Origin of the sequence: Streptomyces sp. NPDC048718 (assembly GCF_043198875.1) — a bacterium.
Taxonomy (GTDB): domain Bacteria; phylum Actinomycetota; class Actinomycetes; order Streptomycetales; family Streptomycetaceae; genus Streptomyces.
Genome location: NZ_JBICVG010000016.1, coordinates 1 through 56,465, shown reverse-complemented (window position 1 = coordinate 56,465; position 56,465 = coordinate 1). Strand labels below are relative to the sequence as shown.

Here is a 56,465-nt window from a genome sequence, read left to right as displayed (position 1 = left end):
GATGGCCGCCATCAGACCGGTGACCCGCCGCCCGTGAGGGCGGCCAGGTGGGAGATCGGAGCCTCCACTTGTGGGCTGGGCACACAGATGTCCAGCCGGTCTTTATGTGTCACCACCTTAGCAGCCCCCTTTGGTCGGCGCGAACCACGCGGCGGCTTAGGCTGTGGGCCATGAGCGAGACGCCCCAGCACGAGTCGACCGACGCCGCCAGCCCTTCGAACCCTTCGGACACGCCCGACTTCTCCGCGATGACGCGTGACATCGCCGAGGTGCCGGCGGTCGAGGTGATCGTGACGGTCGCCGTCAATCTGATGAGCGCCGCCGCCGTGAAGCTCGGTCTCACGGAAGAGGGCGACGAGTACAAGGACCTCGACGAGGCCCGCAAGCTGATCCACGCGCTCGCCGGTCTGCTCGACGCCGGCGTGACGGAGATCTCCTCCTTCCACGCGGCGCCGCTGCGCGATGGCCTGAAGTCGCTTCAGCTGGCCTTCCGCGAGGCCTCGTTCGTCCCGGACGACGCGGGCCAGGGCCCGGGCGAGAAGTACACGGGGCCGGTGTACGGCTAGGAGTTCGGCAGTCGTACGGCGACGGCCCCGGACGCGGGGGTTACGGGGGTCGCCCCCCGGAGGACCGCAGGCACGGGGCCGGTGTACGGCCAGGAGTTCGGCAGTCGTACGGCGACGGCCCCGGACGCGGGGGTTACGGGGGTCGCCCCCCGGAGGACCGCAGGCACGGGGCCGGTGTACGGCCAGGAGTTCGGCAGTCGTACGGCGACGGCCCCGGACGCGGGGGTTACGGGGGTCGCCCCCCGGAGGACCGCAGGCACGGGGCCGGTGTACGGCTAGGAGTTCGGCAGTCGTACGGCGACGGCCCCGGACGCGGGGGTTACGGGGGTCGCCCCCCGGAGGACCGCAGGCACGGGGGCCGGTGTACGGCTAGGAGTTCGGCAGTCGTACGGCGACGGCCCCGGACGCGGGGGTTACGGGGGTCGCCCCCCGGAGGACCGCGGGCACGGGGCCGGTGTACGGCCAGGATTTCCGCGGCCGGTGTACGGCCGGAAGTCCCGGTCGGTGGTCTCCACCGATCTCCCCGGATACGGGGCACGGGCTCGTCACCCGCACCCCGTGTCCACTCATCAGTCTCTGACGTAGAAGGGCTCGCCCGGAGGCGTCGCCGAGGCCGGCAGCAGTGCCAGGTCGAGGCCGCGCACCAGGCGGGCCCTCAGTGTTTCGTCGGCGGCCAGGGCGCGGGCCACCCGCTGGGCGGCCTCGGCCGGAGCGGCGTCCCCGGCGAGGACCAGGGCGAGAGTGCCGTCGGCGCTGCCGGGGCCCAGGTGGGCGCGGAGTACGGCGGGCTCGGCGGCGACGACGGTCCGTACCGCTTCGCGTACCGCCGGATCGTCCAGCGGGTCGACACTGGTGCGGCCCTCGGCGAGGGCGAGCAGGGCCGAACCGGTCACCTGGTAGGCCACCGGGCCCGACATGTCCAGGACGAGCGTGTCGGCCTTCTCGTGGACGAGGGCGGCGAGCGCCTGGTGCAGCGGGACGGCGACGGGCCGGGCGCCCGGGTCCCACCGGTGCAGCGATTCCATCGAGGTGAAGGCGGGCAGCGCGCGCCGGTCGCCGGCGGTGAGCGTCGGCACCGCCATGTCGCTCGTCTTCTCCTTCTTCAGTCCCGTCTCGGGGTCGATCTCGATCTCGCCGAGCACCGCGACGACGGGGACGAGCAGCCGGGCGCCTTGGAGGGCGGCGAGGACGGGGCCGTGCGCGGTCCGGTCCTCCGCCCAGGCCGCGAGAGCCGCGGCGAGCCGCGGGTCGGCGGAGCCGTCGTCGTCGGAGTAACCGGGGTCAGGGATGTTCTTGAGCTCCACGCTCCGAGCCTAACCGGCCGGGATCCGGCTGGTGGACCTGGGCCGATCGGCCCGGGGCCGGTACGGGTCGGGCCGCGACGGGCTGTCTTGGCGCGGTCGGGGCGCCTTGGCGCGTACGACGACGGGGGCTCGCCCCGCCCCCGGCTCAGCGCGTACGGCTCCCGCGCCACAGCGCCGCGGCCGCCGCGAGGAAGAGCACGCCGATACCGCCGACCAGGGGGGCCAGCAGGCCGACCGGGCGGGGGGCGCCGGCCTCGGGCTCGGGGCCGGCGCCGAAGTAGCGGCCCGTGTAGCCGGTCGCGGCGGCCTTGGTGTCGGCGCCCTTGAGACCGCCGGCCGCCGCCATCGCGGCGGCGGGGTCGATCATCCCGTATCCCTTGTCGTCGCTGCGGCCGCCGTCGGGGCGGTCGCGCGTGGTGTCGACGAGGAGCCGTTTGATCTGCGCGGGCGTCAGGTCGGGGTGGGCCGAGCGGATGAGCGCGACGGCGCCGGAGGCGAACGCGGCGGCGGCGCTGGTGCCCCAGCCCTCGTAGTAACGGCGGTCCGGGTCGGCGATGACGATGTCGACGCCGGGCGCGCTGACGGTGGCGTACCAGCGGCTGGTGGAGAACGCGGCGTGGGTGCCGTAGCGGTCGACGGCGGCGACGGCGATCACGCCCGGGTAGGCGGCGGGGAAGGAGATGTGGTCGCCCTTCTCGCCGCCGTTGCCGGCGGAGGCGACGACGGAGACGCCCTTGTCGAGCGCGTACTGGACGGCGGAGTCCTCGCCGGCGTCGGGGTGGGCGGACTCGGAGTCGTCGCCGAGGGAGAGGTTGATGACGTCGGCGCCGTGGTCGGTGGCCCAGCGGATGCCCTCGGCGAGGGCGGTGCCACGGCTTTTGCGGGCCTTGTCGCGCTGTTTGTCGGAGCCTTCGAGGATGACCCGCACGGGCAGGATCCTGGCCTTGGGGGCGACGCCGAGAACACCGTCCTCGCCGCCGATCCCGTGGCCGTGCCCGGCGATGATGCCCGCCATCGCGGTGCCGTGCCGGGCCCAGGCCCGGTCGCCCCGGGAGGCGCCGAAGCCGATGAGGTCGGTGCCGGGCAGGACGGAGCCTTCGAGGTCGGGGTGGGTGGCGTCGACGCCGGTGTCGAGGACGGCGACGGTGACGCCCGCCCCTCGGGTGGTCTGCCAGACCGTGCTCGTGTGCAGCGCTTCGAGGCCCCACTGGCGGGCCCGGATGGTGTCGGCGTACGCGGCGGGCGCGGCGGCGGCCGGCAGGACCGCGAAGGCGGCGGCGAGTAGGGCTGCGGCGGTACGGCGCGGGCGCGGGGTCACCGCTGGTCCTCCTCGGCGGTGGCGGCGACGGTACGGCGCAGCGCCTGTTCCACGGCGTCGCCGACCCCCTTGGCCTCGTGGCCGAGTCCGGCCTGGGCGACGGCGCTGGTGCGCTTCGGGGTCATCGCGCGGGTGGCGGGTTCGGGCACGGCCACGGTGCGGCCGTCGGCGAAGCCGGAGACCGTGGTGACGACCACGGGCAGGTCGGCCAGTACGTGCCGCCACCAGCTGGCCCGTTGCGGGGCGCCGAAGTGTTCGGCGACCGTGCCGGGGCCGGCCAGGGCGGGCGGGAGTTCGTCGGGGGCGTGCGAGGCGAGCTCGCGGGTGGCGGCCGGGTCGGCCCCGGTGAAGGCGAGGGCGACGGTGGTGACCTGGGAGGAGGTCGCGTCGGTGTACGTGGCGCGCAGGACGCGGTCGCAGCCGACGGCCTTCAGGGCCGCGTACAGCTTCGGCGGCAGGGTGGCGGCGGAGCAGGGGCTGTCGGGGGCGACGACGATCCGGGTCCAGGTGCGCGGCGCGCCGCCGGGGCCGGCGGCGGGGCCCGCGAGGGTACGCGGGAAGAGCGTGTCGACGGGGGCGTTGTGCCAGAGCGCGCGGGCGGGGGTGAAGCCGGGCGGCTCGGCGCGTTCGTCCGCGCCACGGTCGGCGAGCAGCGCGCCGGTCACCGCGCCGCCGACGAGTCCGGCGGCGAGGACGGCACAGGTCGCGGCGGCCACGACCCGGCCGGGGCGGCGGCCCGGGAGGGGGCGGAGGCGGGTGGTGGTCTCGGCGGGGATCGGGCCCTGGCTGTCCTGGCCGTGGCCCTGGCTCTGGCCTTGGGCAGCGAGGGCCCAGGTGTCGTACGGGGACCCGGGGGCGGGCGCGGTGCCGGGCCGGGGGGCGGGGACCGGGCGGGCGGGCGGGCGCGCGGGGTCGGCCGGGGACGGCGACGGCGGCGCGGGGGTACGGCGCGGGGTCGCGGCGGCGGCGCGCGGGTCGCGTATCGGACGGAGACGGGTGGTGGTCTCCGTGGGCCGCTCGGGGGCGGGGGGCCGCTCGGTGACAGCGGCTTGCTTGGTGACAGCGGCTTGCTCGGCGGCGGGCCGCTTGGAGTCGGGTCCCTTGGTGTCGAGCCGCTCGGTGTCGGGCCGCTCGGCCGCGGGTTGCCTGGCGTCGGGCTGCTCGGAGTCGGTGGCCGGCTGCGTGGTCGGGGGCTGCTCGGGCGGCAGCGGCCGGCCGGTGGAGCGTGAGGACGGGGCCGGGGCGGGCACCGGCACGGGGGCGGCGGGGGTGACTGCGCGGGCAAAGCCGGCGGGAGCCGGTGGCGCGGGCCGCCGGGGTGTGGCCGGTGGGGCAGTCGAGACCGACGGGGTGGCTGGGGCCGATGAGGTGGCCGAGGTGACCGTCGCCGGTGGTGCGACTGGGGCTGGGGCTGCGGCTGTGGCCGGCGGGGTGGTCGATGCGGCCGGGGCGGGTGGTGCCGTCGGGGCGGCGGGCCGAGGGGCCTCGCCGGTCCGGGTCGCGGGGCGCCCGGCCGGGGCCGCCGCGCGGGATTCCGTACCACCGGAACCGCCCGGCGACCGTGCGGGCCCGGACGGCGCGGCGGGAGGGGCGGGTGTGACGGGCGAGGTGGACGTGTCCGGTGCCGCCGACGTGGGCGGCGCGGACGGCGCGGGCGCCGGTTCGGGTGGCAGCACCGCCTCACTGATCCGGGACACGGGGTGCTGCGGCTCGCTGCTCATCCCCGTCCCTGTCCCCCTGGTCGATCCCCCGGACCAGCCCGATCCGGTCGAACCGGCCGTTCCGGTCCAACCCGGTCCCCGGCCGCTCCGCGAAAGCAATGGCCGCCACTCTACGGGCTGTTCCCCCTGGTACGGGAACTCAGGGGCTACCCCCGCGTCAACCGCTCTGGCAGGCTCGGCCCATGACTCCCCGGACTTCCCGCGGTGCCGACCGGGCCCGGTACGACCGGGCCACCGCGCACCTCGACGCACCCCTCGCGCTCGTCGATCTGGACGCCTTCGACGCGAACGCCGCCGATCTGGTCCGGCGCGCCGGGGGCAAGCCGCTCCGGGTCGCGAGCAAGTCGGTGCGCTGCCGGGCGCTCCTGGAACGGGTGCTGGCGCGGCCGGGGTTCGCGGGCGTCATGTCCTTCACGCTCGCCGAGTCGCTGTGGCTGGCCCGGGCCGGGTTCGAGGACGTACTCCTCGCCTATCCGTCGGCCGACCGGGCCGCGTTCGCCGAACTGGCGGACGACCCGAAGCTCGCCGGGGCGGTGACCGTGATGGTCGACGACCCGGCGCAGCTCGATCTGATCGCGTCCGCGCGGGCGGGCGGGACCCAGGAGATCCGGATCTGTCTGGAACTGGACACCTCGCTGCGGCTGTTCGGCGGCCGGATACGGGTCGGGGCGCGCCGTTCACCGCTGTGGGAGCCGGATCGGCTGGCCGGGCTGGCCCGGGCGGTGATACGTCGTCCCGGGTTCCGGCTGGTGGGGCTGATGGCGTACGAGGGGCATGTGGCCGGAGTGGCGGACGCGGTCGCGGGCCGGCCGCTGCGGTCACGGGCCGTACGGCTGATGCAGACGGCGGCGCGCGGGGAACTGGCGGTGCGCCGGGCGGCGGCGGTCTCGGCCGTGCGGGCGGTGGCGCCGGACCTGGAGTTCGTCAACGGCGGCGGTACGGGCAGTGTGCAGCACACGGCGGCCGAGGCCGCGGTGACGGAGGTCGCGGCGGGCTCGGGGCTGTTCGTGCCGCGGCTGTTCGACCACTACTCGTCCTTCACGGGCCGTCCGGCGGCGCTGTTCGCCCAGCCGGTGGTGCGCCGCCCGGGCGTGGGGGTGGTGACGGTCCTCGGCGGCGGCTATCCGGCCTCGGGCGCGGCGGGCCCGGACCGGCTGCCCGTGCCGTACCTCCCCGAGGGGCTGCGCTACGACCCGCGGGAAGGCCCTGGAGAGGTGCAGACACCGCTGCTCGGCTCGCCGGCCGACGATCTGCGGATCGGCGACAAGGTCTGGTTCCGGCACGCGAAGGCCGGCGAGCTGTGCGAGCGGTTCGACACACTGCACCTGGTGTCGGGCGACCGGGTCACGGCCGCCGTGCCGACGTACCGGGGCGAGGGCCGCACCTTCCTCTGATTCCTCCGGCGCCCGCACGGCACCCCCGAGAGCGCGGCGAGAAGGCGTGTATCGGGCATATGCCAGGACGGTGCCTAGCCCAGCCACACCCCGTCGCGCATGATCACCCTGCCGCGCAGTTCCGAAGTACCGCGCCATGCGCGCACGGTTTCCGGCACCACGCGCGCGTACACGTAGGAACCCTCCTCCGTCCGCGGATCCCACCCGAATTTGGCGGCGAACGCGTCCGCCGCCTCTCCGGGCACCTCGTCGCCGGGGAAGCACTCCGCCTCCCCCTGGAGCAGCACCACGTCGAGAGTGTCGGGCAGCCCCAGGCGCACGCGCGGGTCGGCACGGAGATTGCGCACGGTCGCCGACGCGGCACCAGTACACATCCACACCGCCCGCCCGTCCCACGCGAACCACAGCGGCACTTGGTGCGGCCCGTGGTCGGGGTGGGCGGTCGACACCCACATGTCCCGCTCGGTGCCGAGCCGTTCCAGCGTGTCGCGCCTTCGCTCCGCCGTCGCGCGGCGGGTGTCTCCGGTGGTCTGCATGGGCGTTGACGGTAGCCAGCCGGCCGGGAGGCGCGCATGAGGCGCCGGACCTACTCCCGGCGCCCGAGGAGCCTCTCCGTCGACCGGCCGACCGGCCCCGAACCGGTCGGCCGAGGTCGGTTCTACAGCGGGGTCACGTACGCGCCCGCGATGCCGCCGTCGACCAGGAAGTCGGTGGCGTTGACGAACGAGGAGTCGTCGCTGGCCAGGAAGGCGACCGCGGCGGCGATCTCCTCGGCCCGCGCGAAGCGGCCGAGCGGGATGTGCACCAGGCGGCGGGCGGCTCGCTCGGGGTCCTTGGCGAACAGTTCCCTCAGGAGCGGCGTGTCGACCGGCCCGGGGCAGAGCGCGTTGACACGGATGCCCTCGCGGGCGAACTGGACGCCGAGTTCCCGGGACATCGCGAGGACGCCGCCCTTGGAGGCGGTGTAGGAGATCTGGCTGGTCGCGGCGCCCATACGGGCGACGAAGGAGGCGGTGTTGATGATCGAGCCGCGGCCCTGGCGGCGCATATAGGGCAGGGCCGCCTTGCAGCACAGATAGACCGAGGTCAGATTGACGTCCTGGACGCGTTTCCACGCCTCCAGGCCGGTGTCGAGGATGGAGTCGTCGTCGGGCGGCGAGATGCCCGCGTTGTTGAAGGCGACGTCGACGGAGCCGTAGGTCTCGAAGGCCGTACGGAACAGCGTCTCGACCTCCTCCGGGTCGGTGACGTCGACGCGTACGAAGGTGCCGCCGGTCTCCTCGGCCGCGGCCTTGCCGGTGCGTTCGTCGATGTCGCCGCAGACGACATGGGCCCCTTCGGCAGCGAGCCGGCGCGCGGTGGCGAGGCCGATGCCGCTGCCGGCGCCGGTGACGACGGCGGTGCGGCCGACGAGACGGCGGCAGACGATCTCTTCGGTGGTCATGCGGGGCTGCCCTCCGTGCTGATGAAGACGTTCTTGGTCTCGGTGAAGGCGGTCAGGGCGTCGGGGCCGAGTTCGCGGCCGAGGCCGGACTGTCCGTAGCCGCCGAACGGGGTCCAGTAGCGGACGCTGGCGTGGGAGTTGACGGAGAGATTGCCGGCCCGGACGGCGCGCGAGGTCCGCAGGGCGCGGCCGAGATCGCGGGTCCAGATCGAGCCGGCCAGGCCGTACGGGGTGGCGTTGGCGAGCCGGATCGCGTCGGCCTCGTCGGTGAACGGCAGGACGACGGCGACGGGCCCGAAGATCTCCTCGACGGCGCAGGGCGCGTCCTCGGGAACATCGGTGAGAAGGGTCGGCGGGTACCAGAAGCCGGGGCCGTCGGGGGCCTTGCCGCGCAGCGCCGGGGCGTCCTCGGGAACGTAGGAGCGGACCTTGTCGAGCTGGGCGCGGGAGATGAGAGGGCCCATGTCGGTGCGCGGGTCGAGCGGGTCGCCGACGACGATCCCCTCGACGGCCGGGGCGAGCAGGTCGAGGAAGCGGTCGTACACCTCTTGCTGAACGAGGATCCGGGTGCGGGCGCAGCAGTCCTGGCCGCTGTTGTCGAGGAAGGACATGGGGGTCGCGGCCGCCGCGGCCGGGAGGTCCGCGTCGGCGAAGACGAGGGTGGGGCTCTTGCCGCCGAGTTCGAGGGTGATCCGCTTCACCTGGTCGGCGGCCTTGGCCATGATCCGTTTGCCGGTGCGGGTGGAGCCGGTGAAGACGATCTTGGCGATGCCGGGGTGATCGACGAGCGCGGCACCGGTGACCGGACCCTCGCCGGGCAGCACCTGGAAGAGATGCTCGGGGAGTCCGGCCTCCAGGGCGAGTTCTGCGAGGCGCAGGGCGGTGAGCGGGGTGGCCTCGGCCGGTTTCAGTACGACGGCGTTGCCGGCGGCGAGGGCGGGGGCGGTGGCCCAGGCGGCGATGGGCAGCGGGAAGTTCCACGGGGCGATGACGCCGACCACGCCGAGGGGTTCGAGGATCGTGAGGTCGAGGCCGCCGGGCACCGGGATCTGGCGGCCGGTCAGGCGCTCCACTCCCCCGGCGGCGTAGTCGAGCAGGTCGCGGACATTGCCGGCTTCCCAGCGGGCGTTGCCGAGGGTGTGGCCGGCCTCGCGTACCTCCAGGAGCGCGAGTTCCTCGATGTGCGTGTCGACGACGGTGGCGAAGCGGCGCAGGATCCGGGCGCGGTCGGCGGGCGCGGCCCCGGCCCAGGCTTGCTGGGCGGCGGTGGCGCGGCGGACGGCGGCGTCGACGTCGGCCGGGGTGGCGGCGGGGACGGTGGCGACGAGTTCCTCGGTGGCCGGGTTGAGGACGCGGAGGAGGGTGCGGTCGGTGGAGCGGTCAGTGGTGCGGCCGGTGATGCGGTCGGTGATCCCGGCGATGCTCCGGGGGCGCGAGGGGTTTGTGGGGTCTGTGGGGCTCAGGGGGTCCAAGGTGCGGTCCTCACATGCGTTCGAAGGAGCGGCGCAGTTCCCAGTCGGTGACGGTGGCGTCGTACGCGTCGAGCTCGACGCGCGCCATGTTGCGGTAGTGGGCGACGACCTCGGCGCCGAAGGCGGCCTTGGCGATCTCGCTGTTCTCCCAGAGCTCGGCGGCCTCGCGCAGGGTGGTGGGGACGTGTTGGTACGCGGCGGTGTACGCGTTCCCGGTGCACGGCGGCGGGAGTTCGAGGCCCTGCTCGATCCCGTACAGCCCGGCCGCGACGATGCCCGCGACGGCGAGATACGGATTCACGTCGCCGCCCGGCAACCGGTTCTCGAAGCGCAGGGAGTTGCCGTGGCCCACGACCCGCAGGGCGCAGGTGCGGTTGTCGTGGCCCCAGGCGACGGCGGTGGGGGCGAAGGAACCGGGCTGGAAGCGCTTGTACGAGTTGATGTGCGGCGCGTAGAGGAGGGAGAAGTCGCGCAGCGCGGCCAGCTGTCCGGCGAGGAAGTGCCGCATGAGCACGGACATCCCGTCGGGCCCGCCGCCCGCCATGAGATTGCGCCGCGGCTCGCCGGTCCCAGCTGTCCCGGCGGCCCCAGCGGTCCCGGCGGTCCCGGCGGTCCCGGCGGCCGCTGCGGCCTCGTCGGTGGGCCGGAGCGAGAGATGGATGTGGCAGGAGTTGCCCTCGCGCTCGTTGTACTTGGCCATGAAGGTGAGCGAGCGGCCCTCCTGGGCTGCGATCTCCTTGGCCCCGGTCTTGTAGACGGTGTGCTGGTCGCAGGTGACCATGGCCTCGTCGTACCGGAAGGTGATCTCGTGCTGGCCCGGGTTGCACTCGCCCTTGGCCGACTCGACGGTGAGCCCGGCGCCCGCCATCTCGTTGCGGATACGGCGCAGCAGGGGTTCGACCCGGCCGGTGCCGAGGACGGAGTAGTCGACGTTGTAGCGGTTCACCGGGGTCAGATCGCGGTAGCCGGTGTCCCAGGCCTGCTCGTAGCTGTCGTTGAAGACGATGAACTCCAGCTCGGTGCCGACCTGGGCGGTGCAGCCGCGGGCGGCGAGCCGGTCGAGCTGGCGGCGCAGGATCTGCCGGGGCGCGGCGGCGACGGGGCTGCCGTCGGCCCAGACGAGATCGGCGGTCACCAGGGCGGTGGCCTCGTGCCAGGGGATCCGGCGCAGGGTGGCGAGGTCGGGGAGCAGAGCGAAGTCGCCGTAACCGCGGTCCCAGGAGGACATCTCGTAGCCGTCGACGGTGTTCATCTCGGCGTCGACGGCCAGAAGATAGGCGCAGCCCTCGGTGCCGTGGTCGAGGACCTCGTCGAGGAAGAAGGGGGCGGCGAACCGTTTGCCCTGGAGCCGTCCCTGCATGTCCGGGAAGGCCAGCACGACGGTGTCGATCTCCCCGCGTCCGGCCAGCTCGCGCAGCGTGTCGACGGTGAGCGGGGGTGTTCGGTCTGCCACGGGACGACTCCTCGTTCGGCGTGCCGGGAGCCATAAGGTATGGGGCGGGACCATTGCTTGGGAAGGAAAAACGGCGAGGTGGCCAGAACGAGTGACACGGCGGACGCGAGGGACGCGGCGGGCACGGTGGATACAGCGGGTGCGGCAGGCGCGATGGATACGGCGAGCACGGCCGGCGCGCTGACCCGGGTGCTGCGCCCGGTGCGCGCGGGCAACGGCTTCGAGGAGGCCCTGGAGCAGATACTCCAGGTCGTACGGCTCGGTCTGGTGCCGGGCGGCGGCCGGCTGCCGGCCGAACGCGAGCTCGCCGACCGGATGGGGATCAGCCGGGTCACCCTGCGCGAGGTCCTGAAGGTCCTTCAGGAGCAGGGGCTGGTGGAGAGCCGGCGGGGACGGTACGGCGGAACGTTCGTCCTCCCGCGTACCCAGAGCGCCGACGAGGCGGAGCTGCGGCGCCGGATCGCCGCCGTCGACATCGAGGACACGCTGCGCTTCCGGGAGGTCCTGGAGGTGGGCGCGGCGGAACTGTGCGCCGGGCGGGGCCTCGCGGAGGAGGGCGCGCGGCGGCTGCGGGCGGCGCTCGCGGCGACGCACGACGCGCCGCTCGACGACTACCGGCGCCAGGACACACTGCTGCATCTGACGCTGGCCGAACTGGCCGGCTCGCCGTCGCTGACGGCACGGTACGCGGCGGTACGGGCGACCGTGAACGAACTCCTGGACTGCATCCCGCTCCTGGTCCGCAACCTGGAGCACTCCCAGCGTCAGCACACGGCGGTGGTGGAGGCGGTCCTGGCGGGGGACGCGGACGGGGCGCGCGCGGTGATGCGGGAACACTGCGACGGGACGGCGGCGCTGCTGCGCGGCTTCCTGAGCTGAGCGGTCGAATCGGCGCACGGGGGCGAATCGACGCACGGGGGCTTGCGCTCGGCTCCCGCGACCACAAAGGTATGGCAGCGTTCCATTGGAATCGCGGCGCCGTCGTACGTGGCCGTGCGCCGCCACGTACGCCCAGCACCGCCAAGCGCCGCCCAGCACCGTCCAGCACTGCCTTTCACCGCGAGCGTCGGGAGCCGAGTGCCGCCATGACCGTGGAAGAAACTTCGAAAGGTTCGGGCACCTCACCCGGCCGGGACGCCGGATCCGGGGCGGGTTCCGGGGCCGGTGCCACTGCCGGGTCCCGTGCCGGGTCTCCCTCCGCCGACGACTATCTGAAGCGCCGCACTCTGCGCCGCGGCAGCGCCGGCACGCTGCTGCTGACCGGGCTCGGGGTCGCGTACGTCGTCTCCGGCGACTACTCGGGCTGGAACATCGGACTGTCCAAGGGCGGCTTCGGCGGTCTCGCCGTGGCGATGGTCCTGATGGGCGCGATGTACGCGTGTCTGGTCTTCTCGCTCGCCGAACTGTCCGCCATCCTGCCCACCGCGGGCGGCGGTTACGGCTTCGCCCGGCGCGCGCTCGGCACCTGGGGCGGCTTCCTGACCGGCACGGCGATCCTCATCGAGTACGTACTCGCGCCCGCCGCCATCGTGCTGTTCATCGGCGACTACGTCGAGTCCCTCCAGCTGTTCGGCCTGACGTCGAGCCTGCCCGTCCACCTCGCCTGCTTCGTGCTCTTCCTCGGCATCCATCTGTGGGGCGTGGGCGAGGCTCTGCGCTTCAGCCTGGCCGTCACGGCCATCGCGGTGACGGCGCTGCTCGTCTTCGCGATCGGCGCGTTCGGCGATTTCGACGCGGCCGGGCTGACCGACATCCCCGTCGACCACACGGCCGCGGGAGCGAGCTCCTGGCTGCCGTTCGGTTTCCTCGGCATCTGGGCCGCGTTCCCCTTCGGCATGTGGTTCTTCCTGGGTGTGGAGGGCGTACCGCTGGCCGCGGAGGAGGCCAAGGACCCGGTCCGCGCGATGCCCCGCGCGCTCGCGCTCGCGATGGGCGTCCTCGTCCTGCTCGCCTTACTGACCTTCCTCGCGGCGACCGGGGCGCGCGGCGCGGCGGCCGTACAGGAAGCGGGCAATCCGCTGGTGGTCGCGCTCCAGGGCGACGGCGGGCCGACCACGCTCGGCCGCTTCGTCAACTACGCGGGCCTCGCGGGCCTGGTCGCCTCCTTCTTCTCGCTGATCTACGCGGGCTCGCGCCAGCTCTTCGCGCTGTCCCGGGCGGGCTATCTGCCGCGCTTCCTCTCGCTCACCAGCCGCCGCAAGGCGCCGTACCTCGGCCTGCTGATCCCCGGCGCGCTCGGATTCGCGCTGGCCGAGGCGACCGGGAACGGGGCGCGGATGCTGAACATCGCGGTGTTCGGCGCGACCATCTCGTACGCCCTGATGGCGCTGTCCCACATCGTGCTGCGCCGCCGCGAGCCGGGGCTCGCGCGGCCGTACCGGACGCCGGGCGGGGTGCTGACCTCGTGGGTGGCCTTCGCGCTGGCGCTGTCGGCGCTGGTGGCGACGTTCCTGGTGGACCGGGACGCGGCGTTCATCGCGCTCGGCGTGTACGTGATCGCTCTGGCCTACTTCGCGTTCTACAGTCGCCATCGTCTCGTCGCGAGGGCTCCCGAGGAGGAGTTCGCGGCGCTCGCGGCGGCGGAGGCGGAGCTGGACCGCCGACCGGGCCACGGACGGGATCACGGACGGGGTCGCTGACCGCCGGTCGCAGGCCCGTGGCCCCGGCCTCCAACCCACGCCCCTCCGACCACGGTTCCCGGCCACCCGGCCGGGAACCACCGAACCCGACGCACCCCCACCCCCACCCCCACCCCCACCACGCGGGAGGATCCGTGCCCAAGCCGCTCATCGGCGTGACGACCTATCTGGAGCAGGCCCGCTGGGGGGTGTGGGATCTCCCGGCCGAGCTGCTGCCGACCGGCTACGCGCGGCACATCCGGGCGTGCGGCGGCCTCGCCGTGATGCTGCCGCCGGACGAGCCGGGCGCGGCGGCCGAGATGGTGGCCCGGCTGGACGGGCTGGTGATCTCGGGCGGCGCGGATGTCGAGCCGGTGCGGTACGGGGCCGCGCTCGACCCCCGTACCGGCCCGCCCGCGCCGGAACGGGACTCCTGGGAACTGGCCCTGATCGAGGCGGCCCTCACCGCCGGCACCCCGCTGCTGGGCATCTGCCGCGGTCTGCAACTGCTCAACGTGGCCCTCGGCGGCACCCTGGTCCAGCACATGGACGGGCACACCGGGGGCCTCGGCGTCATGGGCAGCCACCCGGTGGTCCCGGTGCCCGGCACGCGGTACGCCTCCCTCGTCCCCGAGACCACGTCGATGCCCACGTACCACCACCAGTGCGCCGATATCCTCGGCAAGAACCTGGTCGTCTCCGCGTACGCCCCGGACGGCACGGTCGAAGCCGCCGAACTGCCCTCCCCCGCCTGGGTCCTGGCCGTGCAGGGGCATCCGGAGATGAGCGAGGACACCCGGGTGGTGCGGGGCCTGGTGGAGGCCGCCCGCACGTACATGGGCGAGCGGGCCCAGGGGGCGGGGCAGACCGAGCGTCCCAAGGCGGCCGAGCGGTAGCTAGCAGACCTCACCCGGCCGGTGGTGCTCGTTCAGGACGGTGAGCAGCCGCACGAGTTCCGCCTGGTCGGCCGGGGCGAGAGGGCCGAGGAGTTCACTCTCGGCCTCGGCGATCAGCGCGTCCAGGTGTCTCAGACGGTCGCGCCCCGCGGGGGTGAGGGTGATGACGTTGCGGCGGCGGTCGGCGGGGTCGGGTGCGCGTTCGACGTACCGCCCGCCGGCCAGTTCGTTGAGGACCGCGACCATGTCGCTGCGGTAGATACCGGTACGGCGGCTGAGTCCGGCCTGGCTGGCGGGGCCCGCCTCGGCGAGCGCAACCAGGACGGCGAAGTGCCACTTGCGCGCGCCCTCGGCGGCCAGCCGCTCGCCGACGAGCCGGTCGGCGACGACCGAGGCCCGGGCCAGCAGCCGGCTGGGCAGGGTGCGCAGCCGGGCGGGGGCCGGATCGGGTCTCGTGCTGGGGCTCGAGCGCTGGCCTGATGGTGGACTTGGGCTTGGACTTGGACTCGGACTCGGGCTCGGGCTCATGGGGGCGCATATCTCCTTCGCATGAGGGGCGCCGACACTCTACTTTGATTAGTACCACTAACGTTTGTGCGCCTCACGACTTTCCGGAGTGAAGACCGTGATCCAGCCGTTCCACATCGACATCCCCCAGGCCGGTCTCGACGACTTGGCCGACCGCCTCGCCCGCACCCGCTGGCCCGACGAGATCGACGGCGCCGGCTGGGACTACGGCTTCCCGCTGGCCCGCCTGAAGGAACTGGCCGAGCGCTGGCGCACCGGCTACGACTGGCGCGCCCACGAGGCCCAGCTCAACGAACTGCCGCACTTCATCACCGAGATCGAGGGCCAGCGCGTCCACTTCGTCCATGTCCGCTCCCCGCGGCCCGACGCGCTCCCGCTGATCCTCACCCACGGCTGGCCGGGGTCTTTCCTGGAGTTCCTCGATGTCATCGAGCCGCTGGCACGCGCCTTCCACCTGGTCGTCCCCTCCATCCCCGGCTACGGCTTCTCGGGGCCGACCCGCGAACGCGGCTGGGACACCGCGCGCGTGGCGCGGGCCTGGGCGGAGCTGATGCGCCGTCTCGGATACGAGCGCTACGGCGCACAGGGCGGCGATTTCGGCTCGGGCATCTCCCTGGCGCTCGGCGCGGCGGAACCCGAGCGGGTGGCCGGAGTCCACGTCAACTACCTGCCGACTCGGCCGGACCCGGAGGCCAAAATCACGCTGTCCGCGTCCGACAACGCCCGCCTGGACGCGGTACGGCAACTGATGGCGAACCGCCCGCCGTACCAGGCGCTCCAGGCCACCACCCCGCAGACCCTCGGCTACGCGCTGACCGACTCGCCCGTCGGCCAGCTCGCCTGGATAGCCGAACGCTTCGCCCACTGGACCGACCCCCGCGCCCCCATCGACGACGACCGACTGCTCACCAACGTCTCGCTGTACTGGCTGACCGCCACCGCCGCCTCCTCGGCCCGGCTGCACCGCGAGGCGGCGCGGCGGAGCGAGCCGTGCCCGGTGCCGGTGGGCGTGGCGGTGTTCCCGCACGACATCACCCGGTCGGTCCGGCCGCTGGCCGAACGGCTCTACGACATCAGGCACTGGTCCGAGTTCGAGCGGGGCGGGCACTTCGCCGCGATGGAGGTGCCGGACCTGCTCGCCACCGACGTCCGGGACTTCTTCCTCACCCTCGACGGGAACGGTGGGAGCGGTGGGAACGGCAGGCCGGCCGGAGATGCCTGACAGGCGGGTGCGGCGAGGCCGGGCGGGCTGATGGGAAGGCCGCACGCCTCGGTTCCATGCGCGCGTGGCGGCGGGTACGACACCGGGTCCGCCCGCACGAACCCTCCGCGCCTCTACGCGCGCGTGCCCGCGCGGGTCAGCGACAGCAGTTCCCGCGCCGGACCCGTCGGCCGGTGGCCCGCCGGCCAGACCGCGCGCAGTTCCCGGGCGAGCGGCATTCCGGCGACGGGCACGGCGGCCAGCCGGCGGGAGGACAGCTCTTCCGTGATGGCCAGTTCGCTCAGGACGGCCGGGCCCGCGCCGCTGACCACCGCCGCCTTCACCGCCGTGGTGGAGGCGAGTTCGAGCAGCGGCCGGGCCAGTCCCCCGTACGCGGAGAGCGCCGCGTCGAGGACCTGCCGGGTACCCGACCCTCGTTCGCGCAGGATCAGCGGGGTGGCGGCGAGTTCCGCCGGGTCGAGGGCGGTTCGGCGCCGGGCCCACGGGTGGGTGGGCGCGGTGACGACGGTGAGCCGGTCGCGGGCGACGGCCACCCCGTCGAGCCCGGCCGGTATCGCGAGCCCCTCCACGAACCCGAGGTCCGCGTCCCCGGCGAGCAACTGCCCGGCGACGGCGGCGGAGTTGCCGGCCTGGAGGGAGACGGCGGTGTCCGGCCGTCCGGCGCGCAGCGCGATCAGCCAGCCGGGCAGCAGATACTCGGCGATGGTCATGGACGCGGCGACCCGCAGCCGTGAGTCGCGCCGCCCGCGCAACGCCTGCACCCCCGCGTCGAACGCCTCGGCCGCCTCGACGACCCGCCGCGCCCAGTCGGTGACGAGCGCCCCCGCGTCGGTGAGCCGGGAACCGCGCGGCGAACGGTCGACCAGGGCCACGCCGAGCTGCCGCTCCATCGAACGGATCCGGCTGCTGGCGGCGGGCTGGGTGATCCCGACCTCGCGGGCGGCCCGGCCGAGGCTGCCGTGCCGGGCGACCGCCAAGAGCAGTTCGAGCGCGCCGAGATCGGGGACGCGGTGGGACACCAGCGCGGGAAGCTCGGGCGTACGCGGCTCGCTGCTCATAAAGCCAGCTTATGGCCCCATAGTCGCGATGTCCCTGGTGGGGGCGGCGGGTGCGGGAGACGGTGAACGCATGGCTTCCCTCGCTCCCTCCCCGACCGCCACGCCCGGCGCCGAACCCGAACCCGACCACGAGTCGCAGCCCGCCCCCGCCCCTGGCGCCGGCTCCGGGTCCCGGTTCGCGGCGGTCCGTCACCTCGGCCCCAACTGGTACGCCTCGGTCATGGGCACCGCGATCATCGCCAACGCCGGAGCGGGCCTGCCCCTGACCGTACCGGGACTGCGGACGGTCTGCACCGCCTTCTGGGCCCTGTCGCTCGCGGCCCTGCTCGTCCTGCTCACCGCCCGCGCCCTGCACTGGACCCACCACCGCGACCAGGCCCGGGCGCATCTGCTGGACCCCGCGATGGCACCGTTCTACGGCTGTCTGTCCATGGCGCTGCTCGCGGTCGGCGGCGGCGCGCTGCTCGTCGGCCGGGACTGGATCGGGCTGTCCGCCGCGGTGGCGCTCGACACGGTCCTCTTCACTGCGGGCACGGTGATCGGTCTGGTGGCCGCGGCGGCGGTGCCGTATCTGATGGTGGCGCGGCACCGGATCGACGAGGCATCACCCGTGTGGCTGCTTCCGGTGGTGGCCCCGATGGTGTCCGCGGCGCTCGGCCCGCTGCTGCTGCCGCATCTGCCCGCGGGCGAGCCGCGGCAGACACTGCTGCTGCTCTGTCATGCGATGTTCGGGATCAGTCTGCTGGCGACGCTGGTCATGCTGCCGCTGCTGTTCGGACGGCTCGTCCTGGGCTCCGCGCTGCCGCTCGCCCTGACGCCGACCCTGTTCCTGGTGCTCGGTCCGCTGGGCCAGTCGACGACGGCCGCGAACGCGTTCGCCGACGCCGCGCCGGGCGTGCTCGCACAGCCGTACGCCCGGGGCTTCGAGGCCTTCGCCGTGCTGTACGGCGTCCCGGTGATCGGGTTCGCGCTGCTGTGGCTGGTGCTCGCCGGGGCGCTGGTGGTCCGGGCGCGCCGCCGGGGAATGGGGTTCGCGATGACGTTCTGGGCGTTCACCTTCCCGGTGGGCACCTGTGTGACGGGCGTCGAGGGGCTGGCCCGGCACACGGGGCTCGCGCTGTTCCGGTGGCTCGCGATCGCGCTGTACGGAGTGCTGGTCGCGGCCTGGCTGCTGGCGGCCGTCCCCACCGTGCGCGGCCTGCTCAGCGGTGCGCTGCTCGCAGGGCCCGGGCGAGCGACGCCGGCGCCTCGGCGAGGGACGGCCCGTACCAGGTGAGGTGGCGTCCGTCGACGAGCGCGGCGGCGGCCTTGGGGAACGCCTCCGGGCCGTCGTCACGGGTGAAGCGGTAGGGCTCGTCGGGCAGGACGACGAGGTCGGGGCCGGCCGCGAGGAGTTCGTCGAGCGGGACGCGCGGATAGCGCTCGGGGTGGCCGGCGTAGAGATTGCGGACGCCGAGGCGGGCGAGCAGGTCGCCGGCGAAGGTGTCCCGGCCGAGCACCATCCACGGGCGGCGCCAGACGGGGACGACGGCGGTACGCGGCCGGCCGCCGGACGCGGTCCCCGGACCGGTCCCGGCGACGGTCTCGTGGGCGGTCTCGTGGGCGGTCCCGGGGGCGGTCTCGCCAATGGCCCCGGGCTCGGTCTCGCGTACAGGACCGGCTTCGAGGGAGGCCACGACCGCTTCGGGGATGACCGCCGCCCACGCCGCCTCGGCGGCGTCGAGCCAGCCGGGCCGGTCCCGTACGCCACAGGCGGCGAGGACCCGGACGAGTTCGGCGAACGCCTGGTCCAGGGTGCGGACCTCGGTGACCAGGACGTCGAGTCCGGCGGCGCGCAGGGCGTCGAGGTCGACGGCCCGGTTCTCCTCCTCGTTGGCGAGGACGACATCGGGCCGCAAGGCCACGACGGCCGCGGTGTCGGGGTTCTTGGTACCGCCGATCCGCGCGGCGCCGCCGAGATCGGCCGGGTGGGTGCACCAGTCGGTGACCCCGACGAGGGTGCCGGGCGGCGTGGAGACGGCGACGGCCTCGGTGAGCGACGGCACCAGGGAGACGACCCGCGTGGTCGCCCGCGCCGCGCCCGCTGCCGGGTGACCGGTCCGCACCCCGCTCACCCCTCCGCGGCCTCGATGTGGTCGCCGACGGCGACGAACAGCAGCCGGGTGCCGGGCGCGGTGGCCCGCCAGCGGTGGCGGACCCCGCCGGAGAGATAGAGCGTGTCGCCCCGGCCGAGCCCGTAGGCGCGGCCCTCGGCCTCGACGGCGACGGCGCCGTCGGCGACGTACAGCACCTCGTCGTTGCGGTGCAGGACCTCCCCGCCCGCGTCCTGTTCGCCGGTGACCTCCAGGGCCTGGAGTTGGTGCCGGCCGCGGACGAGGGGCCGCAGGCCCGAACCGGCCTGCCCCAGCTCCTCCCCGGCCCGGACGACGTCGACGATACGGGCGGCCTCGGCGGCGGCGAGGAGTTCGGCGGCGGTGGTGTCCAGGGCTTCGGCGACCCGCTGGAGCGAACGGTCGCTGGGGCGGGCCCGCTCGTTCTCGACCTGGCTGAGGAAGGGCACGGACAGGCCGCTGCGCTGGGCCACGACGGCCAGGGTGAGCTGGAGCGCCCGCCGGCGCCGCTTGACGGCCGCGCCCACGCGCGGTGACTCCTTGTCGTCCATGTCGGCCCCCTCCCTCGTCTCTCTCGTCTCCCGCGTCCGGGCTCTACTGGTCGGTTACCTGAACCTTACGCAGCTTTCGGGTGAGGTTTCGCGTCGTAGCGGAAAGGGGCGGACACCGAATACGTTCGGTGTCCGCCCCTTTCCGTACGGTGATCGACGCCGTTTCGTACGGTGAGCGGTCAGGCCGTGCACAGGCGGCCGTACGACCCTGGCCGGGCGACCACACGACGCGGTCGCGGGCGCGGGGGCCGCTACTGCGGGGCGAGCCGGTCCACGACGCCCGGGTTCTCGTCGAGCCAGGTGCGGACGGCGTCCTGCTCCTTGCCCTTGCCGGTGCCCTGGATGACGGCCTCCAGGCCGGTCAGCTCCTTCTCGCTGAGCTTGAAGTCCTTCACCCAGCGGCCGACCTCGGGATTGTCGGCGGTGAAGCCCTTACGGGCGATCGAGTGGATGCCGTCGCCCTTGCCCCAGGTGTTCTTGGGGTCGTCGAGCTTCTTCAGGTCGAAGTCCGAGTAGGCCCAGTGCGGCGACCAGAGGGTGACCGCGATCGGCTCCTTCTTGGCGTAGGCCCGCTTCAGCTCGGCCAGCATGCCGGGCGTGGAGCCGTCGACGACCTTGTACTCGCCGGCCAGGCCGTACTCCTTCATGACCTTGGCCTTGAGGATGGCCATCATGCCGGCGCTCGGCTCGATACCGACGATCCGGCCCTTGAACTGCCCGGCCTTGCCCTTGAGGTCGGCGAGGGACTTCACGTCCTTCACGTACGAGGGGACGGCCAGCTCCAGGGAGGTCGGGCCGTACCAGGAGCCGAGGTCCTCCAGCTTGTCGCCGTACTTCTCCAGGTACTGGGCGTGGGTGACGGGCAGCCACGCGTCGGTCTGCAGGTCGACCTGACCGCCGGCGAGGCCGGTGTAGAGGGCGCCCACCTCCAGCTGGCTGATGGAGACGTCGTAGCCGCGGCGCTCCAGGATCTCCTTCCAGAGATACGTCGAGGCGATGCCCTCGTCCCACGGGATGTAGCCGAGGGTGATCTTCTTGCCGTTGCCCTGGCCGGAGGCGCTGCCGGACGACTTGCCGCCGCCGAGGAAGCCCATGCCGCCGGCGACGAGCGCCAGGACGACGACACCGACGAGCGCGGTGACGGGCTGCGGGCGGTGCGCCCAGATCTTCGCGCCGGCGCGGGACGCGCGGGCGGCGTGCGCCTTCGCGGCGGCCCGGCGGCCGAGCGGGGAGACCTGGCGGCCGAGGGCGCCGGTCATCCGGTCCAGGTACATGGCGAGGATGACGATGGAGATGCCGGCCTCGAAGCCGAGACCGATGTCCACGTTGCCGATGGCGCGGTAGACGGCGCCGCCGAGCCCGCCGCCGCCGACCATGCCGGCGATGACGACCATGGACAGGCCCAGCATGATCACCTGGTTGACGCCCGCCATGATGGTGGGCAGGGCGAGCGGGAGCTGGACGCGCAGCAGCGTGTTGCGCGGGGTGGTGCCGAACGCCTCGGCGGCCTCCACGAGTTCGCCGTCGACCTGACGGATGCCGAGCTCCGTCATCCGGACGCCGGGCGGCAGGGCGAAGATGATGGTGGCGATGATGCCGGGGACCACGCCGACGCCGAAGAAGATGATGCCGGGGATGAGGTAGACCATCGCCGGCATGGTCTGCATGAAGTCCAGGACCGGGCGCAGCACGGTGCTGACGGCCTTCGAGCGGGCCGCCCAGATGCCGAGCGGTACGGCGATCACGAGCGTGACCAGGGTCGCGACGAGGACCAGGGAGAGGGTCGACATCGCCTCGTTCCACAGGTCGATCGAGTCGACGAGGGCGAAGCCGGCGAAGGCGAGGGCACCGGCGGTCAGGCCGCGCAGCCACCAGGCGACGACGGCGAGCATGCCGGCGAAGAGCAGCGGCTGGGGCGCGGACAGGACGGCGTCGATGCCGTCGTAGAGGCCGGTGACGCCGGTGGTGATGGCGTCGAAGAGCCAGGAGAGCTGGGCCTGGAGCCAGTCGACGGTGCTGTCGACCCACTGGCCGAGGGGAAGCCTAGGCATGGGTGGTCACCTCCGGGCCGGTGGACGGCGCAGCCGTCGCCTTCGCCGCCTTCGCGGCGTTCGTCCTGGAGGCGGGGGCGGCGGTGGTCTTGCCGGCGGCCGGCTTGCCGTTGGCCTTGACCTTGCCGGTGACCTTGCCCTGGGCCGTTCCGGCGGCGGGCGTCCGCGCCGGTGCTTTGGTCTCGGGCGCGGCGACCGGCGCAGCCGGGGCGGCGGGCTCGGCGGTGAGGCTGCCCATGGCGGCGAGCAGCTTCTCCTGCGGGACGACGCCGAGGGCGGAGCCGTCCTCGTCCCGCACGACCACCGGGTGCGGGGCGCGGGCGGAGATCGCGCACAGCTCGGCGAGCACCGTGTCAGGGCCGACCGCCTGGCAGGCGCAGTCGGCCGGGCAGTCGGCCGCGGACACGGTGCCGTCGGTCATGACGGCACCGGCGGTGAGCACCCGGGTGCGGTCGACGTCCTGGATGAAGGAGGCGACGTAGTCGTTGGCGGGGCGGACCAGGATGTCCTCGGCGGTGCCGAGCTGGACGATCCGGCCGTCGCGCATGACGGCGATGCGGTCGCCGAGGCGCATGGCCTCGTTGAGATCGTGGGTGATGAAGACGATGGTCTTCTTCAGTTTGCGCTGGAGGACCAGGAGCTGGTCCTGCATGTCCCGGCGGATCAGCGGGTCGAGCGCGCTGAAGGACTCGTCCATCAAAAGCAGGTCGGCGTCGGTGGCGAGGGCGCGGGCGAGGCCCACACGCTGCTGCATGCCGCCGGACAGCTCGTCGGGCCAGGACTTCTCCCAGCCGGCGAGTCCGCACAGTTCCAGCGCCTCGGCGGCGCGCTTCTCCCGCTCGGCGCGGGCCACGCCCTGGACCTCCAGGCCGTAGGCGGCGTTCTCGAGGACGCTGCGGTGCGGGAAGAGGGCGAAGTGCTGGAAGACCATGCTGATCTTCTTCGACCGCACGGCGCGCAGTTCGCGGGGGGCGAGCGCGGTGAGGTCGCGGCCGTCGAAGAGCACCCGTCCGGCGGTGGGGGCGAGCAGGCCGTTCAGCATGCGCAGGAGGGTGGACTTGCCGGATCCGGACAGGCCCATGACGACGAAGATCTGGCCGGGGTCGACGGTGAACGACGCGTCGATCACGGCGGCGGTCGTGCCGTCGGAGCGCAGCGTTTCGCGGTCGACCGCGTCGCCTTCGGCGGCGAGCTTGCGGACGGCCTCGTCGGGTCGTCTGCCGAAGACCTTGTAGAGATGGTCGGCCTGGAGCCTGGACACATACACCTCACGGGTAGCAATGAAAACGGCCCGCCACCCCCGCAGCCGGGCCGTGGAGCGGCGCGGGATCGGCCCGCGCGACCGCCACGCACGGGATTCGTTTTCGGTTCGCACCGTTGAATCCCGTACTGGGTTCGCTCCGAGCTCGCGCCTGCCCTGGCCTCCCGGACCCAAACCGGAAGGTGACCGGCGTCACTCCAGGTGGCGGGCGGTGTCGGTGTGGTGCGGCATGATCGGAGGGTGACGCGACGCCTGATGCTCCTCGACACCGCCAGCCTCTACTTCCGCGCGTACTTCGGCGTGCCGGACTCCGTCCGGGCCCCGGACGGGACCCCCGTGAACGCGGTGCGCGGACTGCTCGACTTCATCACCCGCCTGGTCCAGGACCACCGGCCGGACGATCTCGTGGCCTGCTGGGACGAGGACTGGCGGCCGCAGTGGCGGGTCGACCTCATCCCCTCGTACAAGGCGCACCGGGTGGCCGAGGAGACGGAGCGGGGCCGTCCCGACGAGGAGGAGATCCCGGACACCCTGGGGCCGCAGGTGCCGGTGATCGTGGACGTGCTCGACGCGCTGGGCATCGCCCGGGTCGGCTCGGCCGGCTTCGAGGCGGACGACGTGATCGGCACCCTCTGCGCCCGCGCGGCGGGCCCGGTCGACATCGTGACGGGCGACCGCGACCTGTTCCAGCTGGTGGACGACGGGCGCGGGGTGCGGGTCCTGTACCCGCGCAAGGGCGTCGGCGACTGCGATCTGGTGGACGAGGAGCTGATCCGTACGAAGTACGGGGTACGGGCCGACCAGTACGCGGACTTCGCGGCGCTGCGCGGGGACGCCAGCGACGGGCTGCCCGGGGTCAAGGGCATCGGCGAGAAGACGGCGGCGCAGCTGATCACGGAGTACGGGGATCTGGCCGGGGTCCGCGCGGCTGCGGCCGACCGGACCTCGCGGCTGACCCCGGCGAAGCGGCGGGGCGTCATGGAGGCGGCGGACTATCTGGACGTGGCTCCGACGGTGGTCCGGGTGGCGCGGGACGTACCGCTGCCGGAGTTCTCCGCCGCCCTGCCGTCGGCACCGCGGGACCCGGAGGCGCTCATGGGCCTGGTGGAGCGGTGGGGGCTCGGCGGGGCCGTGGGGCGGATGCTGCCGGTCCTGGAGCACCAGGAGCACCGGGAGGGCTGAGCGGGCCGAGAGGCCGGGGGCGGGGCGCCCGGGAGGCCGGCGGGATCGAGGGGACCCAGGGGCGAGGGAGCCGAGGGGGCCGAGGGGGGGCTGTCTCCGCGGGTGCGGAGATGTTAACTTAGGTAATCCTAAGCTCCGCTACCGAGGCCCCTGCCGCCCGGGCGCGGGAACGCCGACCGCATGGACCGGACCGGAACCCGGACCGGGCCATGGACCGATACGGGGAGACCACCGTGGCCCAGCAGCCCGCCGCCCAGCCCGCCCGCAAGACACCGCGGGCACACGAGGCCCGAGTGGTGCGCACCGAGCGGATCACCCCGCACATGGTGCGCGTGATACTCGGCGGCCCCGGCCTCGACGCCTTCGAGATCGGCGATTCCACCGACCACTACGTGAAGCTGCTGTTCGCGCCGGAGGGCGTGACGTACCCGGAGCCGTTCGACATGGAGCGGATCCGTGCCGAGTTCCCGCGCGACCAGTGGCCGACGACCCGGACGTACACGGTGCGGGCCTTCGACCCGGTGCACCGCGAGCTGACCGTGGACTTCGTGGTGCACGGCGACGAGGGTCTGGCCGGCCCGTGGGCGGCCAGGGCGCAGGCGGGCGATGTCATCCGCTTCCTCGGCCCGGGCGGCGGCTACGCCCCCGACGAGTCCGCCGACTGGCATCTGCTCGTGGGCGACGAGAGCGCCCTGCCGGCGATCGCGGTGGCGCTGGAGCGACTGCCGGAGGGTTCGGTGGTGCACGCGTTCCTGGAGGTGGCGGACGCCGCCGAGGAGCAGAAGTTCAGGACGGCGGCCGGTGTGGACGTCACCTGGCTGCACCGCGGCGACCGTCCGGTGGGCGAGGCCCTGCTGGAGGCGGTGCGCACCCTGGACTTCCCGGCCGGCGACGTCCACGCCTTCGTCCACGGCGAAGCCGGTTTCGTGAAGGGGCTCCGCCGTCACCTGCGGCTGGAGCGCCGCGTACCGCGCGAACGTCTGTCGATCTCGGGCTACTGGCGGCTCGGGAAGACGGACGAGGCCTGGCGCGCGGTCAAGCGCGAGTGGAACGAGCAGGTGGAGCGCGAGCAGGAGGGCTGACCCGCCCGCATCACGCTCGCCCGAGGGGGTGGGGGCCGGTCGGCCTTAGCCCCCTCGGGCTTTCCCGCCGCCCTGTGGATCGCGACCGCCTCGCGCTCACGATCCGATGAAGCTCACGGTTTCCGTCATATCCGCCCGCCCGGTACGCAGCGGCGGCACGCCTTCCTTCTCGAACCCCACCGCGACTCCGCAGAACAGGACGAGCCCGTCATCGGCTCCGACCGTCTCGCCGACGGTCTTGCGATACATCGTCCACATCACCTGGGGGCAGCTGTGCAGCCCTTCCGCCCTCAGCAACAGCATGACCGTCTGCAGGTACATCCCCGCGTCCCCCCACTGCCCGGGGCCCATCGTCCGGTCGAGATAGCAGAACAGGACGACCGGCGCCCCGAACGCCTCCGCGTTCAACGCGGCGATCCTCTTGGGCCTGTCGGGGTCGTCGCGCTCGACTCCCAGCGCTTCGTACCGCTGGGCGGCCGCGGCGGAGAAACGGTTCAGATAGCGCGAGGTCAGTTCATCCGGGTACATCGGGTACTCCCGCTCGTCACCCGGGTCCCCCGCCAGCGCTCTGGCCGTGGCCCGCTTCTTCAGCTCGGCCAGGGGCTCGCCGGTCACGGCGTACACATGCCACGGCTGGAGGTTCCCGCTCGACGGAGCCCGCGTCGCCGCGGCCAGCACTCGTTCGAGCACCTCCCTGGACACCGGCTCATCACTGAACGCCCGCACGGCCCGGCGGCTGTCCACGGCCTCGTACACATCCATGCCTTCTCGCCTTCCCACTCGACGACGACCCGCCCCTACCGTATTCAGGGTCGGTGCGGGGCATCACCGGTCATCGGGCGTTCTCCTGATGGGGAGTTGGCGCCGACACCGCAGCCGCAACCGTGACCGCGGCCCGGGAACCGTCTGACGCGACGGCAGGCATATGCCGGGCTCCGCGAAGGAAGAGTTCGGCGGACTGGAAGGCGGCACACCGGACACCGTCGGCCTCGCCTGGAGCGACACGACCCGCGCGGGACGCGGCTTCCGCCGACACGACCGCGCCGGTGGCGCGGGGCGGAGGGCAGGACAGGTGGTCCGGGCGCGCCGGAGGGGGGGAGGGGCGGGGGCCGCCCGGCCCCGTGAGTCCCGCACGGTCCGTTCGGGGCGAACTCTCAGCGCTCGGCGCCGTAGAGCCGGTCCGAGGCGTCGACCTGGGCGAGGCGGCGCAGGGCGCCGAAGACCGCGTCACCGAGGACGGTGCCGACGACCACGCTCTCGACCAGATCCTCGCGCGCGACGTTGCGGGCCACGTAGTCGAGGTCCGCGCGCGCCACCCGTTCCGCGGCGTCCGCGTAGTCGTCCAGGGCCTCGGTGAACGAGCCGTGACCGAGGTCCTCCAGGGCGGTGAGGGCGACGGCGAGGGCCTCGGCGGCCGGGGACCCGGGGTGGCTGCGCCAGCCCCGGCGGTCGATCAGGCCGGCGACGGCCGTACGGGCCGCGGCGCGGACGTCCTCCTCCGGCCCACCCGCGCCGCCCTCGTAACGGGGCACCACGCGCTCCGCCGCCGTACCGAGCACCTCGTGCAGCGGAAGCTCCTCGTCGTCGATCGAGACGACGACCTCGCGGATGGCCGCCACGGACAGGCCGCCGACGTCGAGCAGGGCGCGGATCAGGCGGAGCCGCCGGATGTGGGACTCCTCGTACGAGGCCTGGTTCGGGCTCGTCAACCGCCCTGCGGGCAGCAGCCCTTCCCGGACGTAGTACTTGATCGTCGGCACCGACACCCCGGCCCTGCGACTCAACTCTCCGATACGCACCGCGCGTTCGCCTCTCCCTCGCACTCCGGCCTTGCCGGCCGACTCCCCATCATAGATAGTGGCGCTATCAGATACCAGGAAGTGCCACTATCCATTCCTGTCGCTGTGCGCTGTGCGCGCATCCCATACGCCACGCATCCCTCGGGGGGGGGATTCCCATGTCGTCGGCAGCACGGCTCCGCACGCTCCACCGGCCCCTGGTCTGGTTCACCGTCTCCATGGCCGTCTTCGCACTCGTCTGCCTCGGCGGCCTCTTCCTGGACGACCGGGAACTGGCGGGCGCGGCGATCTGGGCCAAGCCTCTGAAGTTCGCGCTCTCCTTCGTCGCGTACTGCCTCACGCTCGCCTGGATGCTCTCCCTGCTTCCCGGCGCCCGGGCCCGCCGGGCCGGCTGGTGGGCCGGCACCGTGCTCACCGTCGCGTGCGCCGGCGAGATGGCGCTCATCACCACCCAGGTGATCCGTGGCAGGCAGAGCCACTTCAATGTGGCGACACCGTTCGACGCGGCCCTGTTCGGGGCCATGGGCGGCACCGTCGTCATCCTCTGGCTGGCCGCGCTCGTCATCGCCGTCCTGCTGCTGCGCGCCCGGATCCTGGACCGCGCCACCGCCTGGGCTGTACGCCTCTCCTCGCTCATAGCCCTCGCCGGCGCGGCCCTCGGCTTCGCCATGACCCGGCCCACGTCCGGCCAACTGGCCCAGAAAGACCCGTCGCTGATCGGCGCGCACAGCGTCGGCGTACCCGACGGCGGACCCGGCCTGCCCTTGATCGGCTGGTCCACCACCGGCGGCGATCTGCGCATCGGCCACTTCTTCGGCATGCACGCGCTTCAGCTGATCCCGCTGCTCCCGCTCGTCCTGTCCGCCCTCGCCCCGCGCTTCACCCGCCTCGCCGACGACCGGATCCGGCTGCGCCTGATCCTGGTCGCCTCGGGCTTCTACGCCGCCGTGTTCGCCCTGCTCACCTGGCAGGCGCTGCGCGGCCGGCCGCTCCTCTCCCCCGACGGCACGACGCTCGCCGCCGCGGGCGCCATCACCGTCGCCACCGCCCTCGGCACGGCGCTCGCCCTGCGCGTACGGCAACCGAAGACCGGAAGCCCGAACAGCCGGATCCCCGAAACCCAGCCCGTCTGACCACACCCCCGCCTCGGAAGCGGGGGCGCGATCCGGCCGGGTTGCCCCCGGTCCGGGGCGGAGACCTCACGGCCTTCGCCCCGGGCGTTTCAGCCGCGCTCTCCCAGAAGGCTCAGCGCTTCCCGGAAGTCGTCGAGGGCCGGGCCGTACTCCCTGCTGACGACCCGACACGACGCCCGTTCGACAAGCCGGCCGGCCAGGATCCGCGTACCGTCCGCCGGCCGGTGCCGGTGCAGCCGGCGGGCAAGGTCCACCCCCTCATCGAACAGGGAGCGCACCTCCTCCGGGAGCTCGCTCCCCTCTCGCCCCGCCCATACCCCGGCCCGGACGGTGAGAGTGCGCTGGATCCGTACCAGTTCGGCCAGATACCGGTCGGGGTCCTCGGCGGCTCGCGGGACGAGGGCGTCCACCTCGCCCCGCAACGCGTCGATGCCCTCGGCGTCGTTCCGTCGGGCGTCGGCGGTCCACGTCCGTGCTTCGGCGCCCGCAGGGGGGAGGGGCACGGCGGGGGTCGCCCGCCCACCATCCGCGGCCGAACACGACCACAGAGCCGCCCAGAACTCCGCCTCCCTGCTCCCGCTCCTGTTCCGGCGCTCCCCCTCGGCGGCCAACTCCGTCAGTACCCCCAGTGCCTTCTGCCGTACCGCGGCCGCCCGCTCGCCCCGCTCATGGGCGTCGAGCATCCGCGCGTTCCCGATGAGCGACTGGAAGCGGTCGGCCACCGGAGCATGGCCGACCGCGACGTCGGCGGCCCGTACGCCGACGAGCCGGTCGTACGCGGCGAGCATCTCGCCGAACCTGCCCGCGGCGTCGAGCGCGCCGACCCACCGCACCAGCGACCACGCGAGCTGCCCGTACTGGGGGCCGTCGGGCAAAATCGCCGCCACCCATTCGGTCAGCGCGTCGGCGGCCTCGTCGTACCGTCCCTCCTCGGCGACGGCGTCGGCCCACTCCGTCAGCCCCCGAACCCGGGCGTTTCCTGCCCGCTCCGCCTCCGCCCGGCCGATCTCCAGCAGTTCGGCGCGCAGCGCCAGCCCTTCGGCGCGCCGCCCCAGCCGGTACAGCAGCCACTGGCAGTCGCTGAGCGCGCAACGCATGAGCTCCACCCGGGCGGGTTCGGCCGGATCCACCGCCCGGGCCGCCGCCAGCGCCTCCTCGCACAGCGCGAGCTGGACCTCGGGCCGGTCCCTGAACCGGAACTCGAAACTCAGCCCCAGCAACGCCCCGACCAACTTGGGCAGATAGGCGGCGGGGCTGACCTGGGCGAGCACCCGAAAAGCGTCGACTTCCTCGCGTCGGGTCCGGCGTCCCGAGGCCAGAAGTGCCACCCGGGCCCTGAGAACGGCGTCCTGATCGACTTTCCCCCAAGAATTCATGACGGCGATTCTGAGCTTCCCCGACAGGCCCCAACAAGCTTCCTGAGCTGTGCCGTTCGTCCTACGAAAAAGCCCTTTGACCTGTCATGATGGATCTGGCATCAATTTTCGCGGGAGACGGACGCATTCGGTTGTCCGTGCGGAGCGAAAAGAGGTCGCTTTCCATGCGTGTCGAGGACAGAGCCGTGGGCGCCGTACTGGGGTCCGCCATCGGGGACGCGCTCGGGGCTCCGTTCGAGTTCGGGCTTCCGGGGGTGTTCCGGGAGCGGTTCCCCGACGGAGCCGGCGAGATGTGCGGGGGCGGCGGCTGGGAACCGGGCGAGGCCACGGACGACACCCAGATGGCCGTGCTCGTCGGCGAGTCCCTCGTGGAGCGGGGCGGACTCGACCTGCCGGACATGTTCGACCGGTTCCGGCGCTGGGCCGCCGCCGACCCGAAGGACATCGGTCTGCAGACCGAGGCCGTACTGCTCGGCGGCGACCCTTGGTCCACCGCCGCCACGCGGCACTTCGAGGTCGAGATCCGCGCCGCGGGCAACGGTTCGCTGATGCGCGCCGCCACCTCCGCCGTGCACTTCGCGGCCGGTGGGCGGGCCGTCACCATGGCCGCCGCCCGGCGGATCGCCGCGCTCACCCACGGGGACCCCGCCACCTGGGAGGGCACGGCGGTGCTCCACGAACTGATCCGCGTGGCACTGCTCGGAGACGACCCCCTCCCCGCCGTTCCCGCCGCCCTCGCCGAGGTCGCCGCACCGCACCGCGAGCGATGGGCGAGGGTCCTCGCCCCCGGCTGGCGGCCCGAGGACGCCACCGAGTTCAACGGCGCCGTCTGGCCCTGCCTCGGCTCCGCCCTCTGGGCCCTGCGCACCACCTCCTCGTACGAGACGGCCCTCGCCGCCGCGATCGACCTGGGCGGCGACACCGACACCGTCGCCGCCGTCACCGGCATGCTGGCGGGCGCGGTGTACGGCCCCGCCGCCCTCCCCTCCCGCTGGACGGCGCCCCTACACGTCCCCCTGCCGGGGTTCGGCAACCGGGTGCTGCGCGCCGACGACCTGCGGGACCTCGCGCTGGCGCTGATCTGACCGTCGGGCCGACGGCAGGTCGGCAGGTCGGCAGGTCGGCAGGTCGGCAGGTCGGCAGGTCGGGTCAACGGCGGGGGCGGGGTCGGGACACGCCGGACCTCGGTCACTTGGTCCGACGACAGGTCAGGGCGGGGGTGGACCTGGCCCTAGACGATCAAGTCCTATGTCCGGCGGGCTCGTCCCGGGGGTCTCTTCCGCTGTGTCGCCGAGGGCTTCCCGGTACTGCGGCGAGGGCGCGGCCAGGCGGGACGGCTTACGGCATGGAGTGGAATCTAGGACCGGGACTGACCTAGATGAGGGTTAGCGTCATCACCGCGTGAGGCACTCGCACCCCAGGAGGCATTCAGATGTCCGTCAAGCCGGTTCCGCAGGGCCACCACACCGTGACGCCGTGGATCATCTCGCGCGACACGGTCCGGCTCATCGACTACATGAAGAGGGCCTTCGGCGCGGAGGAGCTCGCGTGCCTTGCGGGCAAGGACGGGGCCATCGAGCATGCGGAGGTACGGATCGGCGACTCAGTGGTGATGATGTTCGACGCGCGGCCGGAGTGGCCGCCGACCCCTGGCTTCCTCCGTCTTTACGTCGAGGACGCCGACACCGTGCACCGTCAAGCCGTTGCGGCCGGCGGCATCTCGGTCACCGAGGTCACCCACCTGTTCTTCGGAGACCGGGTCGGGCGGGTACGCGATCCGCTGGGCAACCTGTACTGGATCCAGACCCGTGTGGAGGATCTGAGCCCGCAGGAAATGGAACGCCGCCTCGGCGACCCGAAGTTCACCGAGGCTATGGAGTACGTCCAGAGCGCCGACTTCTTCCCAGCCCGAGAATCCAACCTCGGCTGACGTCCAGGAGCGAGAAGAGGATGCCCAAGATCGTTTTGTGGCGAATGAGAACTTGGACACCTTGCTGACCGCTCTGTATGTGAAGATCGATGACGAGCACGCGAGCGGCCGACGGCCGACGTCCGCGGCCGGGCTCCGCACCGAGCACAGGACCTCACAGCGCCGACCCGGGTCACGCACCCTCTCATGACCGCTCCGCGCCGGGCCTACGCCGCTCCCACGTGTCAGCCCCAGCAGCCCGCTCTACGACTCCATGAGAAGAACGACTCGATCGGTCCCGGCATCAAAGCCGAGGATCGGATGGCCGCAGGCGCCCTCCGCATCCATCAGCACCGACTTTCCCAACCGCCGCCCGATCTCCCGGAGGAATCCGCACAGCACGTCGAGTCGTTCCTGCCCTTGAAGCTCTCTCAGGTCGACATCGAAGTCGACTTCCTCGTCATCGAGGAAATGAAAGACCGCCTGTACATCGGCAGTCGGCCAGACCCGCAGAATCGGGGACTCGGCATCCAGCGGACGGGACAGCACGACCTCCGCCCGAGGCAACGGAAGCACCGCTGTTCCCTCGGCGTACTGGTGCTTCCAGCCCTTCTCCGCCACGAGGTCGAGGACCGCCTGCCAGTCCTCCACCGAGGCGTTCGGGACACGCACATCCGGCAGAGCCCCCATCGAAGCCGGGTCGAAGAAGCGCTTCACGTCATCCCACAGCAGGTCGCTCACCCTGCCATGCTGCCCGGCTCGCGGTTCCCCTCGCACCTTGGGGGCCCCTCCCCCCCCCTCCCCCTCCCCTCCCACCGCCACCGCCACCACCACCACGATGCGCCAAACCAACCCTTGGCCCCGGTCCTGGGCCACGCCGGTCTCAGATCAGCCCAGCCCCGCCACCGGTGCCGGCCTCAGACCAGCCCCGTCCCGGCCGGCCTCGTTCCCGGACCGGGCCGGCCTCAGACCGTGCCGGCCTCAGACCGGACCACACCCAGACTTGACCAGCCCCCGCCCCACCCCAGCCCTGACCCTGGTCTGCCCCACCGGCCCGGTCACATGAGGTCCACCCGGTCCTCCCAACCGGTCCGTCCGCCCAACCTGCCCCCGCTCCGCCCTACCGTTTCCGAACCGTCGCCAGGACCTCTCGGTCCGGCTGCAACGTCAGCCCCGCCACCGGGCGTATCTCGCCGGCGTCGACGTCCAGCCGAAAGCGGCGGGCGAGCGCGGCCAGGACGAGGACGGCCTCGACCATCGCGAAACGGGTGCCGAGGCAGACGCGCGGGCCGCCGCCGAAGGGGAACCACGCGTATTCGGGTATGTCCTCGGCCGGCGTTCCGTCGGCTTGGACGGTCCACCGTTCGGGGCGGAACTCCAAGGGGTCCTGGTACCAGCGGCCGTCGCGGTGGGTGGCCCACTGGCTGCTCCAGACCCGGGTGCCGGGGCGCACCGGCGCGCCGCCCAGCGTGGCGCCTTCCTTCGCGATGCCGGTGAGCAGCCAGATCGCGGGGTAGAGGCGCAGGGTCTCCTTCACCACGGCCTGCGTGTAGGCGAGTTGGGCGTAGTCGTCGAAGCCGGGGTCGCGGTCGCCGAGCACCCGGTCGAGTTCGGCGCCCAGCGCCTCGGCAACCCGGGGGTGACGGGCCAGCAGGTACCACGCCCACACCAGGGTGGAACTGGTGGTCTCGTGACCGCCGACGTAGAGCGTGACGGTCTCGTCCCTGATCTCCTGGTCGGAGAGCGGCGCTCCGGTCTCGTCGCGGGCCGCGAGCAGCCGGCTGAGCAGGTCGGGGCGTTCGGTGTCGCCGTCGCGGTGCCGGGCGACGACCCGGGCGACCTCGGCGTCGATGACGGCCACGGACTTCTTGATGCGGGCCCGTCCTCTGGTCGGGACCCAGTCGGGAAGGATTCCGCCGAGGCCGCTGAACTCGTCGCCGATCTCCCGCTGGGCGACGTCCATGGCCCGGCCGATGGCCTGCGCGTCGGCGGTGGTGTCGGTGCCGAAGATGGTGCGGACGGCGATCTGCTGGGTGAGGGAGGTCATCTCCCGTTTGATGTCGACCCGCTGCCCGTCGGTCCACTGGTCGGCGAGCGCGGCGGCGCACCCGGCCATGGTGGCCGCGTAGGACTTGACCTGCCGGGGCCGCACGGACGGCTGGACGAGGGAGCGTTTGCGTCGCCAGTCGGCTCCCTTGGCGACCACCACCCCGTCGCCGAGCAGGGTGCGTACGGCGATGCCGAGGTCGGGCTGGTCGAAGGTCCCCTCGACTTCGGTGAGCAGTTCACCGACGGTCTCGGGGTGGGCGATGAACAGCATGGTGCTCGGGCCGAACCGCCAGCGGACGAAGTCCCCCCGGTCCCGCAGCCGTTCGAAGAAGGCGAGCGGGTCCTTGCCGAACTCCGGCATGTTCCCGAGCAGGGGTAAGCCGCGCGGTCCCGGCACCGTCCTTCGGCCGTCCGCCGCCACCGCCGTGGTCGCGGCCGTGGCCGTGGTCGCAGTCGCGGTCGCCGTCGCGGTGGTGGACGTGGTGGTGGACGTGGTGGTGGCATCGGCGGGCGGACCGGCGTGCGTGGTCACAGGCGTTTCCTTCCACGGGAGTTGCCCCACAGGGCCCGGTGGTGCGTACCCGACCATGGAAGCGGACGGGTCGGCACCGCGCCAGCCCTGTGGACAACCACCTGTGGAAAACTCGCCCCGCCTTCGTGGCGGTGTGTCGTCAGCCCACGGAGCTGTAGGCCACGACACCTCTCAGCAGTGCGTCGACCGCCTTGCGGGCGTTCTTCGGGACCGTGCTGTTCCCCTTGGGCGCGGCCGCGGCGATCTGCCCGAGCACGTCGATGACCTGCTTGCACCAGCGGACGAAGTCGCCGGCCGGCATCTCCGCCTCGCGCAGCACCTCGTCGAGCCCCTTGTCGGAGGCCCACTGGTAGACGGCCCAGGCGAAGCCCAAGTCGGGCTCGCGCTGTCCGACGCCCTCGGTCTGGTGGAGCCGGAACTCCTCCTCCAGCGCGTCGAGCCGGCCCCAGATCCGCACCATCTCGCCGAGCGCCGCCTTGGACCTGCCGGTGGGCAGCTTCGGTGCCACGGCGTCGTCGGACTGGCGTGCCTCGAAGACGAGGGCGGAGGCGCAGGCGGCCAGTTCGGCCGGGTCGAGCCCCTCCCACACGCCCTCTCGCAGGCATTCGCTCGCCAGCAGATCGAGTTCGCCGTAGAGCCGGGCGAGCCGCTTGCCGTTGTCCGTGACCTCGTCCTCGCGGAGATAGTCCAGCTCGGTCAGGAGCGCGACGATCCGGTCGAAGGTGCGGGCGATGGTGTTGGTGCGACCCTCGATGCGCCGCTCCAGCTGCTTGGTGTCCCGCTGCAGCCGGTGGTAGCGCTCGGCCCAGCGGGCGTGGTCCTCGCGCTCGTCGCAGCCGTGGCAGGGGTGCGCGCGGAGCTCGGCGCGCAGCCGGGTGATCTGGCGGTCGTCGGCGGCGGCCGAGCGCTGCTTGCGGTGCCGCTCGGGGTTGAGGTGACCGGCCTTGGACCGCAGCGCGGAGGCCAGGTCGCGACGGGACTGCGGGGACTTCGGGTTGAAGGTCCGCGGGATCCGCATCCGCTCCAGCGGCTCGACGGGAACCGGGAAGTCGATCGGGGCGAGCCGCTTGACCTGCCGCTCGGCCGTCAGCACCAGCGGGCGCGGCCCGTCGTAGTGGTCGAAGCCGCGGGACCGGTCGGTACGGCCGGCCGGCACGCCCGGGTCGAGGACCAGCGCGAGACCGGCGAACTTGCCCGTCGGGACGTGGATGACATCACCGGGCTTGAGCCGCTCCAGCGAGGCCGCCGCCTGCGCGCGGCGCTGCGCGGCACCCTGGCGGGCGAGATCCGTCTCCCGGTCCTTGAGTTCGCGGCGGAGCCGCGCGTACTCCTCGAAATCGCCGAGGTGGCAGGTCATGCCCTCCTTGTAGCCGCTGAGGCCCTCCTCGTTCTTCTGGACCTGCCGGGAGATCCCGACGACCGAGCGGTCGGCCTGGAACTGGGCGAAGGAGGTCTCCAGCAGCTCGCGCGAGCGGTGCCGGCCGAACTGGTCGACCAGGTTGACCGCCATGTTGTACGAGGGCTTGAAGCTGGAGCGCAGCGGATACGTACGGGTGCCGGCCAGACCGGCCAGGTGGCCCGGGTCCATGCCGCGCTGCCAGAGCACCACGGCGTGCCCCTCGACGTCGATGCCGCGCCGCCCGGCCCGTCCGGTGAGCTGGGTGTACTCGCCGGGGGTGATGTCGGCGTGCTGCTCGCCGTTCCACTTGACGAGCTTCTCCAGGACCACGGACCGGGCCGGCATGTTGATGCCGAGGGCCAGGGTCTCGGTGGCGAAGACCGCCTTGACGAGGCCGCGGACGAAAAGCTCCTCGACGACCTCCTTGAAGGTCGGGAGCATGCCGGCGTGGTGCGCGGCGATGCCCCGCTCCAGGCCTTCGAGCCACTCGTAGTAGCCGAGGACGTGCAGATCCTCGGTGGGGATGGCGGCGGTGCGCTCCTCGACGATCTCGCGGACCCGGAGCCGGGCCTCCTCGTTGTTGAGCCGGAGTCCCGCGTACAGGCACTGCTGTACGGCGGACTCGCAGCCGGCCCGGCTGAAGATGAAGGTGATGGCGGGCAGCAGTCCCTCGGCGTCGAGGCGCGCGATGACCTCGGGCCGGCCCGGCGTCCAGATCCGGTTGCGGGCGCGCCGCTCGCGCTCGCGGTCGGCCTCGCGGACCATCTTGCCGCGCCGCCGCTCACGCGGGTTGTACGTGCGCGAGTTCTCGGTACGGGCGAGGCGCAGCAGGTCGGGGTTGACCTCGCGGCGGGAGGAGCCGCGGCCGCCGTGGTCGGTCTCCTCCTCGAAGAGGTCGTACATCCGGCGGCCGGCCAGGACGTGCTGCCACAGCGGCACGGGTCGGCTCTCGGAGACGATGACCTCGGTGTCGCCGCGGACGGTGTCGAGCCAGTCGCCGAACTCCTCGGCGTTGGACACGGTCGCGGAGAGCGAGACGAGGGTCACCGACTCGGGGAGGTGGATGATCACTTCCTCCCAGACGGCGCCTCGGAAGCGGTCGGAGAGGTAGTGGACCTCGTCCATGACCACGTATCCGAGGCCGGAGAGCGCCTGCGAGCCCGCGTAGAGCATGTTGCGCAGGACCTCGGTGGTCATGACGATCACCGGGGCGTCGCCGTTGACGCTGTTGTCACCGGTCAGCAGGCCGACCTTGTCCTGGCCGTAGCGCTTGACGAGGTCGGTGTACTTCTGGTTGGAGAGCGCCTTGATGGGCGTGGTGTAGAAGCATTTGCGGCCCTGCCGGAGGGCGAGGTGGACGGCGAACTCGCCGACGATGGTCTTGCCGGAGCCCGTGGGCGCGGCGACGAGCACGCCCTTGCCCGCTTCGAGGGCCTGGCATGCCTCGATCTGGAAGGGGTCCAGACCGAAGTCGTACATCTCGCGGAAGGGGGCCAGCGCGGTGGCCTGCTCCGCGGCGCGAACGCGGGCAGCCGCGTACGCCTCGGCTGGTGTGAGGTCCTCTGTCATCTTGTCATCGAGCCTACCCGCCCCCTCGGACAGTGACGCGACCTTTATCGGGCGGCCGTCGGGGCCGGCGCTACGGGGCTGCCGGAAGCGGCCCTACGGGGCGGGCGGGGCCAGGACGCGCAGGGCTCCGGGGACGCAGCGGACGGTGAGCGGGAGGGGGCCGAGGGGCTCGCCGTCGGCGTATCCGGTGACGTCGGGGGCGTCGAGGGTGAGGGAGCGGACCCGGTGGCGGGTCACCTTGGGGTGGCCGAGGTGGGTGCCCTTGTAGACCTTCGGGAAGACCTTGATCAGTTCGGTGCGCGGGAGGTCGCCGACGACGATGACGTCGAAGAGCCCGTCGTCCATGACGGCGTCGGCGCATATGCGCATTCCGCCGCCGTAGGAGGTGCCGTTCCCGACGGCGACGAGGGTCGCGTCGACCTGGAGCGCGGTGCCGTCGTCGAGGGTGAGGCGGTACGGGATCGGGCGGAAGGAGGCGAGTTCGGCGAGGATCGCGAGGTCGTACTTGAAGCGTCCGGCGGGCAGCCGCATGCGGTTGCCCCGGTCGTTGACGCGGGAGTCGAAGCCGGAGGCGAGGACGGTGCCGAACCAGCGCGAGCCCGCCGCACCGCCGCCCGCCACATCACCCTCGGCGCCCTCGGCTGCCGCCGCGAGGCCCGTGTCGACCCGCCCCAGGTCGATCGTCCGCCCGCCGTCGCCCTTGAGGACCTCGGCGACGGTCCCGGCGGCCGCGGCCGGGTCGCGTACGGGCAGTCCGAGGGAGCGGGCGAAGTCGTTGCCGGTGCCGACGGCGATCACGCCGAGCGGGGTGTCGGTACCGCCCACGGCCTGCAGCGCCAGGGAGACGATGCCGTCGCCGCCCACCGCGACCAGCGCGTCGGTCCCGGCGGCGACGGCTTCCCGGACGCGCCGCAGCGCGTCGTCGGCGTCGTGGCCGAGGACCGTACGGACGGAGAATCCGGCGTCCCGGAGTACGCGAGCGGCCGGCTGCGCGGCGTGCGCGCCCCGGCCGCGTCCCGCCGCGGGATTGACGAAGAGAGTGATCTCGCTGGTCATGGGGTCCCCCCGGATCGGATCTGAGGGGGGACCCTACAAGATCACGTGATGTCGTCGTAACCGTTCAGCCGGTGCGACCTCGTGCCGTCCTGCTCGCCGGTGGTCTGCTCGGGCAGCTTCCGCGCCGCGCCCACGGTCTGGACCTCACCGATCGCCTCGGGGGTGAGGTCCAGCCGGGACGCCTCGTCGTCGTCGAGACCGGCGTCGGGGTTCTTGCGTCCGCGCCGCTTGTCGTTGAGGAGGGCGAAGCCGACCGCCGCGAGGTAGAGCAGGGTGATCGGGACGGCCAGGGCGAGCATGCCGAGCGGGTCGGTGGTCGGGGTGATCACGGCACCGAAGATGAACACGCCCATGATCACACCGCGCCACCAGCGGGCCATCCGGCGGCCGCTGAGGATGCCGGTCAGGTTCAGCATCACCAGCACGAGCGGCAGCTCGAAGGCGAGGCCGAAGACGAGCACCATGCGCAGGGTGAAGTCGAGGACGTCACCGAGCGACAGGATGTTGGCGGAGCCCGCGGGCGTGAGGCTGATGAGCACCTGCACGCTGATGGGGAGGATGAGGTACGCGAGGAACGCGCCGGCCGCGAAGAGCGGCACCGCGGCGGTGACGAAGGCGTACGTGTACTTCTTCTCGTGCTTGTGCAGACCGGGCGCGATGAAGGCCCAGAGCTGGTACAGCCAGACGGGGCTCGCCACCACGAGACCCGTCGTGAGGGAGACCTGGATCGTCGTGCTGAACGGCGCCATCAGCGTGTTGAAGGACACGATCGCGCAGTTGCCGCCGTCGCTGGTGACCCCGGGGGCGCACTTGGGCACCGACCTGGTCAGGAACTGCATCAGCTCCTCGCTGTACACGAGGGCAACGGTGGTGACCGCCGCGATGGCCAGGAGGCCCTTCGCCAGGCGGTTGCGAAGCTCACGCAGGTGTTCCACGAGGGGCATGCGGCCCTCGGGGTCCCTCTCCTGCTTGCGGGCGGACTTGAGCAACCCACGTCCTCATCTCGTGCGGCAGCCGCCGCGTGGCACGGCGGCTGCGGCGGGCCGGGTCAGCTCAGCGCTTGGTGGTGTCGGTGGGCTCGGACACGGGACGCGCGCTGGTCACATCGCCGGGCGCGGCCTGGATGGTCCGGGGCGCGGCCTGGTCGGCGGGAGCGGCGTGGGGCGGGTCGGCGGGCGCGCTCTGCTGATCGTCGGACTTCATCGCCTTGGCCTCGCTCTTGAGGATGCGAGCCGACTTGCCCAGCGAACGGGCCATGTCGGGGAGCTTCTTGGCGCCGAAGAGCAAGATGACCACGACAAGGATCAGAATGATCTCGGTGGGGCCGAGCCTACCCATAGCTGTTTACCTTCTTCACCGAGGCGACATTGGAAGTGCGAGCCCGGCCGTCCGGACGGGCGTCCGGCCACCGCGCTGCATGCGATCGTAACCCGCAGGGGTAAACGGGCGGCAATGACCGTGCATACTCGCGATTGCGCCGCTCACGCGCGCGTGGCGCGCGGCTACCCCGAAGTCAGCGCAGGTTCTCCCCCGTTCGCGCCAGCCGGGTGGCGGCGCGTTCCAGCTCCTCGGAGGCCTGGTGGATGCGCTCTGTGGTGCGGGCCACTTGACGGCCGAGCCGCTGGGCCTCCACGAAGACCTTGAGACCGAGGACGCCGAGAACGGCGATGCCGAGGAAGCCGAGAGCGACGGCGAGCATGGGCCAGAAGAGCATATGCCGAGCCTAGGGCACATCCCCCGCGCCGCCCGGGACGGGGCTTCGCCCGCGGATCAGCGGACCGCCGGCCGGCCCGCGAGGTGCAGACGCAGCGTGCTGACGCCGCCGCCGGTGAGGAGTTCCACGATCCGTTCCCCGGCCGGTTTGCGGACCGCGCTGCCGCACTCGGGGCAGGTGAAGGAGTAGAAGGTGGTACGGCGGCTCGCGCCGATCGCGAGCCGCAGGGCGCTCGCGGAGAGCTCGAAGCGGGAGCGGCAGTCGGGGCAGGCGGCCTTGAAGAGGACCGCGGCGACCGGAGCGACTGGGGCGATCGGTGCGACCGGGGCCGCCAGGCCGGATATCACGGACATTTCCCTCGTCTCTCCCTGCGCTCGGGGCAGGCGCCCGGACGACACCCCTCACGGGGAACGGCGCTCCACCGATCCGGAACATCGCCTTCCGCTCCGCCGGGCGCCCGCTCGGCGCACGGTCCGGCCCCACTCCGGCCGGCCCATCGCTCAGCTCGGCTCGGCTCGGCTCTCGTACGCGGCGAGCGCCGCGGCCGCCGCCTCACGCGCGCTGTCGGCCAGCTCCGGCGGGGACACGATCCGCCCGTCGCTGCCGAGCCGCAGCGCGAGCCGCCGCAGCGAGGCGGGCGCGGGAGTCCGCAGGGTGATCCGCAACCCCCCGTCGGGCAGCTCCTCGGCCGCGTCGTGCGGGTAGTACTCGGCGACCCAGCGGCCACCGGGACCCACCTCGACCACGACCTCGGGGTCCTCGGCGGACGGCTGCACAAGCCCCGCCGACAGATCCCGCAGCTCTATCTCCGGCGGCGCGGCGGTCTCGTCCAGGAGCCGGATCTCGGCGACCCGGTCGAGCCGGAACGTCCGGCGCGCCTCGGAGAGCCGGCACCACGCCTCCATGTACGTGTGCCCGACGGCGAACAGCCGGATCGGGTCCACCTCGCGCTCGGTGAGCTCGTCCCGCGCGGGCGAGTAGTAGCGCAGCCACAGCCGCCGGCGCTCCGAGATCGCCCGGTCGACCTCGGCGAACACCCCGCCCTCCGACTCGAAGGTCACCGAGAGCCGGGAGCTGGCCCCGGCCGCCTCGCCGGCCGCCGCCTCCAGCTTCGCGGTGGCCCGCAGCAGCGCGTCGCGGTCGCCCTCTCGCAGACCGGGCAGGGTCGCCACGGCACGGGCCGCGACCAGCAGCGCGGTCGCCTCGTCGGCGGCCAGCCGCAGCGGCTCGGCGGCCTCCGCGCCCAGGGCGTTCGGGTTGCGCCACCAGATCCGGTCGCCGTCGGTGTCGATGTCCAGCAGATCGCCGCCCCGGAAACTGGTGCCGCACATCGGCAGCACGTCCAGGTCCGAGATCAGCTCGTCCTCGGTGATCCCGAAGGCGCGGGCGACGTCGGCGACGTGCGCGCCGGGACGCTCGCGCAGATACGTGACGAGGGAGAGCATCCGCCTCGTCTGGTCGATGGCGTTGACGGCCACGGTCGTTCCTCTTCCCTCAGCCCTTGGCCACGGCGCGCAGCCGTTCCATCACATCGGCCCGCAGGTCGGCCGGTTCCAGTACGACCACGTCCGGGCCGAACTCCACGAGCCAGGCGTCCAGGCCGTGCCCGTAGGGGATCTCCAGCTCGTCCCAGCCGTCCGCGCCCTCGGTCACGGCCGTGGCCTTGGATCGCAGCGGATAGGCGGAGCCGGCCCGCAGCCGGATCCGCGCGGTGCGGGTCGCGGTCTCGCCCGCCCAGCTCTCGACGGCCGCGCGCACGGTGACGACGTCGGGCACGGGCGCGGTGAAGGCGCCGGCCCGGGAACGAACCCTGCCGGTGATCCGGGACAGCCGGAACACCCGCTCGGCGCGCCGGTCGCGGTCCCAGCCAGCCAGATACCAGTGGCCGCGCCAGCATTCCAGGGTCCACGGCTCGACCTGCCGGGTCTCGGAGCGGGCCGCGTTGCCCTTGCGGTAGTCGAAGACGACCGGACGGCGGTCGCGGCAGGCCAGCATCAGCGGCTCGAAGGCCGCCTCGTGGACCGGGATACGGGGTTCCAGGGCGCTCGGCCGGTCGTCGTACGCGTCCTCGGCCTCCGGCATCCCGGCGGCGCGCAGTTTCTGCAGGGCGCCGCTCGCCGCGCCGGCCAGCCGGGCCTGCTGCCACACCTTGGCGGCGAGACCGAGTGCGGCGGCCTCCTCGGCGTCGAGGGTGATCGGCGGCAGCCGGTTGGAGTCGCGGCGGGCCAGGTAGCCGGTCTCGCCGTCCAGGTTCTCCACGGTCTCGATGACCAGACCCAGCTCGCGCAGATCGTCCTTGTCGCGCTCGAACATCCGGTTGAAGGCGTCCTCGCCGGAGGTGCCTCCGGGGCCCGGACGGAACGCTTCGACATATGCCTCGATGGAGCCGCGCAGCTCGCGCTTGCTGAGCGGCCGGCGGGCACCGAGCAGACACAGTGCCAGGTTCATCAGCCGCTCGGCCTTGGCAATCGCCATCGACGCCCGCACCCTCTTTTACCGGTTCGATTCTTCGGAGGTCCGACCGTACCGCCCCGGGGTGTCCAATCAAAAGCCGAGGGCCCCCGCCTTTGCAGGCGGGGGCCCTCGGCCGGGCTCGCGAGGTGATCAGCCCTTGCGGACGGCCACCAGGTCGCAGACGAAGATCAGCGTCTCGTTCGGGCCGATCTTGCCGCCCGCGCCACGCTCGCCGTAGGCGAGGTGCGCCGGGATGATCAGCTGGCGACGGCCGCCGACCTGCATGCCCTGGACACCCTGGTCCCAGCCCTGGATGACCATGCCGGCACCCAGCTTGAACTGCAGCGCGCTGCCGCGGTTCCAGGAGGCGTCGAACTCCTCGCCGGAGTCGAAGGACACACCCACGTAGTGGACGTCGACCAGGTCGCCGGCCTCGGCGACCTCGCCGTCGCCCTTCCAGATGTCCTTGATCTCCAGGTCGGCCGGCGCTTCGCCGCCCGGGAAGTCGACCTCGGGCTTCTCGATGTTCACTGCAGTGTGCTCCTCATACGGACGAACCGCGCGGACGATGGCCCGCGCGACCGGGACAGTCTTACATCTTCGTCAGGATGTCCACCGCGAAGACGAGGGTCGAGTTCTTCGGGATGCCCTGCTTCTCCTCGGCACCGAAGGCCTCCGACGGCGGCGCGACGATCAGCACGCGGCTGCCGACCTTCTTGCCGACCAGACCGTCCTTGAGCCCCTTCAGGGTCAGCTGGCCCAGCGGGAAGTTGGCGGGCTTGCCCGCGGTGTACGTCGAGTCGAAGACCTTGCCGTCCTTCCACAGGGCGGCCACGTAGTTCACCACGACGGTGTCGGTGGCCTTGACGACCTCGCCCTTGGACTCCAGGACGTAGTGGGAGACCAGCTTGGTCGGCGCGTCCGCCTTCGGGACCGTCAGCGAGGGCGCCTTGCCGTCGGTGTTGGTGCCGACCTTCGGCAGGTCCTTGTCGTCCTGGGCGACCTCGGTGCCCTCGGCGGACTTCGGGATGGAGACGGCCTTCAGGATGTCGACCACGAACACCAGGGTGGAGTTCGGCTTGATGTCGCCCTGGCCCTGCGCGCCGTAGCCCAGCTGCGGCGGGATGCCGACCATGATGCGGCTGCCGACCTTCTGGCCCTCGAGGCCCTGGTCCCAGCCCTTGATGACCTGGCCGGCGCCCAGCGTCAGCTCGAAGGGCTGCTTCCGGTCGAAGCTGTTGTCGAACGGCTTGGTCGAGTCCCACGCCTGGCCCAGGTAGTGCACCTGGAGAGCGTCACCCTTCTTGGTGACCGGCCCCTTGCCCTCGCTGATCACATTGACCTTGAGCGACTTGGGCGGGTCGCCCACCCCCTTGGAGAGAGTCGGCTTCTCCCCGAACTTCTCCCCCGCGGTGATGGCGGGAAGCCCGTTCTTCATCGAAATCGAACCGGAATCGGAAGCGGAATCGGAGCCCTTGTTCTCGCTGCCGCAGGCCGCTGTGGTGAGCAGCAGCAGCGGGACGACGAGCAGGCCGGCAAGTCGGCGCACTAGTTCCTCAGATCTCAGACGGCACGGTAGTCGCCCCACTCTAGGGGACCACGCTGTGAAGCCGTCGGCCCCGCACGGAAACGTGCGGGGCCGACGGTCCGTCCGAGCCAATCGTCACACCGGCCCCAAGGGCCCGGTGCTACATGCCGGCGATCAGTTTCTCCACCCGGTCGTCGACCGAGCGGAACGGGTCCTTGCACAACACGGTGCGCTGCGCCTGGTCGTTGAGCTTGAGGTGGACCCAGTCGACGGTGAAGTCCCGGCGCTGCTCCTGCGCGCGCCGGATGAAGTCGCCCCGGAGCCGGGCCCGGGTCGTCTGCGGCGGCACCGACTTCGCCTCGAAGATCTTCACGTCGTCGCAGATCCGAGCCGCCTGACCGTTCTTCTGGAGCAGGTAGTACAGGCCGCGACGACGGTGGATGTCGTGGTACGCGAGGTCTATCTGGGCGACCCGCGGGTGCGACATCGTCATGTTGTGCTTGGCCCGGTACCGCTCGATGAGCTTGTACTTCATGACCCAGTCGATCTCGGTCTCGACCCGGTCCAGCCGCTCCTGCTCGACCGCGTCGAGCGTGCGGCCCCACAGGTCCAGGACCTGGGCGACCGTACCGCTGCGGATGCCCCGGCGGTCGACGAAGTCGGAGGCCTTCTCGAAGTACTCCCGCTGCACCTCCAGCGCCGACGCCTCCCGCCCGCTGGCGAGCCGCACCTTGCGCTGGCCGGTGATGTCGTGGCTGACCTCGCGGATGGCCCGGATGGGGTTCTCCAGGGTCAGATCGCGCATCACCGTGCCCGCCTCGATCATGCGCAGCACGAGATCGGTGGCACCGACCTTGAGCAGCATGGTCGTCTCGGACATGTTGGAGTCGCCGACGATGACGTGGAGCCGGCGGTAGCGCTCGGCGTCCGCGTGCGGCTCGTCGCGGGTGTTGATGATGGGACGTGAACGGGTGGTCGCCGAGCTGACGCCCTCCCAGATGTGTTCGGCGCGCTGCGAGACGCAGAAGACGGCGCCGCGCGGGGTCTGCAGCACCTTTCCCGCGCCACAGATCAACTGGCGGGTGACCAGGAACGGAATGAGGATGTCCGCGAGCCGGGAGAACTCCCCGTGCCGGGCCACCAGATAGTTCTCGTGGCAGCCGTAGGAGTTTCCGGCGGAGTCTGTGTTGTTCTTGAAGAGATAGACGTCGCCCGCGATTCCTTCCTCGTGCAGGCGGCGTTCCGCGTCGACGAGAAGTCCTTCCAGAATGCGCTCGCCGGCCTTGTCGTGGGTGACCAGTTCGACCACGTTGTCGCATTCGGGAGTTGCGTATTCCGGATGCGAACCCACGTCCAGGTACAGGCGGGCGCCGTTCCGCAGGAAGACATTGCTGCTGCGGCCCCATGACACGACACGGCGGAAGAGGTACCGCGCCACTTCGTCAGGAGACAGTCGGCGCTGTCCCCTGAACGTGCACGTGACGCCGTACTCGTTCTCCAGCCCGAAAATGCGGCGGTCCATGTCTGAACATTACGCCTGACGGCCTGTGCTGAAACCGGGTTCGACGGCCCCGTTTCGATCGATTCCCGAAGTCCGGGTGTCTTTTCCGCCATGCGCACCGGATACCGGACCGCTTCCGGTGCCCCCGCCGACGGCGTGTCGCACCGGGGCGGCTCCCCCGAGCACCCGGCCGGTGGCCAGCAGCACCAGGAAGGCCACGAACCCGCCGACGCCGGCCACCGCGAAACCGGTGGGAGTCCCCGCCAGCTCCACCACGGGCCCGGCGACCGCCGAACCGAGCGCCGAACCGACCGTGAAGGTGGTGACCAGCCACGAGAACGCCTCGGTGACCGTGCCGGCGGGCGCGTGCCGGTCGACCACGATGAACGCGCAGGCGATGGACGGCGCCAGGAACACCCCCGCGAGAGCCGCCAGGGCCGTCATCGCGACCGGTCCGGGCACCAGCACCAGCGGCAGGTAGCCCACCGCGAGCAGCAGCACCAGCACCCGGAGCCGCCGTTCCGGAGCCCCCGCCCACTGCCGCGCCCCGTACGCCACGCCGCCGATCAGCGCGCCGAGCCCGAGCGCCGCCATGAGCCAGCCGTAGACCGCGTCGTTCCCCAGATCGTCGGCGTAGGCCACGGCGGCCACCGTGATGGAACCGAGCGCCAGCCCCACGAAGAAGAACGAGCCGAGCAGTGCCAGCAGACCGGGCGACCGCAGCGCCCCGAGCCAGTGGGCCTCGCGGGGCTCCGAGCGCCAGGCCCGCGACGGCGGCGAGACCACCACCGACAGGGCACCGAGCACACCGAGCACGTTGATGACGAGCAGGGCGGCGGCCGGCGACCAGAGCGCCACCAGCAGGGTCAGCAGCAGCGGCCCGGCGGTGAACATGACCTCCTGGGCGACGGCGTCCAGGGCGTAGGCCCGGTGCACCTGGTCCGCCCGGCCCAGCACGCTCGGCCACAGCGCCCGCAGCCCGCCTTCGAGCGGCGGGGTGAACAGACCGGCGACCAGGACGGCGGCGTACGCGAGGAACAGATCGCCGATGCCCGCCACGGCCAGCACGGCCATGCCGAGAGCGGACAGGATCGCGGCGGGCAGCTGGACCCGGGGCTGGCCCTTGAGGTCGACGGCCCGGCCCAGGAGCGGCTGCCCGACGGCGGTGGCCAGGCCGTACACGGCGATCAGCCCGCCCGCGAGGCTGTAGCTGCCGCCCTCGGCGCGGGTGAACACCGTGAGGGCCACCGGCCCCGTACCGCTCGGGAGCCGACCCACCAGGGTGCCGGTGAGCAGGCGCGTGGCGTGGGGCGCGCGCAGGATCTCCAAGTAGCCGCCGGCCGGGGCCTCGGTGGGCATGTTGTCTCCCTCCCGGGGCTTCGACCCGAGGTTTTACGTATAACGTCAAGAGGTCATACGTACCATGACCGCACCACGCCGGTCCACCCCCGCGCGTGACGACGCATCAGCACACAGCGCCGCGGAGGTACCCGTGCACAGCCCCGAGACCCCCGGCGGCCACCGCCCCACCAGCCGTGACGTCGCCCGCGCCGCCGGCGTCTCCCAGGCCACCGTCTCCCTCGTCCTCGGCGACAAGTGGCGCGGCCGGGTCTCCGAGCGCACCGCCGGCACCGTCCGCGAGGCCGCCGCGGACCTCGGCTACCGCCCCAACCTCGCCGCACGCAACCTCCGCCTCGGCCGCACCCGCACCGCCCTCCTCGTCGTCCCCGCCCTCACCAACGAGTTCTTCGCCCGCGTCTACACGGGCGCCGCCACTGTCGCCGCCCGCCACGGCTTCGGCGTCGTCCTCTACCCCTCCCCCGCCGGCATCGGCCCGGCCCGGGATCCCTTCGCCTCCGCCCGCGCCGCCCTCGACGGCGTCATCGCCTCCTCCATGGCCACCGAGGCCCTCAAGGCCTTCGCCGGCACCGACCTGCCCCTCGTCATGCTGGACAGCGACCCCACGGGCCCCGGCGCCGCCGCCCACGTCAACCTCGACATCGCCGACGGCATGCGCCAGGTCACCGGCCACCTCCTCGGGCTCGGCCACCGGCGCTTCCTCCACCTCGCCTCCGCCGTCCCGTCCTGGACCTTCGACGTCCGCGCCGCCGCCCTCGCCGAGGCCCTTCGCGGCACCGACGTCACCACGGTCCGCGCCCCTCTCGACGTCCAGGGCGCCCGCGCCGTCGCCGAACACGCGCTCACCCGCCCCGGCCCCCGCCCCACGGCCATCGTCTGCGACGACGACATCCTGGCGGCCGGCGCCTGCAAGGCCGCCCGCCGCCTCGGCCTGCGCGTCCCCGAGGACCTCTCCGTCACCGGCTTCGACGACCTCGCCCTCGCCACCGCCCTCGAACCCGAACTCACCACCGTCGGCCTCCCGGCCGAGCACATCGGCGAGCGCGGCATGGCCGCCCTCCTCGCCGTCCTCGACGGCCGCATCCCCGAACCCGGTGACCTCCCCGTCACCCTGGTCCCCCGCGCCTCCTCCGGCCCCGCGCCGGGGGCCTGACCCCGGACACGACGAGGGGTCCGGGGCGGGCACGGCAGAAGGGCCCGGGTACGGGAGAAAGCCTCGGCCACGGCAGACCCCGCGCGGGTACGGCAAGACGAAGGGGCCCGCCCGGGTACGGGAAGACGCGCCCCGGGTACGGCAAAGGGCCCCGGAGCCGTATCCCTACGACTCCGGGGCCCCGCCACACCCGTACCGACTACTCCTCGGCGGCCTCGTCCGACGGATCGTCGGTCCGCGTCACCGCCGCGTCGTCCGCGTCCAGCAGACGCTTCAGCTGACGCCCCACGATCCGCTTGAACTTCCGCTGCTGCGGCCGCGTCCGGTCCAGCACCGCCACCTCCAGCCGCTCGGCGGGGATCTCCCGCTCGCCGCCGTTGGTGTCCCGCGACAGCGCCTGCACCGCCAGCTTCAAGGCCTCCGCCAGCGACATGCCGTCACGGTGGCGCTGGTCCAGGAACGAGCTGATCTGCTCCGCGTTGCCGCCGACCGCCACCGAACCGTGCTCGTCGACGATCGATCCGTCGTGCGGCAGCCGGTAGATCTGGTCGCCCTCCGGCTCCGCGCCGACCTCGGCGACGACCAGCTCCACCTCGTATGGCTTCTCGCCCGCACTGGAGAAGATCGTGCCCAGCGTCTGCGCGTAGACGTTGGCCAGACCCCGCGCCGTGACGTCGTCACGGTCGTAGGTGTAGCCGCGCAGATCCGCGTAGCGCACACCGCCGATCCGCAGGTTCTCGTATTCGTTGTACTTGCCGGCCGCGGCGAAGCCGATGCGGTCGTAGATCTCGCTGAACTTGTGCAGCGCGCGGGACGGGTTCTCGCCGACGAACACGATGCCGTCGGCGTACTGGAGGACGACGAGACTGCGGCCCCGGGCGATGCCCTTGCGGGCGTATTCCGCCCGGTCCGCCATGGCCTGCTGGGGTGAGACATAGAACGGCGTGGACACCGGCTACCGTCCCTTTCTTCCGGTCCGAAAGGCTTCTACGAGGTCGACGAGCGGTCAGAGCAGGGCGGCGCGCGGCCCGTCGGGCTGCTCCAGACGCCGCTCGGTGACGGACCGGGCCAGCGCGGAGGACTCCTCCTCCGTGAGCCTGCGGAAGCCCTCCTCGGTGATGACGGTGACGATCGGGAAGATCCGGCGTGCCAGATCCGGACCGCCCGTCGCCGAGTCGTCGTCCGCCGCGTCGTACAGCGCCTGGACGACCAGCGTGGTGGCCTGCTCCTCGGTCAGGTCCTCCCGGTAGAGCTTCTTCATCGACCCGCGCGCGAAGATCGAGCCCGAGCCGGTGGCGGCGTACCCGTGCTCCTCGGAGCGGCCGCCGGTGACGTCGTAGGAGAAGATCCGGCCCTTCTCCCGGCCCTCGTCCCAGCCCGCGAAGAGCGGGACGACGGCGAGGCCCTGCATCGCCATGCCGAGGTTGCCGCGGATCATGGTGGACAGGCGGTTGGCCTTGCCCTCCAGGGAGAGCGTGGTGCCCTCGACCTTCTCGAAGTGCTCCAGCTCCAGCTGGAACAGCTTGACCATCTCCACAGCGAGGCCGGCGGTGCCGGCGATGCCGACCGCGGAGTACTCGTCGGCGGGGAACACCTTCTCGATGTCCCGCTGCGCGATCATGTTCCCCATCGTCGCCCGCCGGTCACCGGCGAGCACCACGCCCCCGGGGAACGTCGCGGCGACGATGGTGGTGCCGTGCGGCGCCTGGACGATCCCCTCGGGCAGCTGCCGGTTGCCCGGGAGCAGCTGGGGCGAGTGATCGGCGAGGAAGTCCATGAAGGAGGACGAGCCCGGTGTCAGGAAGGCAGCGGGTAGACGTCCGGTGCTCAGGTTGTTTGCTTCCACGCGTTGCCCTCCAGGTATGCGATGGCGCGACGAAGGACGTCGGGAGCGTCTCCCAACTTTCCGATGGCCGAATGACAGTTGAAGCACAGTACGCCACGGACCCTACCCGTCGCGTGGCGGTGATCCACATGTACGGCCGGTACCTTTCGGCGGATGGGCGGGAGACCGCCTGGAGAGGTGATCGTCCCGTCCCGCTCCGCCTCGGGTGTTGCCATGGGCACGCTTGAGGTGCTCCGGTCAAAATTTGACCGCTTGAGGGCGAAGGATGCGCGCGGCTTCTCCTCGATTTGCCGCGCGCATCGCTTCGGACCTCGAATTTCGAGCCCGCCTCCGACATTCGCCTTCAATCCGAAGGCTACTGGCCGCCCTTTTGGACAAATGACCGAACGAAGTCCTCGGCGTTCTCTTCGAGTACATCGTCGATCTCGTCGAGGACGGAGTCCACGTCGTCGCTCAGTTTTTCCTGGCGTTCCTTGAGGTCGGAACTCGCCTCCGTGGTGGTCTCCTCGACCTCCTCGGTGGAACGCGTCGCCTTCTGCTGTCCGCCGCCGGTGTCCTTGGTCGCCATTTCCTCACCCCGCTCGAATCGGCCCGCTCGGTTGGGTCTACGAGATCCGACCCTACAAGCCGGGACTGACATCGGCCCCGCAGTTTCTGCAACGTCCGGGCACTGATGTCATGTTTCCCAGTGCCCGGCCATTTCAGGCTCCGCCCTTGCCGGAAAGAACCCGCACCAGTTCCTCGGCGGTCCTGCACCGGTCCAGAAGTTCCTTCACATGGTCACGCGTACCCCGGAGGGGTTCCAGGGTCGGCACCCTTTGGAGGGAGTCGCGCCCCGGGAGATCGAAGATCACCGAATCCCAGGAGGCGGCGGCCACGTCGTCCGCGTACTGCTCCAGGCAGCGCCCGCGGAAGTAGGCCCGGGTGTCCTCCGGGGGGTTCGTCTCGGCCCGCTGCACCGTCGGCTCGTCCAGCAGGCGCTTCATCCGGCCGCGGGCCACCAGACGGTTGTACAGGCCCTTCTCGGGCCGTACGTCCGCGTACTGGAGGTCGACGAGGTGCAGCCGGGCCGAGTCCCAGTCCAGGCTGTCGCGGCGCCGGTAGCCCTCCATCAGCTCCCGCTTCGCGACCCAGTCCAGTTCGCCGGCCAGGCTCATCGGGTCGCTCTCAAGCCGGCCCAGGGTGTCCTCCCAGCGGCTGAGAACGTCCTTGGTCTGCTCGTCGGCGTCGGTCCCGTAGCGCTCGTCGACGTACTTCCTGGCCAGCTCGAAGTACTCCATCTGGAGCTGCACCGCGGTGAGTGTCCGACCGCTGCGCAGGGTGACGAGGTACTGGAGGCTCGGGTCGTGGGAGACCTGGTGGAGGGTGCGGACCGGCTGGTCGACGGCAAGGTCGACGGTGATGAAGGCGTCCTCGATCATCGACAGGACGAGCGAGGTGGTGCCGAGCTTGAGATAGGTCGAGATCTCGGAGAGGTTGGCGTCCCCGATGATCACGTGCAGGCGCCGGTACTTCTCGGCGTCGGCGTGCGGCTCGTCGCGGGTGTTGATGATAGGGCGCTTGAGGGTGGTCTCCAGGCCGACCTCGACCTCGAAGTAGTCGGCGCGCTGGCTGAGCTGGAAGCCGTGTTCGCGGCCTTCCTGGCCGATGCCGACCCGGCCGGCGCCGGTGACGACCTGGCGGGAGACGAAGAAGGGCGTCAGGTGGCGCACGATGTCCGAAAACGGGGTCTCCCGTTTCATCAGGTAGTTCTCGTGGGTGCCGTAGGACGCGCCCTTATTGTCGGTGTTGTTCTTGTAGAGGTGGATGGGCTGGGCGCCGGGGAGCTGGGCGGCCCGTTCGGCGGCCTCGGCCATGATCCGCTCGCCGGCCTTGTCCCACAGGACGGCGTCGCGGGGGTTGGTGACCTCGGGGGCGCTGTACTCGGGGTGGGCGTGGTCCACGTAGAGCCGGGCGCCGTTGGTCAGGATGACGTTGGCGAGGCCGATGTCCTCGTCGGTGAGCTGGCTGGAGTCGGCGGCCTCGCGGGCGAGGTCGAAGCCGCGGGCGTCCCGCAGCGGGTTCTCTTCCTCGAAGTCCCAGCGGGCGCGCCGCGCCCGGTGCATCGCCGCCGCGTAGGCGTTGACGATCTGGGACGAGGTGAGCATGGCATTGGCGTTGGGGTGCCCGGGGACGGAGATCCCGTACTCCGTCTCGATGCCCATTACTCGCCGTACGGTCATGCGACCCTCCTTGCCCGGCGCCGCTCCCCGCACCGTGCGTGTCGCGGCGGTACACCCACGAGCCTAGAGCGGTCGTGCGTGCACGGGGAGATCAAAACGAATCGGTGAGTGGAAAGCGACGGCTGCGGATGCCCGTTCCCGGACATCCGCAGCCGGTGCGCGTCGCTACAGGTACTGACCGGTGTTGGCCACCGTGTCGATGGAGCGGCCGGTGTCCGCGCCCTGCTTTCCGGTGACGAGGGTGCGGATGAAGACGATCCGCTCGCCCTTCTTGCCGGAGATCCGGGCCCAGTCGTCGGGGTTGGTGGTGTTGGGCAGGTCCTCGTTCTCCTTGAACTCGTCCACGCATGCCTGGAGGAGGTGGGAGACGCGGATGCCCTTCTGGTCGTGGTCGAGGAAGGCCTTGATGGCCATCTTCTTGGCCCGGTCGACGATGTTCTGGATCATCGCGCCGGAGTTGAAGTCCTTGAAGTAGAGGACTTCCTTGTCACCGTTGGCGTAGGTGACCTCGAGGAAGCGGTTCTCCTCGGATTCGGCGTACATCTGCTCGACCACGGACTGGATCATTCCGTGGGCGGCGGCTTCCCGCGATCCGCCGTGTTCGGCGAGGTCGTCCGCGTGGAGCGGGAGGGAGGCCGTGAGGTACTTGGCGAAGATGTCCTTGGCGGCTTCCGCGTCCGGGCGCTCGATCTTGATCTTGACGTCGAGCCGGCCGGGCCGGAGGATCGCCGGGTCGATCATGTCCTCGCGGTTGGAGGCGCCGATGACGATGACGTTCTCCAGGCCTTCCACGCCGTCGATCTCGGCGAGCAGCTGGGGGACGATGGTGTTCTCCACGTCCGAGCTGACACCGGATCCGCGGGTGCGGAAGAGGGATTCCATCTCGTCGAAGAAGACGATGACGGGGGTGCCCTCGCTCGCCTTCTCACGGGCCCGCTGGAAGACGAGACGGATGTGCCGCTCGGTCTCGCCGACGTACTTGTTGAGGAGTTCGGGGCCCTTGATGTTGAGGAAGTAGGACTTCCCGGCGGGCTGGCCGGTGACCTCGGCGACCTTCTTGGCAAGGGAGTTGGCGACGGCCTTGGCGATGAGCGTCTTGCCGCAGCCGGGCGGTCCGTAGAGCAGGATGCCCTTCGGGGGCCGCAGTTCGTGTTCCTTGAAGAGGTCCGGGTAGAGGTACGGGAGCTCGACGGCGTCCCGGATCAGTTCGATCTGGTTGCCCAGGCCGCCGATCTTGTCGTAGTCGACGTCGGGGACCTCTTCGAGGACGAGTTCTTCGACCTCGCTCTTGGGGACCACCTCGTAGACGTATCCGGACCTGGGTTCCAGGAGGAGTGCGTCGCCGGGGCGGATGGTGATGTCCAGCAGGGGTTCGGCGAGCCGGACCACCCGCTCTTCGTCGGTGTGTCCGATGACCAGGGCGCGTTCGCCGTCCTCGAGGATCTCCTTGAGGGTGACGATGTCGCCGGCGCGCTCGAAGGCCATGGCCTCGACCACGTTGAGCGCCTCGTTGAGCATGAGTTCCTGGCCCCGCTTGAGCTGGTCGGGCTCGACGCTGGGGCTGACGTTCACCCGGAGCTTGCGGCCCCCGGTGAAGATGTCGCACGTGCCGTCCTCGTTGGCCTGCAGGAAGACACCGAAGCCGGCCGGCGGCTGCGCGAGCCGGTCGACCTCCTCCTTGAGGGCCACGATCTGGTCGCGGGCCTCGCGGAGCGTACTGGCGAGCCGCTCGTTCTGCGCGGACACGCCGGCCAGGTTCGTCTGCAGCTCGACGATCCGCTCCTCGAGAATCCTCGTGTGACGCGGAGAGTCGGCGAGCTTGCGGCGCAGGACGGCGATTTCCTGCTCGAGATAGGCGATCTGACCGGCGGGGTCGTCAGAGCCCCGGCCCGGCCGGATGCCGCGGTTGATGTCGTCGTCGTGGGCTGCCACGGTCCTCACCTCCTCCAAGGGGAGCTGGACGCTTCCTGACCCTACCTGGGTGGGTGATGATTGAAACCCCTAGATCACAAAGACTCCGAGGTGTGTCCGATCTTCACCCTTGCGCTTCCCCTCACGCCAGGGGGATACCCACCACCGAGCCTCGCCAAAGCGCGCGACGGTATCGTCATGGGTGGTCAACACCCGTCAGGGTTGGCCCGACTTGTCCAGGCGAGAAAGAAACGGCAGGAGAGATGAGCGTGCAGCAGGAGGTCCAGGCGACGGGCGCCGGTGAGGCGCTGGAGGTCTGGATCGACCAGGACCTGTGTACCGGGGACGGGATCTGCGCGCAGTACGCCCCTGAGGTCTTCGAGCTCGACATCGACGGGCTCGCGTATGTGAAGAGCGCGGACGACGAGCTGCTCCAGGCACCGGGGGCGACGACGCGGGTGCCGTTGCCGCTGCTCCAGGACGTGGTGGACTCCGTGAAGGAATGCCCGGGCGAGTGCATTCATGTGCGGCGGTCCGCCGACGGTGTCGAGGTGTACGGTCCCGACGCGGACTGACGTATTCCGGGGCTCCGGTCATGGGCCGCGGGGCCGGTCGGCCTCGCGGCCCTCTTTGTTCCGCGAGGCCCGACCGGCCCCGCGGTCTTCTGTTTCCGCGGGCCGGGTCAGGCCTCGCGGTCCGCTGTTTCCGAGGTACGCAGGAAGGCTCCGCCGCGCCAGCGCCAGGTGACGTGGTCGGTCAGGTCGGGGCAGCAGCCGGGGACGTCGGGTGAGGAGTAGCCGAGCAGGGTCGCGTGGACGGCGCGGCCGCGGATCGAGAAGTCGGTGACGCTGCGCTTCTCGGCGGGTTCGAGGAGGGTGGCCACGACCCGGGCGGCGGGTGCCGCGCGGTCCTTGCCGTGGGTGAGGACGTAGATGCCGCTGGGCGGGGTGCCGGAGCCGGCGTCGCAGCGGACGACGGCGATCGTCTCGGGGTCGCCGTCGCCGTCGAGGTCTCCGGCGACCCTCTTGACGATCTTGGTGGGCAGTCCGCCGCACTCCAGGGGGTAGTGGGCCGTGGCGGCGTCGGGCGCGGGCCGGGGGGCCCGCGGGGCGCCGGTGGCCTTGGCCGGGCCTGGCTGGAGCAGCCCGGCGAGGACGACGACTCCGGCCATCGCGGTGGCGGTGGCCAGCCAGTGCACCGGCCGGGCGCGGGTGTGCGCCAGGTCCGTGACGGCGGGGGTCTGCACGCGAGAAGTCTCCTGTGAGGGTGGTGCGGGAGGAGTTCGCCCGGCTCCCGGGCCCGTCGGTGCTGGTGGGGCGCCGGGGAGGCGGGGAGCCTGTGGAACGGCATCGTGCCACACGTCACAGAGGGGCGGAACAGCCGGGGTCGGCCGTGGGCGTGCGGCGGGTGTGCGGGGCTTCGTACGGGCTCGGGTGGTGTGGAAGGACGGCCTGAATACGACGGTGCCGCCGTCGGCTTCCGGCCTGTGGGGCGGGAAGTCGACGGCGGCACCGGTGCGTTGTGGGAGGGGTCAGCCCTTGTTGGGGCCTTCGTAGTCCTCGCCGTAGGCGCCCTTGGCGGGGCGGCGGCGGCGCATCGGGGGCTCCACACCGTCCGCGAGGCGGCGGGCGGTGACGAGGAAGCCGGTGTGACCGATCATCCGGTGGTCCGGGCGGACGGCCAGGCCCTCGACGTGCCAGTTGCGGATCATGGATTCCCAGGGCTGCGGTTCGGCGTAGCAGCCGAACTCGCGGATGGATTCCACGGTGCGCGCGAGCTGCGTGGTGGTGGCCACGTAGCAGCAGAGGATGCCGCCGGGGACGAGGGCCTTGGAGACGGCCTCCAGGCACTCCCAGGGGGCGAGCATGTCGAGGATGACGCGGTCGACGTCGGTGTCGGACAGGTTGTCCTGGAGGTCGCCGACGGTCAGCTGCCACGCGGGGTGCGGGCCGCCGAAGTAGCGCTCGACGTTGCCCTTGGCGATCTCGGCGAAGTCCTCGCGACGCTCGTACGAGTGCAGCATGCCGCTGTCGCCGATGGCGCGCAGCAGGAAGGAGCTCAGCGAGCCGGAGCCCACACCGGCCTCGACGACACGGGCGCCGGGGAAGATGTCGGCGAAGGCCAGGATCTGCCCCGCGTCCTTGGGGTAGACCACGGCGGCGCCGCGGGGCATGGACAGGACGTAGTCGGGGAGCAGGGGGCGCAGCGCGAGGTAGGCGACGTTTCCCGTGGTTCGGACAACACTGCCCTCGGGAGCACCGATCAGCTCGTCATGGGGGAAGGAACCCTTGTGGGTGTGGAAATTCTTCCCGGCTTCGAGCGTGAAGGTGTAGTGGCGTCCCTTGGGGTCGGTGAGCTGGACCTGGTCCCCGACCTTGAAGGGCCCGCGACGGCGGGCGGCACCGGTCGGTTCGGACATGTGAGCAGCTTATCAAGGGCACGACGGCCCCCTCACCGGGCGCGGACCCACCCCGAAGACACCGCGAGTACGGGCCTGGCATATGCCGTTACGTCTGGTTGCGGACCACCCCGTAGGCACCGTGAGTGCGGGCCGTGCCCCTGACGAGGCCAGAGCTACCGGGCCGGCCTATGGCCGAGTGAGCCGAAGGGGTGCGTCGGGGGAACAGCGCCGAACGCGCACAGGCCCGCGAGGAACGAGCGGGCCGAGCACGATCGGTGCTGTGAGTCCGACTCCAGCACCCCGTGGGGGTCCCCCCGCCGAA

52 protein-coding genes are annotated in these 56,465 nt (G+C 72.1%); 14 read left to right on the top strand and 38 right to left on the bottom strand.

Translation table 11 applies throughout. The features are described from left to right. The first annotated feature begins 170 nt into the window (after window positions 1-170). Window positions 171-566 (top strand): DUF1844 domain-containing protein, encoded by a 396-nt coding sequence (locus ACGFRB_RS26760; protein WP_393246644.1) that lies wholly within the window; start codon window positions 171-173, stop codon window positions 564-566. A 569-nt stretch (window positions 567-1,135) separates the two neighbouring features. Here ACGFRB_RS26760 and ACGFRB_RS26755 read toward each other — a convergent pair. The 3 genes from ACGFRB_RS26755 to ACGFRB_RS26745 all read right to left on the bottom strand — a co-directional run bounded on the left by ACGFRB_RS26755 (window position 1,136) and on the right by ACGFRB_RS26745 (window position 4,444). Continuing rightward, a complete protein-coding gene (locus ACGFRB_RS26755; RefSeq protein WP_393246643.1) occupies window positions 1,136-1,870 on the bottom strand; it encodes an SseB family protein in 735 nt (244 codons plus the stop codon). 145 nt (window positions 1,871-2,015) lie between these two features. Next, window positions 2,016-3,188 carry a type VII secretion-associated serine protease mycosin gene (mycP, locus tag ACGFRB_RS26750; RefSeq protein WP_363008585.1) on the bottom strand — a complete coding sequence of 391 codons (1,173 nt, stop codon included), beginning with the start codon at window positions 3,186-3,188 and terminating at the stop codon, window positions 2,016-2,018. Continuing rightward, window positions 3,185-4,444, bottom strand: coding sequence for a hypothetical protein (locus ACGFRB_RS26745; protein ID WP_393246641.1), 1,260 nt, complete (start codon window positions 4,442-4,444; stop codon window positions 3,185-3,187). The genes mycP and ACGFRB_RS26745 overlap by 4 nt, the downstream gene beginning before the upstream one ends. A gap of 647 nt (window positions 4,445-5,091) precedes the next feature. Between ACGFRB_RS26745 and ACGFRB_RS26740 the strand changes: the two genes are divergently transcribed. After that, the gene (locus tag ACGFRB_RS26740) at window positions 5,092-6,303 is read left to right on the top strand and encodes an alanine racemase (protein WP_393246639.1); all 1,212 of its coding nucleotides are present in this window, start codon (window positions 5,092-5,094) and stop codon (window positions 6,301-6,303) included. Window positions 6,304-6,377: 74 nt separating this feature from the next. Here the strand turns inward: ACGFRB_RS26740 and ACGFRB_RS26735 are convergent, their stop codons facing one another. The 4 genes from ACGFRB_RS26735 to ACGFRB_RS26720 form a co-directional block, all read right to left on the bottom strand. Beyond that, on the bottom strand, window positions 6,378-6,839 hold the full coding sequence (locus tag ACGFRB_RS26735; RefSeq protein ID WP_393246637.1) for a pyridoxamine 5'-phosphate oxidase family protein: 462 nt from the start codon (window positions 6,837-6,839) through the stop codon (window positions 6,378-6,380). A gap of 122 nt (window positions 6,840-6,961) precedes the next feature. Next, the gene (locus ACGFRB_RS26730; RefSeq protein WP_393246635.1) at window positions 6,962-7,747 is read right to left on the bottom strand and encodes a 3-oxoacyl-ACP reductase; all 786 of its coding nucleotides are present in this window, start codon (window positions 7,745-7,747) and stop codon (window positions 6,962-6,964) included. Then, entirely contained in the window at window positions 7,744-9,147 is a 1,404-nt protein-coding gene (locus tag ACGFRB_RS26725) for an aldehyde dehydrogenase family protein (RefSeq protein ID WP_393246831.1), read from the bottom strand. Before ACGFRB_RS26725 ends, ACGFRB_RS26730 begins: the two co-directional genes overlap by 4 nt. A gap of 82 nt (window positions 9,148-9,229) precedes the next feature. Next, the gene (locus tag ACGFRB_RS26720; RefSeq protein WP_393246633.1) at window positions 9,230-10,672 is read right to left on the bottom strand and encodes a glutamine synthetase family protein; all 1,443 of its coding nucleotides are present in this window, start codon (window positions 10,670-10,672) and stop codon (window positions 9,230-9,232) included. A gap of 153 nt (window positions 10,673-10,825) precedes the next feature. Between ACGFRB_RS26720 and ACGFRB_RS26715 the strand changes: the two genes are divergently transcribed. From ACGFRB_RS26715 to ACGFRB_RS26705, 3 genes are all read left to right on the top strand, one after another. After that, entirely contained in the window at window positions 10,826-11,551 is a 726-nt protein-coding gene (locus tag ACGFRB_RS26715; RefSeq protein WP_393246829.1) for a FadR/GntR family transcriptional regulator, read from the top strand. A 206-nt stretch (window positions 11,552-11,757) separates the two neighbouring features. Beyond that, a complete protein-coding gene (gene eat / locus ACGFRB_RS26710; protein ID WP_393246631.1) occupies window positions 11,758-13,311 on the top strand; it encodes an ethanolamine permease in 1,554 nt (517 codons plus the stop codon). Window positions 13,312-13,445: 134 nt separating this feature from the next. Beyond that, complete coding sequence (locus ACGFRB_RS26705) at window positions 13,446-14,186, top strand: gamma-glutamyl-gamma-aminobutyrate hydrolase family protein (protein WP_393246629.1); 741 nt, start codon at window positions 13,446-13,448, stop codon at window positions 14,184-14,186. Here the strand turns inward: ACGFRB_RS26705 and ACGFRB_RS26700 are convergent, their stop codons facing one another. After that, window positions 14,187-14,714: a MarR family winged helix-turn-helix transcriptional regulator gene (locus ACGFRB_RS26700; protein ID WP_393246627.1), complete on the bottom strand. Its 528-nt coding sequence runs from the start codon at window positions 14,712-14,714 to the stop codon at window positions 14,187-14,189. A 97-nt stretch (window positions 14,715-14,811) separates the two neighbouring features. Here ACGFRB_RS26700 and ACGFRB_RS26695 point away from each other — a divergent pair, with 97 nt between their 5' ends. After that, entirely contained in the window at window positions 14,812-15,936 is a 1,125-nt protein-coding gene (locus ACGFRB_RS26695; RefSeq protein WP_393246827.1) for an epoxide hydrolase family protein, read from the top strand. A gap of 113 nt (window positions 15,937-16,049) precedes the next feature. Here ACGFRB_RS26695 and ACGFRB_RS26690 read toward each other — a convergent pair whose 3' ends face one another. Then, the gene (locus ACGFRB_RS26690) at window positions 16,050-16,994 is read right to left on the bottom strand and encodes a LysR family transcriptional regulator (protein WP_393246625.1); all 945 of its coding nucleotides are present in this window, start codon (window positions 16,992-16,994) and stop codon (window positions 16,050-16,052) included. A gap of 70 nt (window positions 16,995-17,064) precedes the next feature. On the opposite strand from ACGFRB_RS26690, the gene ACGFRB_RS26685 reads away from it, so the two are divergent. Next, window positions 17,065-18,270, top strand: a complete 1,206-nt coding sequence (locus ACGFRB_RS26685) for a TDT family transporter (protein ID WP_393246623.1) — start codon at window positions 17,065-17,067, stop codon at window positions 18,268-18,270. Here ACGFRB_RS26685 and ACGFRB_RS26680 read toward each other — a convergent pair. From ACGFRB_RS26680 to ACGFRB_RS26665, 4 genes are all read right to left on the bottom strand, one after another. After that, the gene (locus tag ACGFRB_RS26680) at window positions 18,197-19,099 is read right to left on the bottom strand and encodes a helical backbone metal receptor (protein WP_393246621.1); all 903 of its coding nucleotides are present in this window, start codon (window positions 19,097-19,099) and stop codon (window positions 18,197-18,199) included. The genes ACGFRB_RS26685 and ACGFRB_RS26680 overlap by 74 nt on opposite strands. A 5-nt stretch (window positions 19,100-19,104) precedes the next feature. Then, window positions 19,105-19,656 (bottom strand): XRE family transcriptional regulator, encoded by a 552-nt coding sequence (locus tag ACGFRB_RS26675; RefSeq protein ID WP_363008607.1) that lies wholly within the window; start codon window positions 19,654-19,656, stop codon window positions 19,105-19,107. A gap of 251 nt (window positions 19,657-19,907) precedes the next feature. Then, entirely contained in the window at window positions 19,908-21,707 is a 1,800-nt protein-coding gene (locus ACGFRB_RS26670) for an ABC transporter permease/substrate binding protein (protein ID WP_393246620.1), read from the bottom strand. Further along, entirely contained in the window at window positions 21,700-22,968 is a 1,269-nt protein-coding gene (locus ACGFRB_RS26665) for a glycine betaine/L-proline ABC transporter ATP-binding protein (protein WP_393246618.1), read from the bottom strand. The genes ACGFRB_RS26670 and ACGFRB_RS26665 overlap by 8 nt, the downstream gene beginning before the upstream one ends. Window positions 22,969-23,223: 255 nt before the next feature. On the opposite strand from ACGFRB_RS26665, the gene ACGFRB_RS26660 reads away from it, so the two are divergent. Then, entirely contained in the window at window positions 23,224-24,150 is a 927-nt protein-coding gene (locus tag ACGFRB_RS26660; RefSeq protein ID WP_393246825.1) for a 5'-3' exonuclease H3TH domain-containing protein, read from the top strand. Between the two features lie 209 nt (window positions 24,151-24,359). After that, window positions 24,360-25,232, top strand: a complete 873-nt coding sequence (locus tag ACGFRB_RS26655; protein WP_363008613.1) for a siderophore-interacting protein — start codon at window positions 24,360-24,362, stop codon at window positions 25,230-25,232. A gap of 96 nt (window positions 25,233-25,328) precedes the next feature. Here ACGFRB_RS26655 and ACGFRB_RS26650 read toward each other — a convergent pair whose 3' ends face one another. Both ACGFRB_RS26650 and ACGFRB_RS26645 read right to left on the bottom strand, forming a co-directional pair. Then, window positions 25,329-25,994, bottom strand: coding sequence for a nitroreductase (locus tag ACGFRB_RS26650; protein ID WP_393246616.1), 666 nt, complete (start codon window positions 25,992-25,994; stop codon window positions 25,329-25,331). Between the two features lie 392 nt (window positions 25,995-26,386). Next, window positions 26,387-27,031 carry a MerR family transcriptional regulator gene (locus ACGFRB_RS26645; protein WP_393246614.1) on the bottom strand — a complete coding sequence of 215 codons (645 nt, stop codon included), beginning with the start codon at window positions 27,029-27,031 and terminating at the stop codon, window positions 26,387-26,389. A 158-nt stretch (window positions 27,032-27,189) separates the two neighbouring features. Between ACGFRB_RS26645 and ACGFRB_RS26640 the strand changes: the two genes are divergently transcribed. Continuing rightward, a complete protein-coding gene (locus ACGFRB_RS26640) occupies window positions 27,190-28,164 on the top strand; it encodes a hypothetical protein (RefSeq protein ID WP_393246612.1) in 975 nt (324 codons plus the stop codon). A gap of 89 nt (window positions 28,165-28,253) precedes the next feature. Here ACGFRB_RS26640 and ACGFRB_RS26635 read toward each other — a convergent pair whose 3' ends face one another. Continuing rightward, window positions 28,254-29,435, bottom strand: a complete 1,182-nt coding sequence (locus ACGFRB_RS26635; protein ID WP_393246610.1) for a hypothetical protein — start codon at window positions 29,433-29,435, stop codon at window positions 28,254-28,256. 269 nt (window positions 29,436-29,704) lie between these two features. Between ACGFRB_RS26635 and ACGFRB_RS26630 the strand changes: the two genes are divergently transcribed. Further along, the gene (locus ACGFRB_RS26630) at window positions 29,705-30,625 is read left to right on the top strand and encodes an ADP-ribosylglycohydrolase family protein (protein WP_393246609.1); all 921 of its coding nucleotides are present in this window, start codon (window positions 29,705-29,707) and stop codon (window positions 30,623-30,625) included. 347 nt (window positions 30,626-30,972) lie between these two features. After that, complete coding sequence (locus ACGFRB_RS26625) at window positions 30,973-31,470, top strand: VOC family protein (RefSeq protein WP_393246607.1); 498 nt, start codon at window positions 30,973-30,975, stop codon at window positions 31,468-31,470. A gap of 243 nt (window positions 31,471-31,713) precedes the next feature. Here ACGFRB_RS26625 and ACGFRB_RS26620 read toward each other — a convergent pair whose 3' ends face one another. The 14 genes from ACGFRB_RS26620 to ACGFRB_RS26555 all read right to left on the bottom strand — a co-directional run bounded on the left by ACGFRB_RS26620 (window position 31,714) and on the right by ACGFRB_RS26555 (window position 46,610). Further along, window positions 31,714-32,190, bottom strand: a complete 477-nt coding sequence (locus ACGFRB_RS26620) for a hypothetical protein (protein WP_393246605.1) — start codon at window positions 32,188-32,190, stop codon at window positions 31,714-31,716. Between the two features lie 379 nt (window positions 32,191-32,569). Beyond that, window positions 32,570-33,919, bottom strand: a complete 1,350-nt coding sequence (locus ACGFRB_RS26615; RefSeq protein ID WP_393246823.1) for a cytochrome P450 — start codon at window positions 33,917-33,919, stop codon at window positions 32,570-32,572. A gap of 250 nt (window positions 33,920-34,169) precedes the next feature. After that, on the bottom strand, window positions 34,170-36,998 hold the full coding sequence (locus ACGFRB_RS26610) for a DEAD/DEAH box helicase (protein WP_363008631.1): 2,829 nt from the start codon (window positions 36,996-36,998) through the stop codon (window positions 34,170-34,172). Window positions 36,999-37,091: 93 nt separating this feature from the next. Continuing rightward, entirely contained in the window at window positions 37,092-38,054 is a 963-nt protein-coding gene (locus tag ACGFRB_RS26605; protein ID WP_393246603.1) for a diacylglycerol kinase, read from the bottom strand. A 41-nt stretch (window positions 38,055-38,095) separates the two neighbouring features. Beyond that, window positions 38,096-38,998 (bottom strand): twin-arginine translocase subunit TatC, encoded by a 903-nt coding sequence (tatC, locus tag ACGFRB_RS26600; RefSeq protein ID WP_393246821.1) that lies wholly within the window; start codon window positions 38,996-38,998, stop codon window positions 38,096-38,098. Window positions 38,999-39,107: 109 nt separating this feature from the next. Further along, window positions 39,108-39,392, bottom strand: coding sequence for a Sec-independent protein translocase subunit TatA (gene tatA, locus ACGFRB_RS26595; protein WP_361227707.1), 285 nt, complete (start codon window positions 39,390-39,392; stop codon window positions 39,108-39,110). 175 nt (window positions 39,393-39,567) lie between these two features. Further along, the gene (locus ACGFRB_RS26590) at window positions 39,568-39,768 is read right to left on the bottom strand and encodes a hypothetical protein (protein WP_393246601.1); all 201 of its coding nucleotides are present in this window, start codon (window positions 39,766-39,768) and stop codon (window positions 39,568-39,570) included. A 56-nt stretch (window positions 39,769-39,824) separates the two neighbouring features. After that, window positions 39,825-40,121 carry a hypothetical protein gene (locus tag ACGFRB_RS26585; protein WP_393246599.1) on the bottom strand — a complete coding sequence of 99 codons (297 nt, stop codon included), beginning with the start codon at window positions 40,119-40,121 and terminating at the stop codon, window positions 39,825-39,827. Window positions 40,122-40,268: 147 nt separating this feature from the next. Then, entirely contained in the window at window positions 40,269-41,246 is a 978-nt protein-coding gene (locus ACGFRB_RS26580; protein ID WP_363008642.1) for a WYL domain-containing protein, read from the bottom strand. Window positions 41,247-41,262: 16 nt separating this feature from the next. After that, entirely contained in the window at window positions 41,263-42,243 is a 981-nt protein-coding gene (locus ACGFRB_RS26575) for a helix-turn-helix transcriptional regulator (protein WP_393246597.1), read from the bottom strand. Window positions 42,244-42,372: 129 nt separating this feature from the next. Continuing rightward, window positions 42,373-42,753 carry an FKBP-type peptidyl-prolyl cis-trans isomerase gene (locus ACGFRB_RS26570; RefSeq protein WP_363008646.1) on the bottom strand — a complete coding sequence of 127 codons (381 nt, stop codon included), beginning with the start codon at window positions 42,751-42,753 and terminating at the stop codon, window positions 42,373-42,375. A 61-nt stretch (window positions 42,754-42,814) separates the two neighbouring features. Then, window positions 42,815-43,771: an FKBP-type peptidyl-prolyl cis-trans isomerase gene (locus ACGFRB_RS26565; protein ID WP_363008648.1), complete on the bottom strand. Its 957-nt coding sequence runs from the start codon at window positions 43,769-43,771 to the stop codon at window positions 42,815-42,817. Window positions 43,772-43,910: 139 nt separating this feature from the next. Continuing rightward, window positions 43,911-45,272, bottom strand: coding sequence for a Pup--protein ligase (pafA, locus tag ACGFRB_RS26560; protein ID WP_361227727.1), 1,362 nt, complete (start codon window positions 45,270-45,272; stop codon window positions 43,911-43,913). Between the two features lie 9 nt (window positions 45,273-45,281). Continuing rightward, window positions 45,282-46,610, bottom strand: coding sequence for an MFS transporter (locus ACGFRB_RS26555; RefSeq protein ID WP_393246594.1), 1,329 nt, complete (start codon window positions 46,608-46,610; stop codon window positions 45,282-45,284). Between the two features lie 133 nt (window positions 46,611-46,743). Between ACGFRB_RS26555 and ACGFRB_RS26550 the strand changes: the two genes are divergently transcribed. Next, window positions 46,744-47,763: a LacI family DNA-binding transcriptional regulator gene (locus ACGFRB_RS26550; protein ID WP_393246592.1), complete on the top strand. Its 1,020-nt coding sequence runs from the start codon at window positions 46,744-46,746 to the stop codon at window positions 47,761-47,763. 199 nt (window positions 47,764-47,962) lie between these two features. Here the strand turns inward: ACGFRB_RS26550 and prcA are convergent, their stop codons facing one another. From prcA to arc, 6 genes are all read right to left on the bottom strand, one after another. Further along, window positions 47,963-48,715 carry a proteasome subunit alpha gene (prcA, locus tag ACGFRB_RS26545; RefSeq protein WP_361227736.1) on the bottom strand — a complete coding sequence of 251 codons (753 nt, stop codon included), beginning with the start codon at window positions 48,713-48,715 and terminating at the stop codon, window positions 47,963-47,965. A gap of 54 nt (window positions 48,716-48,769) precedes the next feature. Then, entirely contained in the window at window positions 48,770-49,609 is an 840-nt protein-coding gene (gene prcB / locus ACGFRB_RS26540) for a proteasome subunit beta (protein ID WP_363008655.1), read from the bottom strand. Further along, complete coding sequence (locus ACGFRB_RS26535; RefSeq protein ID WP_393246590.1) at window positions 49,591-49,824, bottom strand: endonuclease domain-containing protein; 234 nt, start codon at window positions 49,822-49,824, stop codon at window positions 49,591-49,593. The genes prcB and ACGFRB_RS26535 overlap by 19 nt, the downstream gene beginning before the upstream one ends. Before the next feature lie 140 nt (window positions 49,825-49,964). Continuing rightward, entirely contained in the window at window positions 49,965-50,177 is a 213-nt protein-coding gene (locus ACGFRB_RS26530) for a ubiquitin-like protein Pup (protein ID WP_030494396.1), read from the bottom strand. Window positions 50,178-50,310: 133 nt separating this feature from the next. After that, window positions 50,311-51,831: a depupylase/deamidase Dop gene (gene dop, locus ACGFRB_RS26525; RefSeq protein ID WP_393246588.1), complete on the bottom strand. Its 1,521-nt coding sequence runs from the start codon at window positions 51,829-51,831 to the stop codon at window positions 50,311-50,313. Between the two features lie 165 nt (window positions 51,832-51,996). Beyond that, window positions 51,997-53,763, bottom strand: coding sequence for a proteasome ATPase (gene arc, locus ACGFRB_RS26520; RefSeq protein ID WP_363008661.1), 1,767 nt, complete (start codon window positions 53,761-53,763; stop codon window positions 51,997-51,999). Between the two features lie 242 nt (window positions 53,764-54,005). Between arc and ACGFRB_RS26515 the strand changes: the two genes are divergently transcribed. Further along, on the top strand, window positions 54,006-54,317 hold the full coding sequence (locus ACGFRB_RS26515; RefSeq protein ID WP_363008663.1) for a ferredoxin: 312 nt from the start codon (window positions 54,006-54,008) through the stop codon (window positions 54,315-54,317). Window positions 54,318-54,424: 107 nt separating this feature from the next. Here ACGFRB_RS26515 and ACGFRB_RS26510 read toward each other — a convergent pair whose 3' ends face one another. Together ACGFRB_RS26510 and ACGFRB_RS26505 are read right to left on the bottom strand one after the other, a co-directional pair. After that, window positions 54,425-54,988 (bottom strand): hypothetical protein, encoded by a 564-nt coding sequence (locus ACGFRB_RS26510; RefSeq protein WP_393246585.1) that lies wholly within the window; start codon window positions 54,986-54,988, stop codon window positions 54,425-54,427. A 285-nt stretch (window positions 54,989-55,273) separates the two neighbouring features. Further along, complete coding sequence (locus ACGFRB_RS26505) at window positions 55,274-56,161, bottom strand: tRNA (adenine-N1)-methyltransferase (RefSeq protein WP_019884997.1); 888 nt, start codon at window positions 56,159-56,161, stop codon at window positions 55,274-55,276. Window positions 56,162-56,465 lie beyond the last annotated feature (304 nt).

What these genes read in the sequence shown, in the direction of transcription:
- ACGFRB_RS26730 (WP_393246635.1), bottom strand. Translation starts at nt 7,747, where the DNA reads ATGACCACCGAAGAGATCGTCTGCCGCCGTCTCGTCGGCCGCACCGCC.
- ACGFRB_RS26640 (WP_393246612.1), top strand. Translation starts at nt 27,190, where the DNA reads ATGTCGTCGGCAGCACGGCTCCGCACGCTCCACCGGCCCCTGGTCTGG.
- ACGFRB_RS26515 (WP_363008663.1), top strand. Translation starts at nt 54,006, where the DNA reads ATGAGCGTGCAGCAGGAGGTCCAGGCGACGGGCGCCGGTGAGGCGCTG.
- ACGFRB_RS26740 (WP_393246639.1), top strand. Translation starts at nt 5,092, where the DNA reads ATGACTCCCCGGACTTCCCGCGGTGCCGACCGGGCCCGGTACGACCGG.
- tatC (WP_393246821.1), bottom strand. Translation starts at nt 38,998, where the DNA reads ATGCCCCTCGTGGAACACCTGCGTGAGCTTCGCAACCGCCTGGCGAAG.
- ACGFRB_RS26590 (WP_393246601.1), bottom strand. Translation starts at nt 39,768, where the DNA reads ATGCTCTTCTGGCCCATGCTCGCCGTCGCTCTCGGCTTCCTCGGCATC.
- ACGFRB_RS26625 (WP_393246607.1), top strand. Translation starts at nt 30,973, where the DNA reads ATGTCCGTCAAGCCGGTTCCGCAGGGCCACCACACCGTGACGCCGTGG.
- ACGFRB_RS26575 (WP_393246597.1), bottom strand. Translation starts at nt 42,243, where the DNA reads ATGGCGATTGCCAAGGCCGAGCGGCTGATGAACCTGGCACTGTGTCTG.
- pafA (WP_361227727.1), bottom strand. Translation starts at nt 45,272, where the DNA reads ATGGACCGCCGCATTTTCGGGCTGGAGAACGAGTACGGCGTCACGTGC.
- eat (WP_393246631.1), top strand. Translation starts at nt 11,758, where the DNA reads ATGACCGTGGAAGAAACTTCGAAAGGTTCGGGCACCTCACCCGGCCGG.
- ACGFRB_RS26630 (WP_393246609.1), top strand. Translation starts at nt 29,705, where the DNA reads ATGCGTGTCGAGGACAGAGCCGTGGGCGCCGTACTGGGGTCCGCCATC.
- ACGFRB_RS26690 (WP_393246625.1), bottom strand. Translation starts at nt 16,994, where the DNA reads ATGAGCAGCGAGCCGCGTACGCCCGAGCTTCCCGCGCTGGTGTCCCAC.
- ACGFRB_RS26555 (WP_393246594.1), bottom strand. Translation starts at nt 46,610, where the DNA reads ATGCCCACCGAGGCCCCGGCCGGCGGCTACTTGGAGATCCTGCGCGCG.
- ACGFRB_RS26685 (WP_393246623.1), top strand. Translation starts at nt 17,065, where the DNA reads ATGGCTTCCCTCGCTCCCTCCCCGACCGCCACGCCCGGCGCCGAACCC.
- ACGFRB_RS26505 (WP_019884997.1), bottom strand. Translation starts at nt 56,161, where the DNA reads ATGTCCGAACCGACCGGTGCCGCCCGCCGTCGCGGGCCCTTCAAGGTC.
- ACGFRB_RS26650 (WP_393246616.1), bottom strand. Translation starts at nt 25,994, where the DNA reads ATGGATGTGTACGAGGCCGTGGACAGCCGCCGGGCCGTGCGGGCGTTC.
- ACGFRB_RS26535 (WP_393246590.1), bottom strand. Translation starts at nt 49,824, where the DNA reads ATGGCAACACCCGAGGCGGAGCGGGACGGGACGATCACCTCTCCAGGC.
- ACGFRB_RS26530 (WP_030494396.1), bottom strand. Translation starts at nt 50,177, where the DNA reads ATGGCGACCAAGGACACCGGCGGCGGACAGCAGAAGGCGACGCGTTCC.
- ACGFRB_RS26735 (WP_393246637.1), bottom strand. Translation starts at nt 6,839, where the DNA reads ATGCAGACCACCGGAGACACCCGCCGCGCGACGGCGGAGCGAAGGCGC.
- ACGFRB_RS26715 (WP_393246829.1), top strand. Translation starts at nt 10,826, where the DNA reads ATGGATACGGCGAGCACGGCCGGCGCGCTGACCCGGGTGCTGCGCCCG.
- ACGFRB_RS26660 (WP_393246825.1), top strand. Translation starts at nt 23,224, where the DNA reads ATGCTCCTCGACACCGCCAGCCTCTACTTCCGCGCGTACTTCGGCGTG.
- ACGFRB_RS26670 (WP_393246620.1), bottom strand. Translation starts at nt 21,707, where the DNA reads ATGCCTAGGCTTCCCCTCGGCCAGTGGGTCGACAGCACCGTCGACTGG.
- ACGFRB_RS26610 (WP_363008631.1), bottom strand. Translation starts at nt 36,998, where the DNA reads ATGACAGAGGACCTCACACCAGCCGAGGCGTACGCGGCTGCCCGCGTT.
- dop (WP_393246588.1), bottom strand. Translation starts at nt 51,831, where the DNA reads ATGACCGTACGGCGAGTAATGGGCATCGAGACGGAGTACGGGATCTCC.
- ACGFRB_RS26585 (WP_393246599.1), bottom strand. Translation starts at nt 40,121, where the DNA reads ATGTCCGTGATATCCGGCCTGGCGGCCCCGGTCGCACCGATCGCCCCA.
- ACGFRB_RS26655 (WP_363008613.1), top strand. Translation starts at nt 24,360, where the DNA reads ATGGACCGATACGGGGAGACCACCGTGGCCCAGCAGCCCGCCGCCCAG.
- tatA (WP_361227707.1), bottom strand. Translation starts at nt 39,392, where the DNA reads ATGGGTAGGCTCGGCCCCACCGAGATCATTCTGATCCTTGTCGTGGTC.
- ACGFRB_RS26760 (WP_393246644.1), top strand. Translation starts at nt 171, where the DNA reads ATGAGCGAGACGCCCCAGCACGAGTCGACCGACGCCGCCAGCCCTTCG.
- ACGFRB_RS26700 (WP_393246627.1), bottom strand. Translation starts at nt 14,714, where the DNA reads ATGAGCCCGAGCCCGAGTCCGAGTCCAAGTCCAAGCCCAAGTCCACCA.
- ACGFRB_RS26675 (WP_363008607.1), bottom strand. Translation starts at nt 19,656, where the DNA reads ATGGACGACAAGGAGTCACCGCGCGTGGGCGCGGCCGTCAAGCGGCGC.
- ACGFRB_RS26605 (WP_393246603.1), bottom strand. Translation starts at nt 38,054, where the DNA reads ATGACCAGCGAGATCACTCTCTTCGTCAATCCCGCGGCGGGACGCGGC.